54 protein-coding genes (2 of these 54 running past the window's edge) are annotated in these 57,671 nt (G+C 50.7%); 25 read left to right on the forward strand and 29 right to left on the reverse strand.

Annotation, left to right across the window (positions count from 1 at the left end; all coding sequences use genetic code 11):
* The 10 genes from skp to rpsB all read right to left on the reverse strand — a co-directional run.
* Nucleotides 1–153 carry the 5' end (the start) of a molecular chaperone Skp gene (skp, locus tag HBM92_RS19590; RefSeq protein ID WP_000758956.1) on the reverse strand. Its footprint begins 333 nt before the window's first position, so the window shows 153 of its 486 coding nt (coding positions 1–153); its start codon is at nt 151–153; the stop codon falls past the left edge of the window.
* 121 nt (nt 154–274) lie between these two features.
* Nucleotides 275–2,707 carry an outer membrane protein assembly factor BamA gene (bamA, locus tag HBM92_RS19595; protein ID WP_001240896.1) on the reverse strand — a complete coding sequence of 811 codons (2,433 nt, stop codon included), beginning with the start codon at nt 2,705–2,707 and terminating at the stop codon, nt 275–277.
* 29 nt (nt 2,708–2,736) lie between these two features.
* A complete protein-coding gene (rseP, locus tag HBM92_RS19600) occupies nt 2,737–4,089 on the reverse strand; it encodes a sigma E protease regulator RseP (RefSeq protein ID WP_001298422.1) in 1,353 nt (450 codons plus the stop codon).
* An 11-nt stretch (nt 4,090–4,100) separates the two neighbouring features.
* Nucleotides 4,101–4,958 (reverse strand): phosphatidate cytidylyltransferase, encoded by an 858-nt coding sequence (cdsA, locus tag HBM92_RS19605; protein ID WP_000922440.1) that lies wholly within the window; start codon nt 4,956–4,958, stop codon nt 4,101–4,103.
* 12 nt (nt 4,959–4,970) lie between these two features.
* The gene (gene ispU, locus HBM92_RS19610; protein WP_001295562.1) at nt 4,971–5,729 is read right to left on the reverse strand and encodes a (2E,6E)-farnesyl-diphosphate-specific ditrans,polycis-undecaprenyl-diphosphate synthase; all 759 of its coding nucleotides are present in this window, start codon (nt 5,727–5,729) and stop codon (nt 4,971–4,973) included.
* Nucleotides 5,730–5,917: 188 nt separating this feature from the next.
* The gene (gene ispC / locus HBM92_RS19615; protein WP_000811913.1) at nt 5,918–7,114 is read right to left on the reverse strand and encodes a 1-deoxy-D-xylulose-5-phosphate reductoisomerase; all 1,197 of its coding nucleotides are present in this window, start codon (nt 7,112–7,114) and stop codon (nt 5,918–5,920) included.
* A gap of 91 nt (nt 7,115–7,205) precedes the next feature.
* Nucleotides 7,206–7,763 carry a ribosome recycling factor gene (gene frr / locus HBM92_RS19620; protein ID WP_000622418.1) on the reverse strand — a complete coding sequence of 186 codons (558 nt, stop codon included), beginning with the start codon at nt 7,761–7,763 and terminating at the stop codon, nt 7,206–7,208.
* A 149-nt stretch (nt 7,764–7,912) separates the two neighbouring features.
* Nucleotides 7,913–8,638: a UMP kinase gene (gene pyrH, locus HBM92_RS19625; protein WP_000224573.1), complete on the reverse strand. Its 726-nt coding sequence runs from the start codon at nt 8,636–8,638 to the stop codon at nt 7,913–7,915.
* 146 nt (nt 8,639–8,784) lie between these two features.
* On the reverse strand, nt 8,785–9,636 hold the full coding sequence (gene tsf, locus HBM92_RS19630; RefSeq protein ID WP_000818114.1) for a translation elongation factor Ts: 852 nt from the start codon (nt 9,634–9,636) through the stop codon (nt 8,785–8,787).
* A 134-nt stretch (nt 9,637–9,770) separates the two neighbouring features.
* Nucleotides 9,771–10,496 carry a 30S ribosomal protein S2 gene (gene rpsB, locus HBM92_RS19635; RefSeq protein WP_000246882.1) on the reverse strand — a complete coding sequence of 242 codons (726 nt, stop codon included), beginning with the start codon at nt 10,494–10,496 and terminating at the stop codon, nt 9,771–9,773.
* A gap of 367 nt (nt 10,497–10,863) precedes the next feature.
* Here rpsB and map point away from each other — a divergent pair, with 367 nt between their 5' ends.
* The 4 genes from map (at nt 10,864) to HBM92_RS19655 (ending at nt 15,945) form a co-directional block, all read left to right on the forward strand.
* Nucleotides 10,864–11,658, forward strand: a complete 795-nt coding sequence (gene map, locus HBM92_RS19640) for a type I methionyl aminopeptidase (RefSeq protein WP_001018194.1) — start codon at nt 10,864–10,866, stop codon at nt 11,656–11,658.
* Between the two features lie 61 nt (nt 11,659–11,719).
* Nucleotides 11,720–14,392, forward strand: coding sequence for a bifunctional uridylyltransferase/uridylyl-removing protein GlnD (glnD, locus tag HBM92_RS19645; RefSeq protein WP_001094532.1), 2,673 nt, complete (start codon nt 11,720–11,722; stop codon nt 14,390–14,392).
* A 30-nt stretch (nt 14,393–14,422) separates the two neighbouring features.
* The gene (gene dapD, locus HBM92_RS19650) at nt 14,423–15,247 is read left to right on the forward strand and encodes a 2,3,4,5-tetrahydropyridine-2,6-dicarboxylate N-succinyltransferase (protein ID WP_001186653.1); all 825 of its coding nucleotides are present in this window, start codon (nt 14,423–14,425) and stop codon (nt 15,245–15,247) included.
* A gap of 311 nt (nt 15,248–15,558) precedes the next feature.
* A complete protein-coding gene (locus tag HBM92_RS19655; protein WP_000272188.1) occupies nt 15,559–15,945 on the forward strand; it encodes a DUF3461 family protein in 387 nt (128 codons plus the stop codon).
* 52 nt (nt 15,946–15,997) lie between these two features.
* Here the strand turns inward: HBM92_RS19655 and cdaR are convergent, their stop codons facing one another.
* The 3 genes from cdaR to dgt all read right to left on the reverse strand — a co-directional run bounded on the left by cdaR (nt 15,998) and on the right by dgt (nt 20,381).
* A complete protein-coding gene (gene cdaR, locus HBM92_RS19660; protein WP_000929436.1) occupies nt 15,998–17,155 on the reverse strand; it encodes a DNA-binding transcriptional regulator CdaR in 1,158 nt (385 codons plus the stop codon).
* Nucleotides 17,156–17,309: 154 nt separating this feature from the next.
* A complete protein-coding gene (gene degP / locus HBM92_RS19665; protein WP_000753936.1) occupies nt 17,310–18,734 on the reverse strand; it encodes a serine endoprotease DegP in 1,425 nt (474 codons plus the stop codon).
* A 129-nt stretch (nt 18,735–18,863) separates the two neighbouring features.
* A complete protein-coding gene (gene dgt, locus HBM92_RS19670; protein ID WP_000057086.1) occupies nt 18,864–20,381 on the reverse strand; it encodes a dGTPase in 1,518 nt (505 codons plus the stop codon).
* Nucleotides 20,382–20,464: 83 nt separating this feature from the next.
* On the opposite strand from dgt, the gene mtnN reads away from it, so the two are divergent.
* Genes mtnN through HBM92_RS19685 form a run of 3 tightly spaced genes read left to right on the forward strand, consistent with a single transcriptional unit; the run spans nt 20,465 to nt 22,617 of the window.
* A complete protein-coding gene (mtnN, locus tag HBM92_RS19675; RefSeq protein WP_000689844.1) occupies nt 20,465–21,163 on the forward strand; it encodes a 5'-methylthioadenosine/S-adenosylhomocysteine nucleosidase in 699 nt (232 codons plus the stop codon).
* The gene (gene btuF, locus HBM92_RS19680) at nt 21,156–21,956 is read left to right on the forward strand and encodes a vitamin B12 ABC transporter substrate-binding protein BtuF (RefSeq protein ID WP_001304480.1); all 801 of its coding nucleotides are present in this window, start codon (nt 21,156–21,158) and stop codon (nt 21,954–21,956) included. The genes mtnN and btuF overlap by 8 nt, the downstream gene beginning before the upstream one ends.
* Nucleotides 21,957–21,993: 37 nt before the next feature.
* Nucleotides 21,994–22,617, forward strand: a complete 624-nt coding sequence (locus tag HBM92_RS19685) for a TRIC cation channel family protein (protein ID WP_000964221.1) — start codon at nt 21,994–21,996, stop codon at nt 22,615–22,617.
* 46 nt (nt 22,618–22,663) lie between these two features.
* Here the strand turns inward: HBM92_RS19685 and erpA are convergent, their stop codons facing one another.
* Genes erpA through yadX form a run of 4 tightly spaced genes read right to left on the reverse strand, consistent with a single transcriptional unit; the run spans nt 22,664 to nt 24,570 of the window.
* Complete coding sequence (gene erpA, locus HBM92_RS19690) at nt 22,664–23,008, reverse strand: iron-sulfur cluster insertion protein ErpA (RefSeq protein ID WP_001295564.1); 345 nt, start codon at nt 23,006–23,008, stop codon at nt 22,664–22,666.
* On the reverse strand, nt 23,001–23,066 hold the full coding sequence (gene yadW / locus HBM92_RS19695; protein WP_120795373.1) for a small protein YadW: 66 nt from the start codon (nt 23,064–23,066) through the stop codon (nt 23,001–23,003). The genes erpA and yadW overlap by 8 nt, the downstream gene beginning before the upstream one ends.
* Nucleotides 23,067–23,089: 23 nt before the next feature.
* Nucleotides 23,090–24,511, reverse strand: coding sequence for a H(+)/Cl(-) exchange transporter ClcA (gene clcA, locus HBM92_RS19700; protein ID WP_000845407.1), 1,422 nt, complete (start codon nt 24,509–24,511; stop codon nt 23,090–23,092).
* 11 nt (nt 24,512–24,522) lie between these two features.
* Nucleotides 24,523–24,570, reverse strand: coding sequence for a protein YadX (gene yadX, locus HBM92_RS25485; RefSeq protein ID WP_211180485.1), 48 nt, complete (start codon nt 24,568–24,570; stop codon nt 24,523–24,525).
* Between the two features lie 165 nt (nt 24,571–24,735).
* Here yadX and hemL point away from each other — a divergent pair, with 165 nt between their 5' ends.
* On the forward strand, nt 24,736–26,016 hold the full coding sequence (hemL, locus tag HBM92_RS19705; RefSeq protein WP_000045295.1) for a glutamate-1-semialdehyde 2,1-aminomutase: 1,281 nt from the start codon (nt 24,736–24,738) through the stop codon (nt 26,014–26,016).
* A gap of 34 nt (nt 26,017–26,050) precedes the next feature.
* Here the strand turns inward: hemL and fhuB are convergent, their stop codons facing one another.
* The 6 genes from fhuB to hrpB all read right to left on the reverse strand — a co-directional run bounded on the left by fhuB (nt 26,051) and on the right by hrpB (nt 37,303).
* Nucleotides 26,051–28,033, reverse strand: a complete 1,983-nt coding sequence (fhuB, locus tag HBM92_RS19710) for a Fe(3+)-hydroxamate ABC transporter permease FhuB (RefSeq protein WP_000044111.1) — start codon at nt 28,031–28,033, stop codon at nt 26,051–26,053.
* Nucleotides 28,030–28,920, reverse strand: coding sequence for a Fe(3+)-hydroxamate ABC transporter substrate-binding protein FhuD (gene fhuD / locus HBM92_RS19715; protein ID WP_001295787.1), 891 nt, complete (start codon nt 28,918–28,920; stop codon nt 28,030–28,032). Before fhuD ends, fhuB begins: the two co-directional genes overlap by 4 nt.
* Nucleotides 28,920–29,717 (reverse strand): Fe3+-hydroxamate ABC transporter ATP-binding protein FhuC, encoded by a 798-nt coding sequence (gene fhuC / locus HBM92_RS19720; protein WP_001158929.1) that lies wholly within the window; start codon nt 29,715–29,717, stop codon nt 28,920–28,922. The genes fhuD and fhuC overlap by 1 nt, the downstream gene beginning before the upstream one ends.
* A 50-nt stretch (nt 29,718–29,767) precedes the next feature.
* Nucleotides 29,768–32,026, reverse strand: a complete 2,259-nt coding sequence (fhuA, locus tag HBM92_RS19725; protein WP_000035479.1) for a ferrichrome porin FhuA — start codon at nt 32,024–32,026, stop codon at nt 29,768–29,770.
* 219 nt (nt 32,027–32,245) lie between these two features.
* Nucleotides 32,246–34,780, reverse strand: a complete 2,535-nt coding sequence (gene mrcB / locus HBM92_RS19730) for a bifunctional glycosyl transferase/transpeptidase (RefSeq protein WP_000918171.1) — start codon at nt 34,778–34,780, stop codon at nt 32,246–32,248.
* 93 nt (nt 34,781–34,873) lie between these two features.
* On the reverse strand, nt 34,874–37,303 hold the full coding sequence (gene hrpB, locus HBM92_RS19735) for an ATP-dependent helicase HrpB (RefSeq protein ID WP_001443168.1): 2,430 nt from the start codon (nt 37,301–37,303) through the stop codon (nt 34,874–34,876).
* A 73-nt stretch (nt 37,304–37,376) separates the two neighbouring features.
* Between hrpB and thpR the strand changes: the two genes are divergently transcribed.
* The 15 genes from thpR (at nt 37,377) to panC (ending at nt 51,491) form a co-directional block, all read left to right on the forward strand.
* Complete coding sequence (gene thpR / locus HBM92_RS19740; RefSeq protein WP_001294708.1) at nt 37,377–37,907, forward strand: RNA 2',3'-cyclic phosphodiesterase; 531 nt, start codon at nt 37,377–37,379, stop codon at nt 37,905–37,907.
* A gap of 14 nt (nt 37,908–37,921) precedes the next feature.
* Complete coding sequence (gene sfsA / locus HBM92_RS19745) at nt 37,922–38,626, forward strand: DNA/RNA nuclease SfsA (RefSeq protein ID WP_000396047.1); 705 nt, start codon at nt 37,922–37,924, stop codon at nt 38,624–38,626.
* A 177-nt stretch (nt 38,627–38,803) separates the two neighbouring features.
* On the forward strand, nt 38,804–39,259 hold the full coding sequence (gene dksA / locus HBM92_RS19750; RefSeq protein ID WP_001155227.1) for an RNA polymerase-binding protein DksA: 456 nt from the start codon (nt 38,804–38,806) through the stop codon (nt 39,257–39,259).
* A gap of 66 nt (nt 39,260–39,325) precedes the next feature.
* Nucleotides 39,326–40,222, forward strand: coding sequence for a tRNA glutamyl-Q(34) synthetase GluQRS (gene gluQRS, locus HBM92_RS19755; RefSeq protein ID WP_011076177.1), 897 nt, complete (start codon nt 39,326–39,328; stop codon nt 40,220–40,222).
* Nucleotides 40,223–40,281: 59 nt separating this feature from the next.
* Nucleotides 40,282–41,679 (forward strand): polynucleotide adenylyltransferase PcnB, encoded by a 1,398-nt coding sequence (gene pcnB, locus HBM92_RS19760; RefSeq protein ID WP_010723084.1) that lies wholly within the window; start codon nt 40,282–40,284, stop codon nt 41,677–41,679.
* Nucleotides 41,676–42,155, forward strand: coding sequence for a 2-amino-4-hydroxy-6-hydroxymethyldihydropteridine diphosphokinase (gene folK, locus HBM92_RS19765; protein ID WP_000215151.1), 480 nt, complete (start codon nt 41,676–41,678; stop codon nt 42,153–42,155). The genes pcnB and folK overlap by 4 nt, the downstream gene beginning before the upstream one ends.
* Before the next feature lie 363 nt (nt 42,156–42,518).
* Nucleotides 42,519–43,109 (forward strand): fimbrial protein, encoded by a 591-nt coding sequence (locus HBM92_RS19770; protein WP_001314434.1) that lies wholly within the window; start codon nt 42,519–42,521, stop codon nt 43,107–43,109.
* A gap of 108 nt (nt 43,110–43,217) precedes the next feature.
* Nucleotides 43,218–43,958: a fimbrial chaperone gene (locus HBM92_RS19775; protein WP_000465919.1), complete on the forward strand. Its 741-nt coding sequence runs from the start codon at nt 43,218–43,220 to the stop codon at nt 43,956–43,958.
* A 34-nt stretch (nt 43,959–43,992) separates the two neighbouring features.
* The gene (locus HBM92_RS19780; protein WP_000153313.1) at nt 43,993–46,581 is read left to right on the forward strand and encodes an outer membrane usher protein; all 2,589 of its coding nucleotides are present in this window, start codon (nt 43,993–43,995) and stop codon (nt 46,579–46,581) included.
* A 16-nt stretch (nt 46,582–46,597) separates the two neighbouring features.
* Nucleotides 46,598–47,164, forward strand: a complete 567-nt coding sequence (locus HBM92_RS19785) for a fimbrial protein (RefSeq protein ID WP_000591068.1) — start codon at nt 46,598–46,600, stop codon at nt 47,162–47,164.
* 11 nt (nt 47,165–47,175) lie between these two features.
* Nucleotides 47,176–47,784: a fimbrial-like protein YadL gene (yadL, locus tag HBM92_RS19790; RefSeq protein WP_001528517.1), complete on the forward strand. Its 609-nt coding sequence runs from the start codon at nt 47,176–47,178 to the stop codon at nt 47,782–47,784.
* Nucleotides 47,785–47,810: 26 nt separating this feature from the next.
* Nucleotides 47,811–48,407, forward strand: a complete 597-nt coding sequence (locus HBM92_RS19795; RefSeq protein WP_001247917.1) for a fimbrial-like protein — start codon at nt 47,811–47,813, stop codon at nt 48,405–48,407.
* A gap of 25 nt (nt 48,408–48,432) precedes the next feature.
* Entirely contained in the window at nt 48,433–49,722 is a 1,290-nt protein-coding gene (locus HBM92_RS19800; protein ID WP_011076176.1) for a fimbrial-like adhesin, read from the forward strand.
* A 111-nt stretch (nt 49,723–49,833) separates the two neighbouring features.
* A complete protein-coding gene (gene panB, locus HBM92_RS19805; protein ID WP_000805462.1) occupies nt 49,834–50,628 on the forward strand; it encodes a 3-methyl-2-oxobutanoate hydroxymethyltransferase in 795 nt (264 codons plus the stop codon).
* An 11-nt stretch (nt 50,629–50,639) separates the two neighbouring features.
* Nucleotides 50,640–51,491 (forward strand): pantoate--beta-alanine ligase, encoded by an 852-nt coding sequence (panC, locus tag HBM92_RS19810; RefSeq protein WP_000905370.1) that lies wholly within the window; start codon nt 50,640–50,642, stop codon nt 51,489–51,491.
* Between the two features lie 81 nt (nt 51,492–51,572).
* Here panC and HBM92_RS19815 read toward each other — a convergent pair whose 3' ends face one another.
* Nucleotides 51,573–51,770 carry a hypothetical protein gene (locus HBM92_RS19815; RefSeq protein WP_000404128.1) on the reverse strand — a complete coding sequence of 66 codons (198 nt, stop codon included), beginning with the start codon at nt 51,768–51,770 and terminating at the stop codon, nt 51,573–51,575.
* 68 nt (nt 51,771–51,838) lie between these two features.
* A complete protein-coding gene (locus HBM92_RS19820) occupies nt 51,839–52,795 on the reverse strand; it encodes an Rpn family recombination-promoting nuclease/putative transposase (protein ID WP_000339907.1) in 957 nt (318 codons plus the stop codon).
* 273 nt (nt 52,796–53,068) lie between these two features.
* On the opposite strand from HBM92_RS19820, the gene panD reads away from it, so the two are divergent.
* Nucleotides 53,069–53,449, forward strand: a complete 381-nt coding sequence (gene panD, locus HBM92_RS19825; RefSeq protein ID WP_000621515.1) for an aspartate 1-decarboxylase — start codon at nt 53,069–53,071, stop codon at nt 53,447–53,449.
* Nucleotides 53,450–53,452: 3 nt separating this feature from the next.
* Here the strand turns inward: panD and HBM92_RS19830 are convergent, their stop codons facing one another.
* The 4 genes from HBM92_RS19830 to HBM92_RS19845 form a co-directional block, all read right to left on the reverse strand.
* Nucleotides 53,453–54,682, reverse strand: a complete 1,230-nt coding sequence (locus HBM92_RS19830) for a polysaccharide deacetylase family protein (RefSeq protein ID WP_000277856.1) — start codon at nt 54,680–54,682, stop codon at nt 53,453–53,455.
* Nucleotides 54,683–54,745: 63 nt separating this feature from the next.
* Nucleotides 54,746–55,186, reverse strand: a complete 441-nt coding sequence (locus HBM92_RS19835) for a PTS sugar transporter subunit IIA (RefSeq protein WP_000901995.1) — start codon at nt 55,184–55,186, stop codon at nt 54,746–54,748.
* Between the two features lie 104 nt (nt 55,187–55,290).
* Entirely contained in the window at nt 55,291–56,061 is a 771-nt protein-coding gene (locus tag HBM92_RS19840; protein ID WP_000972203.1) for an ABC transporter permease, read from the reverse strand.
* A complete protein-coding gene (locus tag HBM92_RS19845) occupies nt 56,058–56,984 on the reverse strand; it encodes an ABC transporter ATP-binding protein (RefSeq protein WP_000150638.1) in 927 nt (308 codons plus the stop codon). The genes HBM92_RS19840 and HBM92_RS19845 overlap by 4 nt, the downstream gene beginning before the upstream one ends.
* A gap of 108 nt (nt 56,985–57,092) precedes the next feature.
* On the opposite strand from HBM92_RS19845, the gene can reads away from it, so the two are divergent.
* Nucleotides 57,093–57,671: the 5' portion of a carbonate dehydratase gene (gene can, locus HBM92_RS19850; protein ID WP_000651600.1), read on the forward strand. Its footprint extends 84 nt past the window's final position; the window shows 579 of its 663 coding nt (coding positions 1–579); its start codon is at nt 57,093–57,095; its stop codon lies off the right edge, out of view.

Below are 57,671 nucleotides of genomic sequence, written 5' to 3' on the forward strand. Positions count from 1 at the left end.
TTTGAACTCGTTTTCCAGCGTGTTAGAAACACCGGTTTTCTGCGCTACCTGCTGGAACAGGCTGCCCATATTGACGATTGCAATTTTGTCAGCCGCCTGAGCAGAAGTTGCCAGTGCTAAACCGAGACCTGCAGCTAATAACCACTTTTTCACAATAAACTCCTTACCATCCCATTTGCACCGGAGGGTGCAGTTCTTTGCGTGGCCCGGCGATCTTATATTGATCGCCTAAAGTCATCGCTACACTACCACTACATTCCTTTGTGGAGAACACTTACCAGGTTTTACCGATGTTAAACTGGAACTGTTCTGCCTTGTCTCCATCGTACTTTTTGAACGGCTGGGCGTAGGAGAACACCAACGGCCCCAATGGGGACATCCATTGTAATGCGATACCCGCAGACATACGGATATTGCTTGGATCACTATAGTCCGGATATCCAGAATATTGGCTGGAATCCCAGTTTGTATCCCAAACGGTACCCATATCCCAGAAGAAGGAAGTACGAACCGAGTTAGCATACTTATCGCTAATAAACGGCGTCGGGGTGATGAACTCGAGGCTGGCAACCGCCATGGCGTTACCGCCTACAGCATCATCCGATTTACACAGATCTTTCGCGCCGTCCTGAGTCGCACATTCGTAATCATAGTCCGGATCATAATTACTGGCCTGATGCGGGAAGTAAACTGCTTTCGGACCAATGGTATTGGACTGGAAGCCACGCACGGTGCTGGAACCACCGGCATAGAAGTTCTCATAGAACGGCATCTCTTTGCCGCCTAAACCATCACCATAACCCCAGCGGGTACGACCCAGAACAACCCATTTGTGATCATCATCAATCGGCACATAAGTCGCCGTGTCTAACGTCACTTTGTAGTATTCGTTATCCGATCCCGGAATGGTCACTTTACCGGTCAGGTTGACACGTGAACCATCTGTCGGGAAGTAACCACGGTCAAGCTTGTTATAGGTCCAACCATAGTTGAACGTGAAGTCGTCCGTTTTGAAGCTGTTATCCTGATCAGAGGTGCTCGGATGTTCACCCATAGAGTACAGATAACGCCACATCGCAACCTGCGGCTGCATGTTGGACAGGGAGTTATGTACATAACCCAGACCTGCACGCAGCGAGTTATATTCGTTGATCGGGAAGCCCAACGTCACGTCTGTACCATAACTCTTGTTGGTATAGTCGGACAGGTCGGCGTCATCTGCCTGGAAGTCATTATAGAAGAGACGACCACCGAGGCTTACGCCATCTACGGTGAAGTACGGGTTGGTTACCGACAGTTCAGCATAGGTCTGGTAATCGTTTTTGGTCCCGTTGATACCAACAGCATAACCCGTACCTAACCAGTTATCCTGTTGCACACCAGCCTGGAAGCTCACGCCACTTTCAGTACCGTAACCAATCCCGAAGTTGAAGCTACCGGTGTTACGTTCTTTCACCTTGTAAACTACATCAACCTGATCCGGGCTCCCCGGAACACGTTGGGTATCGGTATCGACAGTTTCAAAGAAGCCCAGACGGTTCAGACGCTCCTTACCCTGATCGACCAGATCGCTCCCCAGCCATGCACCTTCCATCTGACGCATTTCGCGACGCAGGACGGCATCTTTCGAGGTATCGTTACCTTCAAAACGGATCTTACGCACATAGAAACGGTTACCCGCATCAACGTTCACGCGTAATTTAACGGTTTTGTCGGCATCGTTAATTTCAGGCATCGACTGTACGCGCGGATAGGCATAACCATAGCGACCAAGAAGCTTTTTAATGTCATCTTCCATTTTGGTCACTTTGGTGCCGTTATACAGCTCGCCCGGCTCGATCTTAGTCAGTTGCTCAATTTCAGCGGAGTGCCCGGCAAGATTGCCGCTAACTTCAACGCCAGAAAGCTTGTACTGATCGCCTTCGGTGATGTTCACCGTGACGTAAATACCTTTTTTATCTGGCGTCAGACTGACCTGGGTAGAATCGATGTTGAAACGGGCATAACCGCGATCCAGATAGTAACTGCGCAGGGTTTCAAGGTCGCCTGCCAGTTTCTGTTTCTGGTATTTACGATCGCCTACCACGTTCCACCACGGCACTTCGTCACGCAGTTGGAAATGAGAGATCAGTTCATCGGTGGTGAAAGCATGGTTACCAACAATGTTAATTTGCTGGATTTCAGCTGACACACCTTCCTGGAACACCAGTTTTAGGTCAACACGGTTGCGCGGCAGCGGGGTCACGACAGCTTTAACGCTGGCGCTATATTTACCGACGCTGTAGTAGAAGTCTTCCAGACCTTTCTCGATATCGGCAATGGTGGTGCGATCGAGGGATTCGCCCACACGCACACCAGAAGCCTCGAGGTTTTGCTTCAGCATGTCATCTTTCACCGATTTGTTACCGGAGAAAGTAATGCTGGCAATGGTCGGACGTTCTTTTACCTGAACCAGAAGGGTATCACCATCACGAAGGACGCGAACATCCTCAAAGTTGCCGGTAGCAAACAGAGCGCGAATGGTATTACTGATATCTTCATCATTAACCGTGTCGCCTGTGCGCACCGGCATACTGAGGAGGGCCGCACCAACGGCGACACGCTGAAGGCCTTCGAAATGAATATCTTTCACTACGAACCCTTCAGCACCGTATACGGTGGCGCTGCTAAACAGCAGCGACGCTATGAGCAACTTTTTCATCGCCATCGTTATTATGCGTTCTTCCTAACTAACTCTCATAACCGAGAGAAATCATTGAAAAGTGCAAGCCCCATTAACAGCACCAGCAGAATCGAGCCAATGCGATAACAAAAGTCTTGAACCCGCTCGGATACCGGTCCGCCCTTGATCTTTTCGATCGCAAGGAACAGCAGATGCCCCCCGTCAAGTACGGGCAACGGAAACAGGTTAATTATCCCTAAGTTCACGCTAATAAGCGCAAGAAACGGCAGGTAATAAACTACCCCGAGTTCCGCTGTCATCCCAGCCCCCTTGGCGATAGAGATCGGCCCACTGAGGTTGTTCAGTTTCACATCACCGGTGATCAATTTTCCCAGCATACTGACCGTCAGCTTCATCAACTGCCACGTTTTGTCCGTGGCTTCGACGATAGCGTTGAACGGCCCATACTGGCGTACAACTTTATACTCATCTGGCAAAGGAATGACTTTCGGCTCAATACCGACAAAACCAATCGCTTTACCCTTACCCGGTTTACTCTCCGGGATTAATGTCAAAGACAAGGGACTCCCCTGCCTTTCGATTTCTAACGCTAAGGATTTACCCGGGTTATCCCGGACAAGCATCACAAAGGTCACCCACTGCGTTAAGGGCTGACCATCGACTTTAACGATCCTGTCGCCTGCTTGCAAACCTGCCTTGCTTGCCGCCGAGTTTGGCTGCACATTTTCCAGTACAGGTTCAATTTGCGGCCCACGAGGACGAATCCCCAACGAAGATACCGGATCTTCTTTATCAGGCTCAAACGCCCAGTGACGTAAATCGAGCTTTACATCCCGCCGTTGGTCGCTGCCAAATGGCGCTACCGTAATGGTGGTGCTTTCATCGCCAATTTTATCGACCAACTGCAAACGCACGGCATCCCAATCAGGCGTTTCGATACCATCTACGGCTTTTAGTTCCGTACCTGGTGCAATTTGTGCTTCCGCAGCTATCGAATTGGCTGCTATTTCACCAACCACGGGACGTACGCCAGGCACACCAATAATAAAAACCAGCCAGTAGGCAAAGATAGCAAAAATGAAGTTTGCAACCGGACCTGCGGCAATAATCGCCGCTCGTTGGCCGACAGATTTATTATTGAAGGCATGGTGGCGGAGTTCCGGAACGACCGGTTCTGCGCGCTCATCCAGCATTTTGACATAACCGCCCAACGGGATCAGGGCGATAACATATTCGGTGCCGAGCTTATCAGTTCGCCGCCAGAGCGCCTTACCAAACCCTATTGAGAAACGCTCAACGCGAACACCACAACGCCGGGCAACCCAGAAATGACCAAATTCATGCACGGTGATAAGTACACCCAGTGCAACGATGAACGAAGCCAAATCCCAGAGAAAACTCAGCATATTACCTTCCGTTAAAGCGTCCTGAATACCAGTAACAACAAGCAAGCAAAGACCGGTACCGCAGCCGTCAGGCTATCAATACGATCTAAAATACCACCGTGTCCTGGAATTAAATGACCGCTGTCCTTAATTCCTGCTTCACGCTTAAACATACTTTCGGTCAGATCGCCGAGCACTGAGGCTAACGCTGCGACAATAGAGCAAATGAGTAAGGTGACGGGAGCGACGTCGAGATTCACCCACATGCCATAACCCCATGAGATTACCGCTGCGGTCGCGAGTCCACCGATAAAGCCTTGCCAGGTTTTACCCGGAGAAACCTTCGGTGCCAGTTTATGTTTACCAAACAATTTGCCAAACATATATGCGCCAGAGTCAGCGCCCCATACCAGGATCATGACATAGAGCAGCCATATTGCGCCACTGTAATGATTCTCGTCGTAGTGCCAGGCCCGTAACGCCAGCATGCCCCAGAAGAAGGGAACAATGGTTAGCACGCCAAAAATAATGCGCAATGTTTTAGAGTTACGCCAGATTGCTGCGGAACCTGGGTAAAACAGCACCAGCAATAGCGCGACAATCCACCAACCCAGCGAAGCCCAAAGTGAGATTTCAACCAGCGGTTGATGAATATTTCGGTGATATTCCGGCAACAGAAAAAGCATCAGCGCCAACAATAACCCGCATAACACCGCCAACCATACTCGCTGCGAACGAGTGGTAAAACCGCTAAGCTGTCCCCATTCCCACGCTGCCAGCATACAGACCACCAGCGTTACAATGGCGAACCCCACCGGCGGCAACAGAAACAACGCCGCGATGACGACGGGTATTAACACAAAAGCAGATATCAGGCGATACTTCAGCAAAAGCGACCCCCATCAGGCTGTTTCATCACCGGGCTCGGTGCCGCCGAAACGACGCTCTCGATTAGCAAAGGCATTTAACGCCCCTTCAAAGTCTTGTTCATCGAAATCGGGCCAGAGAACATCTGTAAAGTAAAGTTCGGCATAGGCAATTTGCCAAAGCAAAAAGTTACTAATGCGATGCTCCCCCCCAGTCCTAATTACTAAATCTACAGGGGCCAGTTCATGCATACAGACATGCTGGTTTAGCATCTCTTCATCTATCTGATCTGGTTGCAGGTTTCCTTGCTGCACCTTTTCAGCCAGTTGCCTGACTCCCTGGACTATATCCCAACGTCCACCGTAGTTCGCCGCAATATTCAGCGTCAGACCGGTATTCCCGGCTGTTAGCGCTTCAGATTTACGAATACGTTCTTGCAAACGCGAGTTAAAGCGACTGGTATCGCCAATAATACGCAGACGCACGTTATGTCGGTGCAGACTTTTTACTTCGCTATCTAGCGCCCACACAAACAGTTCCATTAACGCACTGACTTCCTGCGCTGGTCGGTTCCAGTTTTCACTACTAAAGGCATACAGCGTTAACGCCTCAATACCGTTGTTGGCCGCAAAAGAGACAGCCCGGCGGACGGATTTTGCCCCGGCTTTATGCCCAAAGGCACGAATCTTCCCTTGCTTTTTTGCCCAGCGACCATTGCCGTCCATAATGATCGCAACATGACGACAGCCATGCGCTGGCAATTTTTCGCTAAGTGGTTGAGTAGCAGACAACATCACGCGTTTCTTATTCCCTGACAGGGTTTACGGTACTCAGGAATACTGAAGCCTATACAAAAAAAAGCCGTGTAAAACCACGGCATACCTGACCTTATAAAGCCAACTACTTACGATCAGATGGCGCAGACTATATCACTGAAGCCCTACGCTAACAAATAGCGCGACTCTCTGTAGCCGGATTATCCTCAGCTTGCGAGACGCATCACCTCTTTTCTGGCGACTTCACGCGCGTTCGCATCAACAGATAACACATCATCCACACATTGTGGTTCGCGCATATCCATTTTTTCCAGTACGGATAAATTCAACGCAGCGATATCCGTAAAGCGGATTTGTTGCGCAAGAAAAGCAGCCACGGTGATTTCATTTGCGGCATTCAATGCTGTCGTCGCTGCCTGGCCTTGTTCAAACGCCTCCATCGCCAGTTTCAGACATGGATAACGATCATAATCCGGTGCGGCAAATGTCAACGCACTTAGTTTGCAAAAATCGAGCGGCTTCACGCCAGAGTTCACGCGATTCGGCCATGCCATGGTGTGAGCAATTGGCGTACGCATATCCGGTTCACCCAGCTGCGCCAGAACACTGCCGTCCTGGTAGCGCACCATTGAGTGAATCACTGACTGCGGGTGAATCAGCACTTCCATCTGGCTGGCGCTGGCGTTAAACAGCCAACGAGCTTCAATGTATTCCAGACCTTTGTTCATCATGGTAGCCGAATCGACGGAAATTTTACGTCCCATCGACCAGTTCGGATGACGGCAGGCTTGATCGGGCGTCATTGTTGCCAAATCGCGCAATGGCGTCTCACGGAAAGGGCCACCAGACCCGGTAAGTAAAATGGACACCACGCCATTTTGCTCAAGGTCAGCGTATCCCAGATTATGCTGGATAGGTTGCGGTAAACTCTGAAAAATAGCGTTATGTTCGCTATCGACCGGTAACAATTGCGCTTTGCTCTGCTTTACGGCGTCCATAAACAGACGTCCGCAGGTAACCAGTGATTCTTTATTGGCCAGCAAAATGGTTTTACCCGCGCGGATCGCAGCAAGCGTAGGTAACAGCCCAGCAGCGCCAACAATGGCTGCCATCACCTGATCAACATCCTCAAGCGCAGCCATATCGCAAGCGGCTTGTTGCCCACTTAAGACTTCGGTGCGGCTCCCCTGTTGCTGTAGCATCATTTTAAGAAGTTTCGCACTCGCTTCATCGTCCATTACGGCATAGCGGGGAGAGAATTCCAGGCACTGTTCTACCATGCGAGTGACATTTTTGCCTGCCACCAGCGCAACTACGCGGAAGTGTTCGGGATTATGGCGCACCACGTCCAGCGTGCTGCAACCAATCGAGCCGGTCGAGCCCAGAATGGTGAGTTGCTTCATGAAACATCCAGAGTTGAGACAGAATAAAAAGCAAAACGCCGCCAGCCGATCCGCAAGGATCTACTGAGCGGCGTTTTTGTCGTTCAAGAAATCAGAACTGCATCAGTTCTGCTTCTTTGTCTGCCAGCGCCGCTTCAATTTTCTTGATTGCAGCATCAGTCAGTTTCTGTACATCGTCCTGAGAACGGCGATCGTCGTCTTCGCTGATCTCTTTATCTTTCAACAGTGCTTTCACTTTGTCGTTCGCGTCACGACGCACATTACGTACTGCAACACGCGCTTGTTCTGCTTCACCACGAACGATTTTGGTCAGATCTTTACGACGTTCTTCCGTCAGCGGCGGCAGCGGAACACGGATGTCGCTACCCGCAGAGTTCGGGTTCAGGCCAAGATCGGACGCCATAATCGCTTTTTCAACGGCCGGAGACATTGAACGATCAAACACGTTGATTTTCAGAGTACGGGAATCTTCTACCGTTACGCTTGCCAGCTGACGCAGCGGCGTCGGCGTGCCGTAATATTCCACGACAATGCCATCCAGCAGGCTGGGAGAAGCACGACCCGTGCGTATTTTGCTGATTTGGGTTTTGAACGCTTCTACGCATTTATCCATGCGTACTTCAGCATCTTTTCTGATATCGCTAATCACGTTACGAATCCTTGAAAACTTGTCTCAGTCAGACCAGACAGTCACACACAGTGGAAGTGTGCTAAGTATAGCCCTGATTAAACATATTACGGGTAAGATCCCCCGCGATACTTACGCGGAATCTTACCCTTATTTATCCATCACGGGAATTATTCCGTGATTAAAGTCCCTTCTTTTTCACCCATTACCACACGGCGCAGCGCACCCGGTTTGTTCATGTTGAAAACACGAATCGGTAATTTATGGTCACGAGCAAGCGTGAAGGCCGCCAGGTCCATGACTTTCAGCTCTTTTTCCAGCACTTCGCTGTAAGTCAGTTGCTCGTACATGGTTGCGGTTGGATCTTTCGCCGGATCAGCAGTAAACACGCCGTCAACTTTGGTTGCTTTCAGCACCACATCGGCTTCAATTTCGATACCACGCAGGCAAGCTGCTGAGTCGGTGGTAAAGAACGGGTTACCTGTACCGGCGGAGAGGATCACCACACGGTTGTTGCGCAACAGGCTGATAGCTTCTGCCCAGCTGTAGCTGTCGCACACGCCATTCAATGGAATAGCGGACATCAGACGAGCGTTCACATAGGCGCGGTGCAGTGCATCACGCATTGCCAGGCCGTTCATTACGGTCGCCAGCATCCCCATGTGGTCGCCCACAACGCGGTTCATACCCGCTTTCGCCAGACCAGCGCCACGGAACAGGTTACCCCCACCAATCACCACACCAACCTGAATACCCAGTTCAACCAGTTCTTTGATTTCCTGAGCCATGCGATCCAGTATGCTTGCATCAATACCGAAGCCTTCAGTGCCCTGCAGAGCTTCGCCACTCAACTTAAGCAGAATGCGTTTATAGACGGGTTTTGCATTGGTAGCCATGTTTCTTTCCTGAGACTGTCAACGATTGAAATGAATTAATACTAGCGACATTGTACGTCGCTTTTCAGCGCAGCCCCACAAGGGTTAGCTGAATTTACAAGATGGGCACAAAAAGAAGCCGCCCTCAGGCGGCTCCTTTTCGATAATTAAGACTGCTTGGACATCGCAGCAACTTCTGCTGCAAAGTCAGTCTCAACTTTCTCGATGCCTTCACCCACTTCGAAGCGGATGAAGCCAGTCACTTCAGCGTTATGCTCTTTCAGCAGCTGACCAACAGTTTTGCTTGGTTCCATAACGAACGGCTGACCGGTCAGAGAAACTTCGCCGGTGAATTTCTTCATGCGGCCTTCAACCATTTTCTCTGCGATTTCTTTCGGCTTACCAGACTGCATCGCGATATCCAGCTGTACCTGGTATTCTTTTTCTACCACTTCAGCGGATACGTCTTCTGGTTTGATGAATTCTGGCTTGCTTGCAGCAACGTGCATAGCGATGTGTTTAACCAGCTCTTCGTCAGCGCCTTTAGCAGCAACCAGAACACCGATACGCGCACCGTGCTGATAAGAACCCAGAACGTCGCCTTCCAGCGCAGCAACGCGGCGAATGTTGATGTTTTCACCAATTTTCGCTACCAGCGCAACACGTTCTTCTTCGAACTGTGCTTTCAGTACTTCAACGTCAGTGATTTTGCCAGCAACAGCTGCGTCCAGAACTTTGTCTGCGAACGCCTGGAAACCAGCGTCTTTTGCAACGAAGTCAGTCTGGCAGTTAACTTCCAGAATGATGCCGTAGTTGCCGTCGATTTTGGTTTTGATCACGCCATCAGCAGCAACGTTGCCTGCTTTTTTCGCTGCTTTAATAGCACCGGACTTACGCATGTTTTCGATTGCCAGCTCGATGTCGCCGTTAGCTTCAGTCAGTGCTTTTTTGCAATCCATCATGCCTGCGCCAGTACGCTCACGCAGCTCTTTTACCAGGGATGCGGTAATTTCAGCCATTCTAAAATCCTCGGAGATGTGATCTGCCCGGCATTAAACCGCACAGATATAAAAGTGAAAAAGGGGGCCATATGCAGGCCCCCTAACCAAACGTGTACTACCTGGTCTATAAGGGCTCGTACGAGCGTGCCTTATTACTCAGCTTCTACGAAGCTTTCTTCCGCCTGGGAAGCCAGATCCTGAGAACGGCCTTCACGTACGGTTGCAGCAACAGCGCCCAGGTACAGGGTCACAGCACGGATTGCGTCGTCGTTACCCGGGATAACGAAGTCAACACCGTCCGGATCAGAGTTGGTATCAACGATAGCAAATACTGGAATACCCAGGTTGTTTGCTTCTTTGATAGCAATGTGTTCGTGGTCAGCATCGATTACAAACAGAGCGTCCGGCAGACCGCCCATGTCTTTGATACCGCCCAGGCTGTTTTCCAGTTTCTCCAGCTCACGAGTGCGCATCAGCGCTTCTTTCTTGGTCAGCTTGTCGAAAGTACCGTCCTGAGACTGAGTTTCCAGGTCTTTCAGACGTTTGATGGACTGACGAACGGTTTTCCAGTTAGTCAGCATACCGCCCAGCCAGCGATGGTTCACGAAGAACTGGTCGCAGCTCAGAGCAGCGTCTTTCACCGCTTCGCTTGCAGCGCGTTTAGTACCAACGAAAAGGATTTTACCTTTGCGAGAAGCAATCTTGTTCAGTTCAGCCAGAGCTTCGTTGAACATCGGTACAGTTTTCTCAAGGTTGATGATGTGAACTTTGTTACGCGCACCGAAGATGAACGGCTTCATTTTCGGGTTCCAGTAACGGGTCTGGTGACCGAAGTGAACACCAGCCTTGAGCATGTCGCGCATGGAAACAGTTGCCATGATTAAAACCTCTATATAAAAGTTGGGGTTATGCCTCCACGTATCCCATATTACCGACCCCAAAGGGCACCCCGGAATATGTGCCGATACGTGTGTGTTGTTACACAAAGTGAGATTGTCGCTTCCGTCCAGTCTGTGTATACGAAATGGATCGGAAGTCCGGCGCGCTTTATACCACAAATACGTCGTGGACACCAATAATTGTTGGCGCTGTGTACAGCATCAGACGTTGAATTTTCTATTATAGAAAACCTTCAGTGGCACGTTTGGCGAAATTCAGAATGATTCTCAATTTGCCCGGGTGTGATACCATTGACGGCACTTACATATATATTGTCGGTATCACCGACGCTGATGGACAGAATTAATGGCTATCTCAATCAAGACCCCAGAAGATATCGAAAAAATGCGCGTCGCTGGCCGACTGGCTGCCGAAGTGCTGGAGATGATCGAACCATATGTTAAACCGGGCGTCAGCACCGGCGAGTTGGATCGCATCTGTAATGATTACATTGTTAATGAACAACACGCGGTTTCTGCCTGCCTCGGCTATCACGGCTATCCGAAATCCGTTTGCATCTCTATTAATGAAGTGGTGTGCCACGGTATCCCGGACGACGCCAAGCTGCTGAAAGATGGCGATATCGTTAACATTGATGTCACCGTAATCAAAGATGGTTTCCACGGCGATACCTCGAAAATGTTTATCGTCGGTAAGCCGACCATCATGGGCGAACGTCTGTGCCGCATCACGCAAGAAAGCCTGTACCTGGCGCTACGCATGGTAAAACCTGGCATTAATCTGCGCGAAATCGGTGCGGCAATTCAGAAATTTGTCGAAGCAGAAGGCTTCTCCGTCGTTCGTGAATATTGTGGACACGGTATTGGTCGCGGCTTCCACGAAGAACCGCAGGTGCTGCACTATGACTCCCGTGAAACCAACGTCGTGCTGAAACCGGGGATGACGTTCACCATCGAGCCAATGGTCAACGCGGGTAAAAAAGAGATCCGCACCATGAAAGATGGCTGGACGGTAAAAACCAAAGATCGCAGCTTGTCTGCACAATATGAGCATACTATTGTGGTGACTGATAACGGCTGCGAAATTCTGACGCTACGCAAGGATGACACCATCCCGGCGATAATCTCGCACGACGAATAAAATGAAGCCGGCGAATGCCGGCTTTTTTAATGCAATAATTTAATCTTATGGGTGGCGCACAATGAATACCCTTCCAGAACAGTACGCAAACACCGCTCTCCCCACCCTGCACGGTCAACCGCAAAATCCATGCGCCTGGCCCCGTGATGAATTAACCGTCGGTGGGATAAAAGCCCATATCGATACTTTCCAGCGTTGGCTGGGTGATGCCTTTGACAATGGTATCTCCGCAGAACAGTTGATTGAGGCGCGTACCGAGTTTATCGACCAGCTTCTTCAACGATTATGGATTGAAGCGGGATTCAGCCAGATTGCCGACCTGGCATTGGTCGCCGTCGGTGGCTACGGTCGTGGCGAGCTGCATCCACTTTCTGACATCGATTTACTGATTTTAAGCCGTAAAAAGCTCCCGGACGATCAGGCGCAAAAAGTGGGCGAGCTGTTAACGCTGCTCTGGGATGTAAAGCTGGAAGTGGGTCATAGCGTGCGCACGCTTGAAGAGTGCATGCTGGAAGGGTTATCGGATTTAACCGTCGCCACTAATTTAATCGAATCCCGCTTATTAATTGGCGATGTTGCACTGTTCCTCGAACTGCAAAAACATATTTTTAGCGAAGGATTCTGGCCTTCCGACAAGTTCTACGCGGCGAAAGTTGAAGAACAGAACCAGCGCCATCAGCGTTACCACGGCACCAGCTACAACCTTGAACCAGACATCAAAAGTAGCCCCGGCGGCTTGCGCGATATCCACACTCTGCAATGGGTGGCCCGCCGTCATTTTGGCGCAACATCGCTGGATGAAATGGTAGGGTTTGGCTTCTTAACCTCTGCGGAGCGAGCGGAATTAAACGAATGCCTGCATATATTGTGGCGCATTCGCTTTGCCCTGCATCTGGTCGTCAGTCGTTACGATAATCGCCTGTTATTCGATCGCCAGCTTAGCGTCGCCCAGCGTTTGAATTACAGTGGTGAAGGTAACGAACCGGTCGAGCGGATGATGAAGGATTACTTCCGCGTTACACGCCGCGTCAGTGAACTCAACCAGATGCTGCTGCAACTGTTCGATGAAGCCATCCTCGCCCTTCCCGCCGACGAAAAACCACGTCCAATCGACGATGAGTTTCAGCTACGCGGAACGCTGATCGACCTGCGTGATGAAACACTATTTATGCGCCAGCCGGAAGCCATCTTGCGTATGTTCTACACCATGGTGCGCAACAGCGCGATCACCGGCATTTACTCCACCACGCTACGCCAGTTACGCCACGCCCGTCGCCATCTGCAACAACCTCTGTGTAATATTCCGGAAGCGCGAAAACTGTTTTTGAGCATTCTGCGTCACCCCGGAGCGGTGCGGCGCGGGCTATTGCCAATGCATCGCCATAGCGTGCTCGGCGCGTATATGCCGCAATGGTCGCATATCGTCGGGCAGATGCAGTTTGACCTGTTCCATGCCTACACGGTGGATGAACATACTATCCGCGTGATGCTGAAACTGGAGAGTTTTGCCAGTGAAGAAACGCGCCAGCGCCATCCGTTGTGTGTGGACGTCTGGCCGCGCCTGCCGTCAACTGAGCTGATTTTCATCGCCGCGCTGTTTCACGATATCGCCAAAGGACGCGGCGGCGACCACTCCATTCTCGGTGCTCAGGATGTAGTGCATTTTGCCGAACTCCACGGGCTGAACTCACGCGAAACACAGCTGGTCGCCTGGCTGGTTCGCCAGCACTTGCTGATGTCGGTGACCGCTCAGCGCCGCGATATTCAGGACCCGGAAGTCATCAAGCAGTTTGCCGAAGAAGTTCAAACGGAAAATCGTCTGCGCTATCTGGTATGCCTGACAGTGGCTGACATTTGCGCCACCAACGAAACACTGTGGAATAGCTGGAAGCAAAGTCTGTTGCGCGAACTCTATTTTGCCACCGAAAAGCAGCTACGACGCGGAATGCAAAACACGCCGGATATGCGCGAACGGGTTCGCCATCACCAACTCCAGGCGCTGGCACTACTGCGCATGGATAACATCGACGAAGAGGCGCTGCACCAAATTTGGTCACGCTGTCGCGCTAACTATTTTGTCCGCCATAGCCCAAATCAACTGGCCTGGCACGCACGCCATTTATTACAGCATGATTTAGGCAAACCGCTGGTACTGCTTAGCCCGCAGGCTACGCGTGGAGGCACCGAGATTTTTATCTGGAGCCCGGACCGCCCCTATCTGTTTGCCGCCGTCTGTGCCGAATTAGACCGCCGCAATTTAAGTGTTCACGACGCACAAATTTTCACCACTCGCGACGGTATGGCGATGGATACCTTTATAGTGCTGGAACCCGATGGTAGCCCGCTATCCGCAGATCGTCATGAGGTTATTCGGTTTGGTCTGGAGCAAGTACTGACACAAAGTAGCTGGCAGCCACCGCAGCCCCGTCGCCAACCCGCTAAATTGCGCCATTTTACTGTTGAAACCGAAGTGACGTTTTTGCCGACCCATACCGACCGCAAATCGTTCCTCGAACTGATCGCCCTCGACCAACCTGGACTGCTGGCGCGAGTCGGGAAAATTTTTGCCGATCTGGGAATTTCGCTTCATGGCGCCCGAATTACAACCATTGGCGAGCGAGTAGAAGATTTATTCATAATTGCCACCGCTGACCGGCGTGCGCTTAATAACGAGTTGCAGCAGGAAGTGCATCAGCGGTTGACAGAGGCCCTCAATCCAAACGATAAAGGGTGATGTGTTTACTGATATGAAAAGAGTTTAACAATGCAGCAGTTACAGAACATTATTGAAACCGCTTTTGAACGCCGTGCCGAGATCACGCCAGCCAATGCAGACACCGTTACCCGCGAAGCGGTAAATCAGGTGATCGCCCTGCTGGATTCCGGCGCACTGCGTGTAGCGGAAAAAATTGACGGTCAGTGGGTGACGCATCAGTGGTTGAAAAAAGCGGTGCTGCTCTCTTTCCGTATTAATGATAATCAGGTGATCGAAGGGGCAGAAAGCCGCTACTTCGACAAAGTGCCGATGAAATTCGCTAACTACGATGAAGCACTTTTCCAGAAAGAAGGCTTCCGCGTCGTGCCACCAGCGGCAGTGCGTCAGGGCGCGTTCATTGCCCGTAACACCGTGCTGATGCCGTCTTACGTCAACATCGGCGCATATGTTGATGAAGGCACCATGGTTGATACCTGGGCGACCGTCGGTTCCTGTGCGCAGATTGGTAAAAACGTCCACCTTTCCGGTGGCGTGGGTATCGGCGGCGTGCTGGAGCCGCTGCAGGCTAACCCGACCATTATTGAAGATAACTGCTTCATCGGCGCACGCTCTGAAGTGGTTGAAGGGGTGATTGTCGAAGAAGGTTCCGTCATCTCTATGGGCGTATACATTGGTCAGAGCACCCGTATTTATGACCGTGAAACCGGCGAAATCCACTACGGTCGCGTTCCGGCAGGGTCTGTGGTTGTTTCAGGTAATCTGCCGTCGAAAGATGGCAAATACAGCCTCTACTGTGCAGTTATCGTTAAGAAAGTTGACGCGAAAACTCGCGGCAAAGTTGGTATTAACGAACTGCTGCGTACCATCGACTAAAAGTATGTACACGGGCAGCACGACGCTGCCCGATTGCTTTCTGGCTCAGAATAATTCGTCCTACTCATTTTCCCCCTTTTTTTTAAATACTTTTTCATCTTGTTTCGGACTGTCATGTAATTCGCAAAATGAAGATAAATGTGCTAATCCATCCCATAGAATATCACCACAATAAAGCAGGTAATTTTTTGATTTTTACGCCATGATAGAAGTCTGGAAGAAAAAGGCTTTCTGCGATCACAGTCGAGCCGGGCGGGCCAGGCCAAATGCTAAAATAAGCACAATTTACTGACTCATTTTGAGGTAACGCTATGTACGACAATCTGAAAAGTCTGGGTATTACCAATCCTGAAGAAATTGATCGTTACAGCCTCCGGCAGGAAGCCAACAACGATATTCTGAAAATCTATTTCCAGAAAGACAAAGGCGAGTTTTTCGCCAAGAGCGTGAAGTTTAAATACCCGCGTCAGCGTAAAACGGTCGTCGCTGATGGTGTGGGTCAGGGTTATAAAGAAGTCCAGGAAATTAGCCCGAATCTACGGTATATCATTGATGAGCTTGATCAAATCTGCCAGCGTGACCGCAGCGAAGTTGATCTTAAGCGTAAGATCCTCGACGACTTACGTCACCTGGAGTCAGTAGTAACCAATAAGATCAGCGAGATTGAAGCCGATCTGGAAAAACTGACGCGTAAATAATGCCATTCTGTGGCCGGGTAAAGTCTCACCCGGCTGTAATTTTGTAATCGACCTACCGCTCTTCATCCAGTTGTAACGCCACATACAGCAGCAACCTGTCATCAAAATTGCCCAAATCAAGCCCGGTCAGTTCCGATATACGATTAAGCCGATATTCCAGAGTATTACGATGAATAAACAACGCCTTTGACGTTGCCAGCGGTTGCACATTGTGGCGAAACCACGCCGCCAGCGTTCGCCGCAGCAAGCCGTTATTGTCCATCGCTTTCAGCCGTGCCAGCGGTCGCGCCAGTTCGTTGGCCTGCCAGTCGCCACGCAAACTGTCGAGTAACACAGGTAACATCAGATCCTGATAAAAATAGCAGCGACTTTCTGGCATCCGCTGTTTACCCACCATCATCGTCGTTTTCGCCGTACGATAGGATCGGGCAATACTGCCAGGACCGGTAAAATAGTTGCCCAGCGAAACGCGAAAACGCAGCTGGCCATACTCTTTCATGCGGGTAATCAGTTGTTCAACTCGCTTACGATGATCTTCTGCGTCCCAGCGCCCAAAAGAGTTCAACGCCGGTTTCAACACCACCATTTCGGTTAGCGAGACAATCGCCACCAGATTATTACGCTCGGGCGTAGTCAGCGCATTTTGCAGTTGCTGTAACTCCGCCATTGCGCTGTCCACACCAAGCTGACCGCTGTCGACCTCAACAATAGCCACCACTCGCGGTTGATTGAGATCGATCCCCAGCCGTTGCGCCCATTCAGTAAGTGCGGGAGTATTCTCCTCAGCCTGAATGAGGTTCATCACCAGTTCTTCCCGCAAACGGCTATCCTGCGCCAACAGGTGCATCAACCGCGACTGTTCCAGCATCATTTCAGCCGTCATGCAGACCAGTTCGCCATATTTACGCAGATTCTCTGGTTCACCTGTCAGGCCAATTACGCCGACAATTTCACCTTCCAGCCGTAACGGTAGATTAATCCCCTGCCGCACACCGTGCAGATGACGTGCCACCGCGTCATCGATATCGACGACTCGTCCTTGTGAAAGTACCAGCAATGCTCCTTCGTGCAATTCACCAATACGCTCACGATCGCCGCTGCCGATAATTCGCCCGCGGGCATCCATTACGTTGATATTGGTATCGATGATGCGCATGGTACGTGCCACGATATCCTGCGCCATTTTGGTATCAAGATGCCAGCCAGCCATAAGTCCTCCATTATGCACGGCTTAGCATAAGGAAGTACGTAACGTACGGCATTGTGCAAATGCCCAAAGGATGATGAAGATGTATGGAGTTGTGGTGAAGTTCACAGATTGTAAGGAGAACCCCTTCCCGTTTTCAGGAAGGGGTTGAGGGAAATTACTGCATTAACAGGTAGATGGTGCTGTCGCCGCGCTGAATGTTCAGTGCCAGCACAGACGGTTTGCTGTCGAGAACTTTACGCAGTTCAGCGATGTTTTTCACTGCCTGCTGGTTCGCGCCAATAATCACATCACCTTTCTTCAGGCCGATCTGCGCAGCCGGAGTGCCCGTTTTCACGTTGTTCACCACCACGCCCTGATCTTTACCTTTGTTGCTCATCTCAGCGCCTTCAATGCCGTTGAAGATGGTGCTGGAATCAACCTGATTCTGGCTGCTCTGCTGAAGTTCCAGGTTCACGTTAACCTGCTTCCCGTCGCGCAGTAAGCCCAGGGTCAGTTTGCTACCTACCGGCATAGTGCCCACCTGAGCACGCAGTGCGGCAAAGCTGCTGATTGGCTTACCGTTCAGTGAGGTGATCACATCACCCGCTTTAATGCCCGCTTTCGCGGCGGAAGAATTCGGCAGAACCTGGCTTACGAAAGCACCGCGCTGGGCGTCAACTTTCATCGCTTTCGCCAGATCGGAGTTCAGCTCAGTGCCCATAATACCCAACTCACCACGTTTCACCTGGCCGTATTCCACCATCTGCGAGGTCAGGTTTTTCACCATGTTGCTCGGGATAGCAAAACCGATACCGATGTTTCCGCCGTCCGGTGCGAGGATCGCGGTGTTGATACCGATCAGTTCGCCGTTCAGGTTAACCAACGCACCACCTGAGTTACCCCGGTTGATCGCTGCATCGGTCTGGATGAAGTTTTCGTAGTTTTCAGCGTTCAGGCCGCTACGTCCCAGCGCAGAGACAATCCCGGAAGTTACTGTCTCGCCCAGGCCGAACGGGTTACCAATTGCTACGGTGTAATCACCCACGCGCAGCGCATCAGAATCCGCCATCTTAATTGCGGTCAGGTTTTTCGGGTTCTGGATCTGGATCAGCGCGATATCAGAGCGCGGATCTTTGCCAACCATCTTCGCGTCGAACTTACGACCATCGCTCAGTTGGACTTTAATCACCGTCGCGTTATCAACAACGTGGTTGTTGGTGACGACATAGCCTTTATCGGCATCAATGATAACGCCGGAACCCAGCGCCATGAATTTCTGTTGCTGGCCGCCGCCATTACCGCCCAGGCCCCCCTGGCAGAACGGAGAGCTCTGGAACGGAGAACCCTCCTGGCAGAACGGAGAATCATCACCGAAGAACTGCTGGAAATTACGCGGCATACGCGGCGTATTAACGGTTGTGCTACCTTCTACGTTAATGCTGACCACTGAAGGCATCACCTTTTCGAGCATCGGTGCAAGGCTTGGCATCTGCTGGGCTGTCGTTGCTGAAGAAGTCTCAGCCGCCGTTGCAGAGAGCGGAGATAACGCCAAACCTAAACTCAGAGCCAGTGCACTCAGTGCTAATGTGGTTTTTTTCATGTATTTCAGTCTCGATTAACAGATAACGCAAAATTGCTGTGTTCTTCAGATTCGTTTTATAGCGCGAAGTTCCGAACTAAAGTTTCTGCAAAAGGTAAAAATTTATTGTTCGTCTTTACAAAAGCCTGGTTATTGTTCTACGGCCATCAGACGTCGGTATTCATCCCACGCATAGAGGTCGGTCATACCGCTGATATAATCCTGCAGCAGGCGGCAACGGTAATAATATTCCCATAGCGGAAACTCAGGAGAATCTGACGGTAATTTACTGACAGCCTCGACATAGGCCAGCCGATGGCGCGTCGAGAGTTTGTGGAATAAGCGCGTTTCAATAGGGAAACGTTTCACCCGTTCTTTTTCTACCAGTTCAGTAAAGTCTGATAACGGCAGGTTTAATAAAGGACGATAAATCTCTAATAATCCGCTAATGACCCGATAGCCCTGCAATTCAAGCTGCTCGACATCTGGATGGCTAAACACATGTTTTACAGCGACATTTTTATATAGCTTAAGAAGATCGCTGCATTCGCTGGCATCTTCCAATAATGCATGATTAAACGTTCCGGCGAAAATCGCAGGCAGATTATCAATAAATCGTTGTGCCGCGTAGGGTACCAGTTTATTTAGGGTGTTTACCCGTAAATACATAAAAAACTGATCTTCCGTACTGCGGCTTAAACTATTTGAGCGTGATTTTTCCCAGGCATTTTCAACCACCAGCGAAAAGAGCGAACCTTTCTCATGCTGGCCCCACGCCTCGTGCAAATGATGATAAAGCTGCTCAACGGTAAATATCCTTTTCTCTACCGCATCTTCAAGGTCTGCCACACAATAGGAGATGTCGTCGGCAGCTTCCATAATCCACGTTAACGGAAAACGACTGTAAAGCGCCAAATTAAGTTCTTTACGCAACCGGGCAATATAGGCTTCTTCAGAAAGATAATAACCCGGCTTTTTCATTAAATAGTGATGTGTCTCAGGCGTTTCGCCACGCCACCACGCCGGACGGGTATATTTTAAAATACCGCCAACCTGTGCCCAGGTGAGATTCATCCGCATCAATGTATGCACCAAACGAATACCCTGTGCGTTACCTTCAAAATGACATAAGTCCTGACGAATCTTGCGCCGCAGCGCGTTAAGCGGTTCTTCCCCGTCCCGTAAACGTAGTGCCGCCACGCTGCAGCGATCGTCAGTCAGAGGCTGGCTTTCGGCATCTTCCGGGTACAAACGCTGGCGAAACCAGTCATTTATCGCCGCTTCGCCAAAATGACCAAACGGCGGATTGCCGATATCGTGCATCAGGCATGACATCTCAACAATGCTTTCAAAGGGCCCGGTCAGTTCATCGAGACCATACGCCTCCAGTAATTTAAGCTCTTTCAGACGGCTTAAAATTTCTTTGGCGATGTAGCGCCCCACCTGCTGGACTTCCATCGAGTGGGTAAGACGCGTGCGCACGGCGGCATTGCGCTCCAGTGGAAAAACCTGGGTCTTTTGTTGCAGACGACGAATTGCCGGAGAGTTGATGATACGCCCGCGATCGCTCTCGAAGATCCGCAGAATCTCATGTTCGGTTTTAACGCCCTGCGGTGAACGGTAACGACGATGCCAGTTTATTTTTTTTCGGAAATCAATCTGTGCCATGTCCTCTCCCGCGTGAGAAATACGCTTCCCCGTAAGCGCATGGTAAACTATGCCTTCAAATCGGGCTTATCGCGAGTAAATCTATGAAAATCGGCATCATTGGTGCAATGGAAGAAGAAGTTACGCTGCTGCGTGACAAAATCGAAAACCGTCAAACTATCAGTCTGGGCGGTTGCGAAATCTATACCGGCCAACTGAATGGAACCGAGGTTGCGCTTCTGAAATCGGGCATCGGTAAAGTCGCTGCGGCGCTGGGTGCCACTTTGCTGTTGGAACACTGCAAGCCAGATGTGATTATTAACACCGGTTCTGCCGGTGGCCTGGCACCAACGCTGAAAGTGGGCGATATCGTTGTCTCGGACGAAGCGCGTTATCACGACGCGGATGTCACGGCATTTGGTTATGAATACGGTCAGTTACCAGGCTGCCCGGCAGGCTTCAAAGCTGACGATAAACTGATCGCTGCCGCTGAGGCCTGCATTGCCGAACTGAATCTTAACGCTGTACGTGGCCTGATTGTTAGCGGCGACGCTTTCATCAACGGTTCTGTTGGTCTGGCGAAAATCCGCCACAACTTCCCACAGGCCATTGCTGTAGAGATGGAAGCGACGGCAATCGCCCATGTCTGCCACAATTTCAACGTCCCGTTTGTCGTCGTACGCGCCATCTCCGACGTGGCCGATCAACAGTCTCATCTTAGCTTCGATGAGTTCCTGGCTGTTGCCGCTAAACAGTCCAGCCTGATGGTTGAGTCACTGGTGCAGAAACTGGCACATGGCTAAGTCACTGTTCAGGGCGCTGGTCGCCCTGTCTTTTCTCGCGCCGCTGTGGCTCAATGCCGCGCCGCGCGTCATCACGCTTTCTCCCGCCAACACTGAACTTGCCTTTGCCGCCGGGATCACGCCGGTTGGGGTCAGCAGCTATTCCGACTATCCTCTACAAGCGCAAAAGATTGAGCAGGTTTCCACCTGGCAGGGGATGAATCTGGAACGCATTGTCGCGCTGAAACCCGATCTGGTGATTGCCTGGCGTGGAGGTAATGCCGAGCGGCAGGTTGACCAGCTGGCTTCGCTGGGAATAAAAGTGATGTGGGTCGATGCGACAAGCATTGAACAAATTGCCAATGCGTTACGTCAACTGGCCCCCTGGAGTCCGCAACCGGATAAGGCCGAACAAGCCGCGCAATCCCTGCTGGATCAGTACGCGCAATTGAAAGCGCAATATGCTGATAAACCTAAAAAACGTGTTTTTCTGCAATTCGGCATTAATCCGCCATTTACCAGTGGAAAAGAGTCGATTCAGAACCAGGTACTCGAAGTTTGTGGCGGAGAAAACATCTTTAAAGACAGCCGGGTTCCCTGGCCGCAAGTTAGCCGCGAACAGGTGTTAGCACGCTCGCCACAGGCGATTGTCATTACAGGCGGACCGGACCAAATTCCTAAAATCAAACAATACTGGGGTGAACAGCTCAAAATTCCCGTTATTCCTCTCACGAGTGACTGGTTTGAACGTGCAAGCCCACGTATTATCCTCGCTGCACAACAGCTCTGTAATGCGCTTTCACAGGTAGATTAGCGCCTGACCTTTTCAGGTGCTCAGTGGGGATTGAACAATGCTCGTCTATTGGCTGGATATAGTCGGCACAGCGGTATTTGCCATCTCCGGCGTTTTGTTAGCCGGAAAATTGCGTATGGACCCTTTTGGTGTTCTGGTACTGGGCGTGGTAACCGCAGTAGGCGGCGGAACAATTCGCGACATGGCGCTGGATCACGGCCCGGTATTTTGGGTGAAAGATCCCACCGATCTGGTCGTTGCAATGGTCACCAGCATGCTGACCATCGTGCTGGTGCGCCAGCCAAGACGCTTACCAAAATGGATGTTGCCGGTGCTGGACGCCGTTGGTCTGGCGGTGTTTGTCGGCATTGGCGTGAATAAAGCCTTTAATGCGGAAGCCGGTCCGTTAATCGCGGTTTGTATGGGCGTCATTACTGGCGTTGGCGGCGGGATCATTCGTGATGTACTGGCCCGCGAAATCCCCATGATTTTACGTACAGAAATCTACGCAACTGCCTGTATTATCGGCGGTATTGTCCACGCTACGGCTTATTACACATTTTCCGTACCACTGGAAACAGCCAGTATGATGGGCATGGTCGTGACGCTATTGATTCGGCTGGCGGCTATTCGTTGGCATCTTAAGCTACCGACGTTTGCGCTGGATGAGAATGGGCGTTGAAGAGAGAAGATGTGCCGGATAGTTTATCCGGCACATGAACAACAGATTATATGCTGAAGGAAGAACCGCAACCACAGGTGCTTTTCGCGTTCGGGTTGGTCACGATGAAACGAGAACCTTCCAGACCTTCGGTATAGTCAACGGAACCGCCGACCAGATATTGCAGGCTCATCGGATCAACCACCAGGCCAACGCCCTGTTTTTCGATGGTCATATCGCCTTCGTTCACCTGATCATCAAAGGTGAAACCATACTGGAAGCCGCTGCAACCGCCACCGGTGATATACACGCGTAATTTCAGATTCGGGTTATCTTCGTCAGCGATCAGGCTTTTAACTTTGTTGGCTGCTGCGTCGGTAAACTCCAGCGGCAGTGCTACGTCATCACTCATATTTTGCTCCAAACGACATCGGCAATTGGGCAAATTCTAACCCAATAATAATCGCCATTATCTAATACCCTGGTATTTCGTTCAAGTATTCTCGCGGGCTGATGCGGCCTTGCTTCGCGCCAGTTGCTCAGCTTCCTGTTTTGCCAGCGTGCGCGCAAGAATCGCCGAGTATAGCGGTTTCCCACCGGTAAATTGTGCTAATAGTGTTGCGCCAAGACCGGTAATAATCATTGGCAAAATGAGCTGGTAGTTATCGGTCATTTCCAGAACCAGAATGATCCCCGTTAACGGCGCGCGAATAGATGCCGCCAGTAACGCCCCCATTCCGGCAATAGCAAACGTCCCCGCCTCAAGGTGATATTGCGGAAACAACTCAACGGCAACCATTCCGAAAGCGGTTCCCAGCACAGTACCCAGCGCCAGCATCGGGGCAAAAATACCGCCCGGCGCGCCGGAAGAGAAGCAGAGTAAAGTGGTAATGACCCGCGCGACGAAGATAAACACCAGCATTCCCATGCTGAAATTCCCCGCGGTAGCGATAGGAATCAGGTTAAAACCGCCGCCCGAAGTTGCTGGTGCCACAAACCCCAGCAATCCACACAGACCGCCAATCGCACCGCCCATCAGTACCCATTTGGTAATATTGCCACCGTGCACACGGTGCAGCAAATCCTGCATCCCCAGCACCCATTTATTAAAAATAGGGCCGAAAATGCCAAAAATAATACCGAGGATCAGATAAAGCCACAGCGTATTAAGCGGCGCATCAGAAAGTTTACCGACGTCAATCAACGCAACTTCATGATTAAAAATCCGGTACATAATGGTCGACATAATGACGCCAATAAATACCGCTTTAATCGAAATTAACGTATAGCGAAACTGCGGACGCATCTCTTCGATAATAAACAAAATACCCGCCAGCGGCGCGTTAAAGGCCGCAGCCAGCCCCGCAGCAGCACCGGTTGCCAACAGCGTATGACGAGCTTCGTCACCTTTCAGGCGGAAAACATCAAGTACCATCCGCCCGATATTGCCGCCTATCTGCACGGTTGGCCCTTCGCGCCCCAACACCATGCCTCCGCCGAGTGTTCCCAGCCCGCCAAAGAATTTCACCGGCAACACACGCCACCAGCGAACGGGACGTTGATCTTCCAGCGCCCCTTCAATTTCCGGGATCCCCGAACCACCTGCTTCCGGCGCGTATTTGCGCACCAAAAAGTAGCCGAACATCGCCAGCACCGCCGAACAGAGAAAAGCGACGGTTAACAGAAGCGGATAATTATCAGCAGTATGTACCAGTGCCCCCATACGTTGGTTCTGCAACCAGGCGACACCTTTGTCAAAAGCAACCGCAGCTAGCCCGACAAGCGTGCCGACGACTGCCGCCATAAACAAAATGGCTAACGGGGTTTTATCGCGCTCAAGAAGTTGGCGAATCAGTTGTCTGCGTCGCAGGCGCGCGGCCTGCGGTGTTTCTAAAGAGGGAGTATCAGTTTTCATCCAATGATCACTTATTGGTCATACAAATAAGATGACGGCATTTTACTCGCACGTTCCATGAAAATCCTTTGCAAAGCGTAATGTTTCAAATGCACAAAACTTTTATACTCTAAGAAATCAGGATTGCACCAGTACAAGCAGCCTGATGTTTGACGAGTATTTAACTTGTTATGAATAACATAGAATAGCAGCCATTCACTTTTTCTACGAATCAGGAACCCTCCATGAGTAAGTCTGAAAATCTTTACAGCGCAGCGCGCGAGCTGATCCCTGGCGGTGTGAACTCCCCTGTTCGCGCCTTTACTGGCGTGGGCGGCACTCCACTGTTTATCGAAAAAGCGGACGGCGCTTATCTGTACGATGTTGATGGCAAAGCCTATATCGATTATGTCGGTTCCTGGGGGCCGATGGTGCTGGGCCATAACCATCCGGCGATCCGCAATGCCGTGATTGAAGCCGCCGAGCGTGGTTTAAGCTTTGGTGCACCAACCGAAATGGAAGTGAAAATGGCGCAACTGGTGACCGAACTGGTCCCGACCATGGATATGGTGCGCATGGTGAACTCCGGCACTGAAGCGACGATGAGCGCCATCCGCCTGGCCCGTGGTTTTACCGGTCGCGACAAAATTATTAAATTTGAAGGTTGTTACCACGGTCACGCTGACTGCCTGCTGGTGAAAGCCGGTTCTGGCGCACTCACGTTAGGCCAGCCAAATTCGCCGGGCGTTCCGGCAGATTTCGCCAAACATACCTTAACCTGTACTTATAACGATCTGGCCTCTGTACGCGCCGCGTTTGAGCAATACCCGCAAGAGATTGCCTGTATTATCGTCGAGCCGGTGGCAGGCAATATGAACTGCGTTCCACCGCTGCCAGAGTTCCTGCCAGGTCTGCGCGCGCTGTGCGACGAATTTGGCGCGTTGCTGATCATCGATGAAGTGATGACCGGTTTCCGCGTAGCGCTAGCTGGCGCACAGGATTATTACGGTGTGGAACCGGATCTCACCTGCCTCGGCAAAATCATCGGCGGTGGAATGCCGGTAGGCGCATTCGGTGGTCGTCGTGATGTAATGGATGCGCTGGCCCCGACCGGTCCGGTCTATCAGGCGGGTACGCTTTCCGGTAACCCGATTGCGATGGCTGCTGGTTTCGCCTGTCTGAATGAAGTCGCACAGCCGGGCGTTCACGAGACGCTGGATGAGCTGACAACACGTCTGGCAGAAGGTCTGCGGGAAGCGGCAGAAGAAGCCGGAATTCCGCTGGTGGTAAACCACGTTGGCGGCATGTTCGGTATTTTCTTTACCGACGCCGAGTCCGTGACGTGCTATCAGGATGTGATGGCCTGTGACGTGGAACGCTTTAAGCGTTTCTTCCATATGATGCTGGACGAAGGTGTTTACCTGGCACCGTCAGCGTTTGAAGCGGGCTTTATGTCCGTGGCGCATAGCATGGAAGATATCAATAACACCATCGATGCTGCACGTCGGGTGTTTGCGAAGTTGTGATGATTTTGCCTCGCCCACCGGGCGAGGCATTCAATTAACGGCTCTGCTTTCTCAACAAATAGATAAAATATGGCGCGCCGATAAAGGTCGACAGTAGCCCCGCGGGGATCTGGAATGGAAACAGCACCATCCGCCCACACCAGTCAGCGAACACCAGCAGTAAACCACCCACCAGCGCCGAAATTACGATGTGTGGCATCGTCCGTCGAAAGCCCATCATCCGCGCAATATGCGGTGCCATTAAACCAACAAAACTCAACGGTCCAATGGTCATTGTCGCGGTCGCCGTCAGGCAAGCCGCTAACAGCAGCAGCGCAATTCGCGTCGGCGTCAGCGCCATCCCCACGGCTCGTGCGGTATCACCACCCAGCGGTAAAATGGTCAGCCAGCGGCGGCACAGCGGGGTAATCGCCAGCAAAATCACCATCACAATTCCGGTACGCCAGACCTGCGCATCGGTCGCGTTGTAGGTCGAACCGGAAATCCAGGTCAGAACTTGCGCCATTCGCGGGTCACCACTTGCCTGCAACATCATCAAAAGCATGGTGAACGCGGTACTTAACGCCATCCCCGCCAGTAACATGCGGTGTGGGGAAAATCCACCGCGTCCGGCGGCGATCATAATGATCAACAGCGTCACCGCCGCCCCGAGACTGCCTGCGGGTAACAGCCAGCCAAAGGCATTACCCGGCACCAGAAACAGCATTAACACCACGCCAAACGCCGCGCCGGAGCTAATCCCCAGCACTTCCGGGCTTGCCATCGGGTTTCCTGTCAGCCGCTGAATAATACAGCCCGCCACCGCCAGCATGACGCCCGCAAACAGCGCAGCCATAATTCGCGGCCAGCGCCAGGGCATCAAATCCTCGAGCAACGCCCCGCTCGCCCACGTCCAGCCGTGCGCATCACGACCAAACGACAGCGCCACCACCACAGCCATCAACAGCAGCACGCCGCCCGCGAGGGCAAACGCCAGCACGTGTTGGCGTTCAGTCGCGACACGATCGTTGACCTTCATATCCGGCGCGCTAATGCTGCGTAAACGCGGCAGCAGCCACAGTAGCAGCGGCGCACCGATCAACGCAGTGACCGAACCGGTAGACACTTCCATCCACACGCGAGTCAGCCAGAGGATGATTTGATCAGAAAGCCACAGAATTAACGCACCAATCAGCGATGCCAGCATCAACCGTGGCAACAAACGCCGCGCCCCCAGCATTTTCGCCAGCAGTGGCGCGAACAAACCGATAAAGCCGATAATCCCCACCGCGTTCACCAGCAGCGCACTGATGACAATCGCCAGCGACAACGCCGCCAGACGAGCGAGCGACAAGGCCAGCCCGAGATTGCGCGCCACGCCATCATCAAGCCCCATCAGAGTTAACGGGCGAAGTAGCAATAACGTCAGCATCACGCCGCCCAGCAGCTGCGGCCATAAACGCTCAACGCCGCCCCAGTCGGTTTGCGTCAGCGTTCCGGTGCTCCACAGGAACATGCTTTGCAGTTGGTCATGATGGAAGATAACCAGTAACTGATTGATTGCACCGCAATAAAGGCTCACTACCAGCCCCGCGAGGATCAGCGTTACCGGCGAAAGACGTTTCCCCCACGCGACGCCAAAGACGATTAAGCCAACAACACAAGCCCCTGCCAGCGCAGCAAACTGGCTCGCCATCGCGCCGGGGATTGCCCAGAGCGTGGTGACGGTAATCCCCAGTTGCGCGCCTGTTGCAACACCCAATGTCGTCGGTTCCGCCAGCGGGTTACGCAGCACTTGCTGAAACAGCACGCCCACCAGCCCCAGGCCCGCGCCCACCAGCAGCGAAATCGCCAGACGCGGCAACAAGCTGTAGTGAAAAATCATCTGCTCGATGACGTCAATATCCGGCGACCAGGCGGCCTGCGCCCACTGGCTGCGCGGCAGCGCCTGCGAGAAGTTCATCCAGGTCAACGCCGCAGCAGCAACCACCAGCAGCGCCAGCAATAACACCGGAAAAAGCGCAATTCGTTTACTCACGCTTTACCTCCGATGGCGTTATCCAGAATACGCACAAAGTGCATTGCAGAAAGCGTCGCACCATAGAACCAGACTGCAGGTACGCGCTGAAAGCGTCCGGCGCGGACAAACGGCATGGCCTGCCACAGCGGGGTTGCCATTAGCGCATCCATGTCTTTGCTGTTGTCGTGATCAAAACAGAGCACATCAACGTCTTTATACGCTGCCAGACGATCGATACTGACGGCGGTACTGCCCCAGAAGTTGGTTTCCCCTTGCCAGGCATTTGGGATGCCGTACTCATCGAGAATTTCCTGGAACAAGCTGTTTGGACCGAAGACCAACATATGGCGCGGATCGATAAGCGTCGTCAGCAATAACGGGCGTGCACCACGCTTCACAAAGCGGGGTTTCATGCTGCGGATAAAGTCTTCATAGTGCGCTAAATGCGTTTCCGCTGCGCTTTGCAGGTTAAGTAAATCTGCCATTTCCGTCAGTGATTTACGCGCCATCGCCAGTGGCTGTTTGCCGTCGCTGAAGTTAAATCCGCGCCCCGGCGCAATACGTGCCAGCATTTCTGGTGAAGGGCCATATCCTGCAGACCAGACCATAAACGACGGTTTCATTTCGGTCAGCAGTTCAAGGTTGGGTTCTGTACGCAAACCAACGTCAATCACTGAGTCCGGCAATGGCGGTTCGCTGACCCACAGGCGATAGTTGATGGTGTCCGCCACGCCGTAAGGCACGATGCCGAGCGCCAGCAGTAACTCCACCGGCAACCACTCCAGTGCCACAATACGATTGGGATCAATAACTGCCGCGTGGGCGGTATTCATCTGCCATAACAACGGAGAAAGCGCCATCGCCGTTAACAGTCGGCGGCGCGAAATAAGAGGTAAGCCGCTCATCAATAAACAAAACTCACAGGTGCAGCACCCGCCGGATGCGGCAGAATACCCATCGGGATGCCATAAATCATTTCGAGGGTTTCGCCGCGCATAATTTCCGCAGGCGTTCCCTGAGCAATCATTTCACCGCCGCGCAGGGCGACCAGATAATCACAGTAGCGCGCCGCCATATTGATATCGTGCAGCACGGCAATGACCGTCAGGCCTCGCTCCTGACTTAAACGATGCACCAGCGCCAGTACATCAACCTGGTGGGCGATATCCAGCGCCGAAGTCGGTTCGTCGAGCAACAGACAGCGGCTATCCTGCGCCACCAGCATGGCGATCCACGCCCGCTGACGTTCGCCGCCAGAGAGGCTATCGACCAGCCGATGCGCCAGCGGTTTTAAGCCAACCAGCGAGATAGCTTCCTCGACCTTTTCGCGATCTGCCGCACCAAAGCGCCCCAGCGCGCCATGCCACGGGTAACGACCAATCGCCACCAGTTCACGCACGGTCATCCCTTCTGCCGGAGGAAGCTGCTGCGGTAAATAAGCCACTTTGCGGGCAAACGCTTTGCTGCTCCAGCTTTCCAGCGGTTGGGCATCAAGAAGAATCTCCCCTTCCGACGGTGGCTGGTGACGACCAAGCATTTTGAGCAGAGTGGATTTGCCAGAACCGTTGTGACCAATCAGACCAGTCACTTTCCCGGCAGGAAAGGTTAACGACAACGGATGCAAAAGCGTGCGCCCGGGCACACGAAAGGAGATATTACGCAGTGCAAAAGTGGTATCGGAATGATTCGTGTATTCCTGCATAACAGCCAACTTGTGAAACGGGCACGGAAATCCGTGCCCCAAAAGAGAAATTAGAAACGGAAGGTTGCGGTTGCAACGACCTGACGTTCTGCGCCCCAGAAGCAACCATAAGTGTTAAAGCAGCTGGCGACGTATTCACGATCAAACAGGTTGTTGACATGCAGCGCCACGTTGGAGCCCGCCATGCCGACTCGCGCCAGATCATAACGCACTAACGCATCCACGACCGTATAACTTCCCACTTTAAAGGAGTTAGCCGGATCACCATAGCTGGAGCCAGTATAACGACCACCGGTGCCCAGCGTCAGACCTGAAAGCGGACCGTCAAAGAAGGTATAGTCAGCCCACAGCGAAGCCATGTGTTTTGGCACCTGTGCAGGCGTATTGCCTTTGTAGGTAGTATCGGTAGTGTATTCCGCATCGGTGTAAGTATAAGAACCGACTACGTTAACACTCGCCGACAGTGCCGCTTTCGCTTCCAGCTCTACGCCACGCGCACGAATCTCACCGCCTTCAACCGAGAACAGTGAACCGTTCGGATCCGCCATCAGGTTATTAGTTTTGGTAAGCTGATACAGTGCGCCAGTCACCACAATTGGGCGATCTTCTGGCACATATTTCACGCCGACTTCATACTGTTTGCCTTTCGAAGGTGCAAACAGATCACCGTTCGCATCAGTCTGTGAAGCGGGTTCAAATGATTCACTGTAGCTGAAGTAAGGCGTTACGCCGTTGTCGAACAGGTAGTTTACACCACCACGCCAGGTGAACTCTTTGTCGTCACGTTCAGATTTATTACCGTAATCACGGTTGAAAGATGACTGATCGGCCCAGTCATAGCGACCGCCAAGCGTAACCAGCACTTTATCCCACTGCGCCTGATCCTGAACATACAGGCCGGTTTGTTTCTGTTTCAGCAGAACGCGGTATGGACCAGACGGATTCGGGTGAGCGCCAAAATCAAAGTCACTACGGTCTAAATTATAGATATCAGATGGTGCAACTGAACCGGCATATCCGAACCAGGAGTCGATGTCATTACGCATACGCATAAAGTCAACGCCAGTCAGCAGAGTGTGATCCACAGAACCGGTTGCGAATTTGCTTTGCAACTGAGTATCAACAGAGAAGTTTTCTAACTTCTCATTATCGATAACGTACTGACGAGTCAGTGTATGGCCCCATTGAGACTGCGGGATACTTAAACATGGACTCGCCTTGAGTGCCTCCTGGTCTTTGGTATACAGCGGATCTGAACACATACCGTAGCCATATACGCTCTTTTGCGAAACTTTATTTTGCGCAAAGCGCAGGTTCTGACGCACAGTAAAGGTGTCGTTAAATTCGTGGTCGAAGCTATAACCAATCATCTTCTCGTTACGAGAATAGGTGTTGTTCTTCGCCCCTTCGTTAAAGTCTGTCGGCAGACGCTTACCGTTTGGCAGCGGCTCAACGGTCCCCTCTTTCGGCAGCCAGCCGTAATAACCAGTTTCCGGCTCGTTCTGGAAGTAAGAAAGGAAGGTGAAATTGGTTTTATCGTCCGGACGCCAGGTGAACGCCGGTGCAATAGCATAACGCTGCTCTTCTGACCCTTTCTGCTGGGCATTGGCAGAACGCGCAAGACCGGTCAGGCGATAAGAATAAACGCCGTCATCATCCAGTGCATCGCTGAAGTCAAAACCGGTCTGGAACAGGCTGTCAGTCCCGGCCTTAAACTGAACTTCTTTCAACGGTTCAGTGGTCGGACGCTTGCTGACCATATTCAACAGACCGCCAGGACTGCTTTTACCGTAAAGCACGGAAACCGGGCCACGCATAATTTCAGCACGTTCCAGCATATACGGGTCGATGACCGCATCGTTATAGAAGTTGCCCTGCAACTTCAGGCCATTCAGATAGTTATTCTGGCTTTGGCCGTCTGCCGCAAATCCGCGGATGATCAGGTAATCATAAGTATTAGATGCGCCACGGGTTCCCACAGCAACGCCAGGGGTATAGCTAAGCGCTTCTTTCACCGACTTAGGCTGATGCAGCGCCATCTCTTCAGCGGTGACGACAGAAATAGATTGAGGTACTTTTTGAATCGGCGTATCGGTTTTAGTGCCGGTAGCTGACTGTCGCGCCGCAATAGTTGCAGCCGGCCCCCATGCGCTTTCTTGCGGCGCAGGTGCAGCGGTAACGGTGATAGTGTCTTCTTTCGGTTCAACCGCTGCCTGTGCATAAACAGACATGCCGCTAACCGCTGTGGCTACTACAACTGCGATTTTACGCAGTGAGTGTTTTGGCTGAGCAGTTTTGGAAGGTGCCATTGGTATTTCTCTGGTGTAAAGTGAATGATAACGTAAACGAGAATGATTATTATAAAGATGAGATAATATTCGAAACGCTGGCGGGTTCGCAAGCGGTACGCAATCTGCGCATTCCTGAAGGGTCAATAAACAATCAGATGAAAAGAAAGGGTTAATACTTTGGAGGGGATGTTATTTTACCGGATGGCAGCTCGCCATCCGGTATATCACGCTTAGACGTTAATTACTCCCAAACATATCTTTAATCCAACCGGCTACACCGTCGCTGTCTTTCTGCTCTTGCTGAGCAGGTTGCTGTTGCGGCTGTTGCTGCGGCTGAGAAGACTGATCAAACGGATTGCCTGACGGTTGCTGCTGCATCTCACTCTGCTGGCACAGCGATTGCGGATCGCTGGTCCAGACCGGCAAGACACGCATACCACCGCTGCAAACAAAGTTGCCGTCGTAGTCCACGCCCATATCTGCAATATCTTCTGGCGGAACAAGATTCAGCGGCGTTGGCGTCTGGTTAGCCAGATAACGCTGATAAATCGACATTGCCCCGCTGGCACCATACAGTTTGGTCGGCTGGTTGTTATCACGGCCGACCCAGGTGATGGTCACCGTGCTCCCATCAATGCCCGCAAACCAGGTATCTACGTTATTGTTGGTAGTCCCTGTTTTCCCTGCCAGATGCAGGTTCGGGTATTTCGCCCCAAGCTGACGTCCCGTACCGCGTTGTACAACCTGCTGCATGGTCCATAGTGTCAGATACGCCGCCTGCGCCGGAACAGCGCGTTCCGCCTGCGGGAAGCTCTGATACAACACCTTGCCGTCTTCTGCGATGACTGAACGTAGCGCGGAAAGCGGAGCACGATTACCACCGCTGGCGATAGTCTGGAAGGCCTGCGCCACTTCGATTGGCGTTAAGTTCAACGCCCCCAACAACATTGCTGGAACTGGATTCAGTTGATCTTTCGGCACACCCAGTTTAATCCAGGTCTCCGTAACCGCAGGCAGCCCCAACGCCATGCCCAGATTCACCGTCGGCACGTTCATCGAACGGGTCAACGCATCTACCAGCATCACCCTGCCACTTTCGCTATAACGACGATCATCGTTCTGCGGTGACCAGACCTGGCCATTCGGCTGACGCAGCGCGATTGGCGCATCGGCAATCCACGTATTCAAACGATAGATTTTCGGCTGGCTTAAGGCCGTTAGATAAGTCGCTGGTTTTGCAAGGGAACCAATCGAACGACGCGCCTGCATCGCACGGTTGTAGCCCGCAAACTGCGGCTCAGAACCACCGACCATCGCACGAACTTCACCGCTAAAGCGGTCAACAACCACAATCGCGGTTTCAAGATCGCTCAACTTACGCTGTTTCTTCAGTGCCGGAATGCCTTCCACGGCGGCTTTTTCTGCCGCGTCCTGGGCCACCGAGTCAAAGGTAGTGAAGATCTTCACGCCGGAGAGATCTTTTACCTTATCGCCTAATTTCGCCTGCAGCTCCTGACGCACCAGCTGCATAAAGGCTGGCTGAGGAGAGATCACCCCACCGCGCGGCTGAACACCCAGCGGACGCGCACTCAGCATGTCGTAGAGTTCTTGATCAATAATTTGTTGCTGTTGCAGCAAACGTAGTACCAGGTTACGTCGCTCCAGCGCCAGTTTCGGGTTACGCCACGGGTTGTAGATGGACGCCCCTTTCACCATACCCACCAACAGCGCCTGCTGATCGAGGCTCAATTCTTCTACCGGGCGACCAAAGTAATACAAGCTCGCCAGCGGGAAGCCGCGGATTTCGTTGTCGCCGCTCTGACCGAGATACACCTCGTTCATATACAGCTCAAGAATACGGTCTTTGCTGTAACGCGCGTCCATGATCAGCGCCATGTAGGCTTCGTTCGCTTTACGCCAGTAAGAACGCTCGCTGGAGAGGAACAGGTTTTTAACCAACTGTTGCGTCAGCGTACTCGCCCCCTGCACCGTGCGTCCGGCAGTCAGGTTTGCCAGCACCGCACGTCCGATTGAGTAGAGACTGATCCCATCATGCTCGTAGAAATGACGGTCTTCTGTCGCCAGCAAAGTATCCACCAGCAAATCCGGGAAACCACTGCGCGGCACAAACAGACGCTGCTCACCGTTTGGCGAAGAAATCATGGTGATCAGGCGCGGATCAAGACGGAAGAAACCGAACTGACGGTTGTTCTCCATATTGACGATCGTCGCCAGATGATCGCCATCAAAGGTCAGACGCGCGCGCACCTGCCCTTCTTTGCTGTCCGGGAAATCAAACGGACGGCGGATCATCTCAATGCTGTTGGCCTGTACGGTAAACTCGCCAGGACGGGTCATTTTCGACACCTGGCGATACTGGGTCGCCTCCAGCAGCTTCACCATCTCGTTCTTGCTGATGGTCATGTCTGGCTCAAGGTTGACCATTCGGCCATAAACTGCCGCGGGCAATTGCCAGACCTTGCCATCAATACGGCTACGAATTTTTTGATCGAGATAAACGCCGTAAATGGCGATCAGCACGGCAAAAACGATAGCCAGTTTTAGCAGCAGCCATAGCCAGCCGCGTTTGCCACGAGGCTTACGCCCTTTGCCTTTGCCCTTACCTTTGCGCGGCATCGGTTCTTCATCCTCATAGTCATCATAATCGTCGTAATCATCGTCATCTTCGTAACGACGACGGCTTACCTTTTGTTTGACCGGACGCGTCGGTTTCCCTTTGCGTCCAATTGGCTCGCGGTCATTCCCGGCCATGCTTTTTCTCCGCAATATTCAGGCGCAAAAGCCCGATTTTCTGTTCTTCTGTTGCAAGACAGAAGAAGATATCTCTCAAATTTGCTTTGGTCTTCACGAATACTTTTTCGTTCGTCGCGTCGGTGCGGTGTTTGCCGGGTCGTCCGGCCAGACATGTTTGGGATAACGCCCTTTCATCTCTTTTTGCACCTCACGGTACGCTCCTTTCCAGAAGGCGCTCAAATCACGCGTGATTTGCAGCGGCCTTTGGGCAGGGGAAAGCAACTCCAGCACCAACGGTACGCGCCCCTGGGCGATAGTCGGATTAGTGGCCTCACCAAACATCTCCTGCATTCTCACCGCCAGCGCGGGCGGGTTATCTTCATGGTAACGAATGGCGATCCGGCTTCCCGTCGGCACAGTGTAATGCGCAGGCAATTCACTATCCAGACGTTGCTGCATTACCCAATCAAGTAATCCACGCAGTGCCTGATAAATATCGAGTGATTTCAGGCCGCGTAGCGAATGTACGCCTGTCATATGCGGCAGTAGCCACGTTTCCAGCGTCGCCAACAAACTTTCATCATCAACCGCTGGCCAGTCATATTCCGGCAACCACTTTGCGGCGCATAACAAACGCAAGCGTAGCTGTTCCGCTTCCGCCGTCCAGTTGAGCACGCTTAAACCTTTATCACGAATGCCGTTAAGCATCGCCTGATGCAACTCGTCTTCCGAGGGTTTCGCCAGCGGTTGCACTTTAACCATCAACTGACCAATTTGCAGCCGACGCCAGGCTTTCAGCGTACCTTGCGCGTCATCCCACGCCACAGTGTCAGACTGCTGTACCAGCTGCGGGCAGCGTTGTACTAACTCATCAATATCGACCGGCAGCGCCAGTAAAATCCGCGCATCCGGCGAGGCGCTGCCCTGCAATAATAACGGTGCGATCAACCATTCGTGGCGGCTTAGCGCATCGTCGGCATCGAGCATCGCCCCCATGCCGTTCGCCAGTTGATAGCGTTCATCTTGCCCACGGCGACGAGCAATGCGATCGGCATACGCTCTGGCAAGTAGCGGCGCGATAAGCGAACTGTCTGCCTCACCGCCGCGTACGTTTAAGCGTTTTAACAGTTGCTGACTACGTTGCTGCCAGGCGGGTTGATTGCGCGAAAACGCCACGCCCAGGTCACTATTGCCCATCCGTGGCGGCTCTTCGAGAATGGCGGCAATTTTTGCCGCGGTAGCAGCTTCGTCGTCGTTCTTCGCGCTAACCAGCATTGCCGCTAAACGCGGATCGTTACCCAGCGCTGCCATTTTTTGCCCTTGCGCGCTTAGGCGTTCGCCATCCAGCGCCCCCAGCATCTGTAACAGGCGTTTCGCGGCCAGTAGATTCACCGTTGGCGGTTGATCCAGCCAGCTCATCTGCGCCGGATCGCCGCATCCCCATTGCAGTAATTCCATCAGCAAACCGGAAAGATCGCTTTGTAAGATCTCCGGTTCACTTTGCGCGGCAGCGCGTTCTGCTTGTTCTTTGGCGATTAAATGCAGGCAGATACCCGGCTCCAGACGCCCGGCACGCCCGGCACGTTGCGTCATCGACGCCTGACTAACGCGTTGAGTAATCAACCGCGTAAGCCCTGTACGCGGATCAAAACGCGCCACCCTTTCCTGGGCACAATCCACCACCAGACGAATACCTTCGATGGTTAAACTTGTTTCAGCAATATTGGTCGCCAGCACCACTTTGCGCATCCCTTGCGGTGCCGGGAGGATCGCTTTTCGCTGATCGTTCAGCGACAACGCGCCATACAGCGGGCAGAGCAACACATCACTGCCGATGCGTGAAGTCAGTTGTTCCTGCACACGCTGAATTTCTCCGACGCCAGGTAAAAATAACAGTAATGATCCACTTTCCTGACGCAGCATTTCGGCGGTAGCAACCGCGACGGCTTCGTCAAAACGCTGATGAGCGGGCAGCGGCAAATAACGGCGTTCAACCGGAAACGAGCGCCCTTCTGAGATGACGACGGGCGCTTCTGGCAGCATTTGCTGCAAGCGGTCGTTGTCCAGCGTAGCCGACATAATCAGCAGTTTAAGGTCATCACGCAGACCTTGTTGCACATCGAGTAACAACGCCAATGCCAAATCCGCCTGCAAGCTGCGCTCATGAAATTCATCAAGGATCACCAATCCAACACCACTCAGTTCCGGGTCACGCTGGATCATCCGCGTCAGCACGCCTTCGGTAATCACTTCCAGGCGGGTATTCGGCCCGACGCAGTTTTGCGCACGCATCCGGTAGCCAACGGTATCGCCTGGCTTTTCGTTAAGCAGCTCCGCCAGTCGTTGCGCAACGTTACGCGCCGCCAGACGACGCGGCTCCAGCAGGATAATTTTCCCGTTAATGCCGGGATGCGCCAGCAGTTGCAGCGGCAGCCAGGTTGATTTCCCGGCCCCGGTCGGCGCACTTAATAACACCTGCGATGCACCATCGAGGGCAGCAAGTAACTCAGGTAAGACGGCAGCAACGGGCAACGACGACACAAAACGCTCCAGAGGGTTAACATTCTTCGCGCCACATTGTAGCATCGCGGTAATTCATAACCGAGTGCCTCACATGTCTGAACCGCAACGGCTGTTCTTTGCTATCGACTTACCTGCAGAAATCCGCGAACAGATTATCCGCTGGCGCGCCACACACTTCCCACCTGAGGCGGGACGTCCGGTCGCCGCCGATAATTTGCATCTGACTCTGGCATTTTTAGGCGAAGTGAGCGCAGAGAAAGAGAAGGCGCTTTCTCTTTTAGCCGGACGGATTCGTCAACCTGGTTTCACACTCACGCTTGATGACGCCGGTCAATGGCTGCGTTCGCGTGTGGTGTGGTTAGGGATGCGACAGCCGCCTCGCGGCTTAATCCAGCTGGCGAATATGCTCCGCTCACAGGCTGCCCGCAGCGGTTGTTTTCAAAGCAATCGTCCGTTTCATCCACATATTACCTTATTGCGCGACGCCAGCGAGGCGGTGACAATCCCGCCGCCAGGTTTTAACTGGTCGTATACGGTGACGGAGTTCACCCTTTACGCCTCCTCGTTTGCCCGTGGACGCACACGCTACACGCCGCTAAAACGCTGGGCGCTAACGCAATAACAAGGATTGTCGCAATGGAATTTTCTCCCCCTCTACAGCGCGCGACGCTAATTCAGCGTTACAAACGTTTTTTAGCCGATGTGATCACACCCGATGGTCGCGAATTAACGCTACACTGCCCGAATACGGGTGCGATGACCGGTTGTGCAACGCCTGGCGATACCGTCTGGTATTCGACTTCAGACAACACCAAACGGAAATACCCACACACCTGGGAATTAACTCAAAGCCAGAGCGGCGCAATTATTTGCGTCAATACGCTTTGGGCTAACAGGTTGACGAAAGAGGCTATCCTTAATGAATCAATTTCAGAGCTGGCAGGCTATAGCTCGCTGAAAAGCGAAGTAAAATACGGCGCCGAACGCAGCCGTATTGACTTTATGTTGCAGGCGGATTCGCGTCCAGACTGCTATATTGAAGTGAAATCGGTTACGTTAGCGGAGAACGAACAGGGATATTTTCCCGATGCGGTCACTGAACGAGGTCAGAAACACCTTCGGGAGTTGATGAGCGTAGCGGCTGAAGGCCAGCGTGCGGTTATCTTTTTCGCCGTGCTGCATTCAGCCATTACACGGTTTTCACCCGCGCGCCACATCGATGAGAAATACGCGCAACTATTGTCAGAAGCTCAACAGAGGGGGGTAGAAATTCTGGCTTACAAAGCGGAACTTTCTGCCGAAGGCATGGCTCTTAAAAAATCACTACCGGTTACATTGTAGTAGAGTAAGTAACTGGTTAATTTACATTCTGGTCGCGTGCGCAAATACGCTTTTCCTCACACAGTTGTCAAGTGTTACGTTTAGATAATTGCTATCCGGAAAAGCATCTGCTATTTATAGCGGCCTCATTTTTCCCCCGAACATGGGGATCGATAGTGCGTGTTAAGGAGAAGCAACATGCAAGAAGGGCAAAACCGTAAAACATCGTCCCTGAGTATTCTCGCCATCGCTGGGGTGGAACCATATCAGGAGAAGCCGGGCGAAGAGTATATGAATGAAGCCCAGCTGGCGCACTTCCGTCGTATTCTGGAAGCATGGCGTAATCAACTCAGGGATGAAGTCGATCGCACCGTTACACATATGCAGGATGAAGCAGCCAACTTCCCGGACCCGGTAGACCGTGCAGCCCAGGAAGAAGAGTTCAGCCTCGAACTGCGTAACCGCGATCGCGAGCGTAAGCTGATCAAAAAGATCGAGAAGACGCTGAAAAAAGTGGAAGACGAAGATTTCGGCTACTGCGAATCCTGCGGTGTTGAAATCGGTATTCGCCGTCTGGAAGCGCGCCCGACAGCCGATCTGTGCATCGACTGCAAAACGCTGGCTGAAATTCGCGAAAAACAGATGGCTGGCTAATTACAGCCGTTCCATCACGTTTACCACAGGCGGGAAATGCTCCCGCCTTATTTTTTGTTCAAAGAGATGACAGACACACACTATATTGGCCGCTTCGCCCCCTCTCCTTCCGGCGAGCTTCATTTTGGTTCTCTGATTGCTGCGCTTGGCAGCTATTTGCAGGCTCGCGCCCGGCAAGGTCGCTGGCTGGTACGCATTGAAGATATCGACCCGCCTCGTGAAGTTCCCGGTGCCGCAGAAACTATCCTGCGCCAGCTGGAACATTACGGCCTGTACTGGGACGGCGACGTTCTCTGGCAATCGCAACGTCACCACGCCTATCGCGAAGCACTCGCCTGGTTACATGAGCAAGGACTAAGTTATTACTGCACCTGCACGCGTGCGCGTATTCAAAGCATTGGCGGTATTTACGACGGTCATTGCCGGGATTTGCATCATGGACCAGACAACGCCGCAGTACGTATCCGCCAGCAGCATCCGGTCACCCAGTTTACTGATCTGCTGCGAGGCATTATTCACGCCGACGAAAAACTGGCACGGGAAGATTTTATTATTCATCGCCGTGATGGTTTGTTTGCCTATAACCTGGCGGTGGTGGTGGATGATCACTTCCAGGGCGTGAGCGAAATTGTCCGCGGGGCAGATTTGATCGAACCGACGGTGCGGCAAATCTCGCTGTACCAGCTTTTTGGCTGGAAAGTGCCAGATTACATCCATTTACCGCTGGCGCTTAATCCACAAGGCGCTAAACTTTCCAAGCAGAATCATGCGCCTGCGTTGCCGAAAGGCGATCCGCGCCCGGTGTTAATCGCGGCACTTCATTTTCTGGGTCAGCAGGTAGAAACACACTGGCAGGATTTCAGCGTCGAGCAAATCCTTCAGTCAGCCGTCAAAAACTGGACGCTGACCGCCGTGCCTGAGTCGGCAATTGTAAATTCAACATTCTCAAATGCGTCATGCTGAGCTATGATTAGCCGCTATTTTTTTGTCCTGAATGATGTTTGACACTACCGAGGTGTACTATTTTTACCCGAGTCGCTAATTTTTGCCGCAAGGTGCTAAGCCGCGAGGAAAGCGAGGCTGAACAGGCAGTCGCCCGTCCACAGGTGACGGTGATCCCGCGTGAGCAGCATGCTATTTCCCGCAAAGATATCAGTGAAAATGCCCTGAAGGTAATGTACAGGCTCAATAAAGCGGGATACGAAGCCTGGCTGGTTGGCGGCGGCGTGCGCGACCTGTTACTTGGCAAAAAGCCGAAAGATTTTGACGTGACCACCAACGCCACGCCAGAGCAGGTGCGCAAACTGTTCCGTAACTGCCGCCTGGTGGGTCGCCGTTTCCGTCTGGCTCATGTGATGTTTGGCCCGGAGATTATCGAAGTTGCGACCTTCCGTGGACATCACGAAGGTAACGTCAGCGACCGCACGACCTCCCAACGCGGGCAAAACGGCATGTTGCTGCGCGACAACATTTTCGGCTCCATCGAAGAAGACGCCCAGCGCCGCGATTTCACTATCAACAGCCTGTATTACAGCGTGGCAGATTTTACCGTCCGTGATTACGTTGGCGGCATGAAGGATCTGAAAGACGGCGTTATCCGTCTGATTGGTAACCCGGAAACGCGCTACCGTGAAGATCCGGTACGTATGCTCCGCGCGGTTCGTTTTGCCGCCAAATTGGGCATGCGCATCAGCCCGGAAACCGCAGAACCGATCCCTCGCCTCGCTACCCTGCTGAACGATATCCCACCGGCACGCCTGTTTGAAGAATCGCTTAAACTGCTACAAGCGGGCTACGGTTACGAAACCTATAAGCTGCTGTGTGAATATCATCTGTTCCAGCCGCTGTTCCCGACCATTACCCGCTACTTCACGGAAAATGGCGACAGCCCGATGGAACGCATTATTGAGCAGGTACTGAAGAATACCGATACGCGTATCCATAACGATATGCGCGTGAACCCGGCGTTCCTGTTTGCCGCCATGTTCTGGTACCCATTGCTGGAGACGGCACAGAAGATCGCCCAGGAAAGCGGCCTGACCTATCACGACGCTTTCGCACTGGCGATGAACGACGTGCTGGACGAAGCCTGCCGTTCACTGGCGATCCCGAAACGGCTGACCACGCTAACCCGCGATATCTGGCAGTTGCAGTTGCGTATGTCCCGTCGTCAGGGTAAACGCGCATGGAAACTGCTGGAGCATCCTAAGTTCCGTGCGGCATACGACCTGTTGGCCTTACGAGCCGAAGTTGAGCGTAACGCTGAACTGCAACGTCTGGTGAAATGGTGGGGTGAGTTCCAGGTTTCCGCGCCACCAGACCAAAAAGGGATGCTTAACGAACTGGATGAAGAACCGTCACCGCGTCGTCGTACTCGTCGTCCACGCAAACGCGCACCGCGTCGTGAGGGTACCGCATGACAGTGGCGTATATTGCCATAGGCAGCAATCTGGCCTCTCCGCTGGAGCAGGTCAATGCTGCCCTGAAAGCATTAGGCGATATTCCAGAAAGCCGCATTCTTGCTGTTTCTTCGTTTTACCGCACCCCACCGCTGGGGCCGCAAGATCAACCCGATTACTTAAATGCCGCCGTCGCGCTGAAAACCACTCTTGCCCCTGAAGAGCTACTCAATCACACACAACGTATCGAATTGCAGCAAGGTCGCGTCCGTAAAGCTGAACGCTGGGGACCGCGCACGCTGGATCTCGACATCATGCTGTTTGGTAATGAAGTAATAAATACCGAACGTCTGACCGTTCCGCACTACGATATGAAAAATCGCGGCTTTATGCTGTGGCCACTGTTTGAAATTGCGCCGGAATTGGTATTTCCTGATGGCTTATCATTAGTTGAAGCTCTACAGGCAAAAGGCTTTAATGAATTAGATAAGTGGTAATTATTTTTCGTGTGAATATAAATATATTCCGAAAAATAACCTTAAGCTATTGCAAATAATAATATATTTAAGATAAATAAAAACACAGAAAATATAATATACCTTCCCGAAATTCTAATTCCATACACCACTCCCTTAATTTTTTAAAGTTAATTTTACTAATTTTCATATTTAGTAAAATTAAATTGCATATGTCATGGCATTATGCAAAATAGCTGTCCCAATGATGAATGAATGTAATACTTAGTAAAAAACAAACAAACATCATTAACAAAGTAACGTTCAGTTACATGGCATTGCATCAAAATCTCATCATCATGCAATGCTGTTATCTGCTTTATGGAATATTACTCAAGGATTTTTATGTCTAAAAAATTAGGTTTTGCGCTGTCCGGTATTATGTTGGCAATGGCTGCTGGTACTGCATTTGCTGCTAACGATATGGACGGCGGTCAATTAAATATTAGCGGTCTGGTCGTTGATAACACTTGTGAAGCTCGTGTTGATGGCGGTAACAAAGACGGTCTGATCCTGCTGCAAACCGCTACTGTTGCTGAAATTACTGATGGTGTACTGGATACCACTGTAGGTGCTAAAGCTAAACCATTCAGCATTACTATTGACTGCAGCAAAGCTAACCCGGCTCCGGGTACTACTGCAAAAATGACCTTCGGTTCTGTTTTCTTTGGTAACAGCAAAGGAACACTGAACAACGACATGTCTATTAACACCCCGTCTGACGGCGTAAATATCGCTCTGCACAATATTGAAGGTTCTACTATTAAACAGGTTCAGGTCAATAATCCGGGTGATGTTTACAGCAAAACTCTGGATTCAACGTCTAAATCTGCAACCTACGATTTTAAAGCATCCTATGTTCGTGCGGATGCAAGCAAAGCAGCTACTGCCGGTTATGTAAAAACCAACTCAGCATATACCATTACTTACCAGTAAATATCAACCGCTTAAATTGATCGGGTGAATATATACAGGGAATAACATCAAATATTTTTACTTTTGATAATTATTCCCTGTTTTAATTAATTCTGTAAGGAATGGTTTATGTTTTTTAATACTAAACATACCGCAGCATTGTGCTTAGCGAGCTGTATGGCTTTTAGCTCATCAGCTATTGCAGACATCGTAATTTCAGGTACACGCGTAGTTTATAAAAGCGAACAAAAAAGCGTCAATGTACGTCTGGAAAATAAAGGCAATAACCCATTGCTGGTTCAGAGTTGGTTAGATACTGGAGATGATAACGCTGAACCAGGCAGTATTACTGTCCCCTTTACCGCTACGCCACCAGTATCACGTATTGATGCTAAACGTGGCCAAACAATCAAACTGATGTACACCGCCAGTAGTGCTCTGCCAAAAGACAGAGAAAGTGTGTTCTGGTTTAACGTACTGGAAGTTCCACCAAAACCCGATGCAGCAAAAGCAGCAAATCAAAGCCTGCTACAACTGGCATTTCGCACACGTATAAAACTGTTCTATCGCCCGGAAGGATTGAGTGGAATTTCATCTGATGCACCATTGGCTCTGAAGTGGTCCTGGGCAACATCTGAAGGCAAAGCAGCATTACGCGTTGATAACCCTACGCCCTACTATGTCTCTTTTAGCAGTGGTGATTTAGAAGCCAACGGCAAACGCTATCCCCTGGATATGACAATGATTGCGCCGTTCAGTAACGACGTCATCAAGGTAAATGGGATGAGTGGCAGAACAAGCTCTGCAAAAGTGCATTTTTTCGCCATTAATGATTTTGGTGGATCTATTGAAGGCAACGCCAACCTTTAATCTGGCAAGGATATAACACAGCAGGAAGCAGAACGTGACTATTAAATCTACTAATCACCTTACCCACATCGCCACGTTTTGCGCTCTGCTGTATAGCAATAGTGCTTTATGCGCTGAACTCGTCGAATATGACCATACATTTCTGATGGGAAAGGATGCTTCAAATATCGACCTTAGTCGGTATACAGAAGGCAATCCCACACTACCTGGCATTTACGATGTCAGTGTGTATGTTAACGATCAACCCATCATGAGCCAAAGCATTGCTTTTGCTGTTATTGAAGGTAAAAAGAACGCTCAGGCCTGCATTACGCAGAAAAATTTATTGCAATTTCATATCAGTTCACCAGACAAGAATAGCGAAAAAGCCATTTTGCTTAAGCGAGACGACGATCTTGGTGATTGCCTCAATCTGGCTGAAATGATCCCTCAATCATCCATTCGTTACGATGTTAACGATCAACGCCTGGATATCGATGTCCCCCAGGCATGGATTATGAAGAATTATCAAAACTATGTTGATCCCTCTTTGTGGGAAAATGGCATTAATGCAGCCATGCTTTCCTACAACCTCAATGGATATCACAGTGAAAGTCCAGGCAGAACAAATGACAGTATCTATGCGGCATTCAACGGTGGGATAAACTTAGGCGCGTGGCGGTTACGTGCCTCAGGTAACTACAACTGGATGACCAATGTCCATAGCGATTACGATTTTCAGAATCGCTATTTACAACGCGATCTTGCGTCACTACGTTCACAACTGGTTATTGGTGAATCTTACACGACCGGCGAGACCTTCGATTCAGTCAGCATTCGCGGTATTCGCTTATACAGTGACAGTCGAATGCTGCCTCCGGTATTAGCCAGTTTTGCGCCAATCATTCATGGCGTAGCGAATACCAATGCCAAAGTAACCGTTATGCAAAATGGTTATAAGATCTATGAAACGACGGTGCCGCCAGGGGCTTTTGCCATTGACGATCTTAGCCCGTCAGGTTATGGCAGCGATCTCATTGTGACTATCGAAGAAGCTGATGGCACAAAACGGACGTTCTCCCAGCCATTTTCATCTGTTGTGCAAATGCTGCGCCCTGGCGTTGGTCGCTGGGATATTAGCGCCGGTCAGGTTTTAAAAGACAGTATCCAGGATGAGCCTAATTTATTTCAAGCCAGCTACTACTATGGTTTGAATAACTACCTGACAGGATATACCGGTATTCAGCTAACTGATAATAACTATACCGCCGGATTGCTGGGGCTTGGTATGAATACCCCCGTGGGGGCTTTTTCTGTCGATGTTACTCACTCAAATGTCAGCATTCCGGACGATAAAACCTATCAAGGACAAAGCTACCGTATTTCCTGGAACAAGTTATTTGAAAATACCAGTACATCATTAAATATCGCGGCCTATCGCTACTCCACCCAGCATTATCTGGGCCTCAATGATGCGCTGACGCTGATTGATGAAGTAGAACATCCTGAGCAAGATCTTGAGCCTAAATCCATGCGCAATTACTCGCGCATGAAAAATCAGGTCACGGTCAGTATCAACCAACCGCTGAAATTTGAGAAAAAGGATTACGGTTCATTTTATCTCTCGGGAAGCTGGTCAGATTACTGGGCCTCCGGGCAAAACAGTACTAATTACTCTATTGGTTATAGCAATAGTGCGTCCTGGGGCAGTTACAGTATCAGTGCTCAACGTTCGTTGAATGAAGATGGTCAAACCGACGATAGCATTTATCTCAGCTTCACGATTCCAATAGAAAATTTACTGGGTACGGAACACCGTAGCTCCGGCTTCCAGAGTATTGATACACAATTAAACAGCGACTTTAAGGGTAATAACCAACTCAATATCAGCAGTAGTGGTTACAGCGATACCAATCGCATCAGCTACAGCGTAAACACGGGTTATATGATGAATAAATCCAGTGATGATTTGAGTTATATCGGCGGTTATGCCAGTTATGAATCGCCGTGGGGAACGCTGTCAGGTTCAGCCTCAGCAAGTAGTGATAATAGTCGCCAATTCTCACTCAATACTGATGGTGGATTTGTGTTACATAGCGGCGGGCTGACGTTCAGTAATGACAGTTTTAGTGATTCCGACACTCTGGCTGTCATTCAGGCGCCAGGAGCAAAAGGCGCTCGTATTAACTACGGAAACAGCACCGTAGACCGCTGGGGTTATGGTGTGACCAGCGCCCTTTCGCCATACCATGAAAATCGTATCGCACTGGACATTAACGATCTGGAAAACGATGTTGAATTGAAAAGCACCAGTACTGTCGCCGTCCCGCGCCAGGGAGCCGTCGTCTTTGCTGATTTTGAAACAGTTCAGGGACAATCGGCAATTATGAATATCGTGCGAAGCGATGGTAAAAATATTCCATTTGCAGCGGATATTTATGATGAACAAAACAATATCATCGGCAACGTAGGTCAGGGTGGTCAGGCCTTTGTTCGCGGCATCGAACAGGAAGGAAATATACGAATTACCTGGATTGAAGAGGGCAAACCAGTCAGTTGTTTTGCTCATTACCAACAAAACACGACATCAGAAAAAATAGCACAATCTATTATTCTTAACGGGCTTCGTTGTCAGATACAGTAACTACAAGGGACTTCCAATGATAAAAATCACACCACATAAAATAACAATACTCATGGGACTATTGTTATCGCCTTCGGTATTTGCAACGGATGTTAATGTCGATTTTACCGCTACCGTGAAAGCAACAACCTGTAATATTACACTTACCGGAACTAATGTCACTGATAATGGAAATGATAAGTACACCTTAGTTATTCCCTCGATGGGAATGGATAAAATAGCCAATAAAACAGCACAATCTGAAGCCAACTTTAAATTGGTAGCCAATGGATGCAGCAGTGGAATTAGCTGGATTGATACAACCCTGACAGGAAATCAATCAGGAAGTTCACCCGCGCTAATTATCCCCCTGGCCAGTGATACAACCTCCACTACAAGCTATATCGGAATGGGATTTAAAAGGAAAGCGACCTCAGGCGATACATTTCTGAAACCCAATAGCACAGAATACATACGCTGGAGTGCATCAGAAATTAGCACCGATGGACTTGAGATGACTGTCGCACTGCGTGAAACAAGTGTAGGGCAAGGTGTTCCAGGCAAGTTTCGCGCACTGGCAACTTTTAACTTCAGCTATCAATAACAAGGATGACAATGATGATATTAAAAAAATTATGTTATGGATTATCGGGTAGTCTATTTCTGGCTTCATCACTGTTTACCATTCCTTCGCATGCAGCCACTGACAGTATTGGCCTGACTGTTACTACTGACGTAGAAATGGGTACCTGTACATCAACGTTGACTGATGACGGTACAACTAAAATTTCCACCATCAATTTCGGTGATGTATATATTTCTGAAATTAATGCCAAAACTAAAATTAAAACCTTCAAATTACAGTTCAAAGACTGTGCGGGGATTCCCGGGAAAAAGGCAAAAATAAAATTGACTACACGAGCATTATGTGAAGGTAATTCTAATAATGGTCCTGGATTTGCTAACGCATCAACGGCAACAGCAAAAGCAGCGGCGGTCGCCGTTGAGGTCTGGAGCACATCTACGCCAGGTAAGAACGGCGCTAAACAATTCAGTTGTGTCACCCCCGCAACAGAAGAAGTCAGTATTGCTAATGCAACGGGCAGCAATGTTGTCGATTACCCAATGAGTGCGGTGTTGGTGGTCGCAAAAGATAAAACTGTCACAAATGTCACTGCGGGTGATTTCACTGCCCCGGCAACATTCACCGTGACTTATAACTAACAGGCAGACTGATTCAGGAACTAAATATGCGTCCCACTCAACGTAATCTGATGAAAAAATCAATTCTGCTTCTGTCGTTGCTATTCAGCGCCACTTCCCCTGTGGTTGCAGGACAGGATGTTGACATTGTTGCAAATATAAAAAATAACACCTGCCAAAGTGGAATCAGCAACAACGGAAATATTGATTTAGGTGTCGTTGGCGTGGGCGATTTTACCGGAAACATTTCAGCCGAAAATTATCACCCCGGTGGAAAAGAATTCACTATTACAGTACAGGACTGCACACTTCAGGGCACAGGGAATGTGTTAAATCAGTTACATATTAATTTTCGCGCACTTAGTGGCGTAATGGCGACAGGTTCCAGTCAAATATTCGCTAATGAAGACAACGCCGGGGCTAAAAATGTTGGGGTAGTTATATTTTCTATTCAGGACCCGGCAAATACCTTCAACGTTCTTAGTGCCACTGGTAGCTCACGTTCCGTTTATCCGGTCATGTCATCAGCACTAAACAATTCATCCTGGAAATTTAGCACCCGAATGCAAAAAATCGATCCAGCGCTGAATGTCACCTCTGGCCCACTGATAAGCCATGTGTTAGTGGATATTTACTACGAATAACAGACAAAGTGCTACAAGTATTATCTTGCAGCATGACAATGGAGTAAAAATGAAGACATTCTTCAGATACTTTCTTTTTTTAGCACTATGCTCTTGTTGTTATACAGCAAGTGCCGGCACCGATGATAACGTCAGCTATCTTGTTGGGAATGATTACGGAGTGGGTCCGGGAGACCAAAAGTGGAGAGAAACAGGCCCCAGTGCAGACATTACTGTCAAATTCAGGTATTCAACAAGCACAAATAACTTAGTTTTTTATAAACCAACCCAACTCGGACCAACAGGTGTGTCATTATACTGGTCTCAGTTAAATAGCGCTTCAGGTGGAGGTTACCTTTACTGCAACAGAAGTAACACTGCAAGCGGTGAGCCTATGGCAATTGAAAATCAAATGGTTGATTCGGGTAAACGTTATGGCGGGCATAAACTATTTGAAACATCTGTCCCAGGCCTGTATTATACATTAAAGATATCAAACATTTGGTCATCATACACCACAACCAATATCAGTTCATCAGGTATGTATATCGGCGATTCTCCAACTCAATATTTTCGGTGGATCCCCGAAAGTGAAGCCACTCTATATTGGTCTTGTAACAATGCAAACTCATCTAATAAATACTGGGCCGTAGGTGGAGTTTGGCAGTCGCTCACGGTGGAATTTTATACCGATACCAACTTTGACCCCACAAAGACAAACAAGGTAACATTATCTAAGCCGGGTGGTTATCTCTACTCATTCAAAGGATATGGTCTTGGTGGCGGTATCAACGGGCACAGCTATTTCCTTAAAATAGATTTTGACCTGGATAATATGACGTTATCCAACCCAACGTGTTTTACTGCTGCACTTACTGGCCCATCGGTAAGTGGTTCAACGGTTAAAATGGGTGATTATAGCCCTGCACAAATAAAAAATGGCGCAACAGCGGTTCCTTTTGATATCACGCTACAGAACTGTATTCGTGTTCGCAATATAGAAACAAAACTCAAGTCAAACAAGGTGGGTAGTGTAAGCAAAGAACTTCTGGCTAACACACTCACAGGAAATGACGCAGCAAAAGGCGTTGGCGTACTGATTGAAGGTTTAAAAAACACTAAAAGTGCACAAATGGTACTGAAACCAAATGATTCAACGTCTGTTTATAAAGATTACGAAACAGAAGATGACACTACCGGAGGAATTTACCCGGATAAAGGAAACGGTACCTCACAACCTCTTCATTTCCAGGCTACATTAAAACAAGACGGTAATATTGCTATAGAACCGGGGGATTTTAAAGCCACCAGCACTTTTCAGGTTACCTACCCCTGATAACACTATCGCACCGCCAGACAACGGCGGTGCGATACGGATAAATCATTGCCCCCACCAATGTGACTGATAAAATGCGAGACAGCACAACATCATTTATCAGGATACGCTATGAAACCAACCACGATTGCTTCATTGCAGAAATGCAAGCAGGATAAAAAGCGTTTTGCGACCATCACCGCTTACGACTACAGCTTCGCTAAACTGTTTGCCGAAGAAGGACTTAACGTCATGCTGGTAGGCGATTCACTGGGCATGACGGTTCAGGGGCATGACTCCACGCTACCGGTTACCGTTGCTGATATCGCCTATCACACCGCCGCTGTGCGCCGCGGTGCGCCAAACTGCCTTCTGTTAGCAGACCTGCCATTTATGGCGTATGCCACGCCGGAACAAGCCTTTGAAAACGCCGCAACGGTAATGCGTGCCGGAGCCAACATGGTCAAAATTGAAGGCGGTGAGTGGCTGGTGGAAACCGTACAAATGCTGACCGAACGTGCCGTTCCAGTTTGTGGTCATTTAGGCCTAACCCCACAGTCAGTGAATATTTTCGGTGGCTACAAAGTCCAGGGGCGCGGCGATGAAGCGGGCGATCGACTGCTCAGCGATGCATTGGCATTAGAAGCTGCTGGGGCACAACTGCTGGTACTGGAGTGCGTGCCGGTTGAACTGGCAAAACGCATTACCGAAGCACTGGCAATCCCGGTTATCGGTATTGGCGCAGGCAACGTCACTGACGGGCAAATTCTCGTGATGCACGACGCGTTCGGCATTACCGGCGGTCATATTCCTAAATTCGCCAAAAATTTCCTCGCCGAAACGGGCGACATCCGCGCGGCTGTGCGGCAGTATATGGCTGAAGTGGAGTCCGGCGTTTACCCGGGCGAAGAACACAGTTTCCATTAAGGAGTGACGTTGTGTTAATTATCGAAACCCTGCCGCTGCTGCGTCAGCAAATCCGCCGCCTGCGTATGGAAGGTAAGCGCGTGGCGCTGGTGCCCACCATGGGTAACCTGCACGACGGCCATATGAAGCTGGTCGACGAAGCCAAAGCCCGCGCCGATGTGGTCGTCGTCAGTATTTTCGTTAACCCAATGCAGTTTGACCGCCCGGAAGATCTGGCACGTTATCCACGGACCTTGCAAGAGGACTGCGAAAAGCTGAACAAACGTAAAGTGGATTTAGTTTTCGCGCCTTCGGTAAAAGAGATCTACCCGAACGGTACTGAAACCCACACCTATGTTGATGTTCCCGGTCTTTCCACCATGCTGGAAGGTGCCAGCCGTCCGGGACATTTTCGCGGCGTTTCGACTATTGTCAGCAAGCTGTTCAACCTGGTCCAGCCAGATATCGCTTGCTTCGGTGAAAAAGATTTTCAGCAACTGGCACTGATCCGCAAAATGGTTGCCGATATGGGCTTTGATATTGAGATTGTCGGCGTGCCGATTATGCGCGCCAAAGACGGTCTGGCGCTGAGTTCCCGTAACGGTTATCTGACGGCGGAACAACGCAAAATTGCGCCCGGTCTGTACAAGGTTTTAAGTTCGATTGCCGATAAATTACAGGCTGGTGAACGGGATCTCGATGAAATTATTGCTATTGCCGGGCAAGAACTGAATGAAAAAGGCTTCCGCGCCGATGATATTCAGATTCGCGATGCCGACACATTGCTGGAAGTCTCTGAAAACAGCAAACGTGCAGTGATTCTGGTAGCCGCCTGGCTTGGCGATGCCCGCCTGATCGACAACAAAATGGTCGAACTGGCGTAATACTTAACTGGCGCTACGGCTGATGGCGCCAGTTATTCATTGCCACGTCATCTGTAAGCAATTATTCATATCGTAGACAACTTAGTTAGAGTTAATTAGCTTATCAATCTCTGCAAGAGATAAAGCTGTCACCTCTGCAACGTCTTCCCGAGACATCCCTTTATTCAGAAAACGTTGGGCGAATTCCTGACTTACCTCCTGTCTAACCGCCTGCCTTCCCTTCTCTTCAAACCACTGCGCCAACGTCTGCCTGGTTTCTCTCCGTGTCTTTATTTCCATATGTTCCCTTAATTATCTGGTCAGTTAACAATAACAATTATCTGGCTAAAACTGATAATGCAGATAACTTAGTTAATCAGTTTATCAATCTCAGCAAGAGGTAAATTTGCCATCTCTGCAACGTCTTCCCGAGGCATTCCTTTACTTAGAAGACGCAGGGCGAATTCCTGACTTACTTCCTGTCTTCCCTGCTGAATCCCCTTCTCAATCCCTTTCTCCATTCCCTTCTCAATTCCCTTCTCAATTCCCTTCTCAATTCCCTTCTCAATTCCCTTCTCTTCAAACCACTGCGCCAGCGTCATCATAGACTTCCCTCCCGTTTCCCTGTCTCTCAGCACACCATAAAACAAATCCGCTTGTTCAGTATGACCGCGTTGCAGCATATAGTTTTGCATGGCAACTAACTGACTTCCGCTAGTGTACCCTTCGTCAATCAGCGTGACCAGTTGCTCCAGCAATAACATTAAGTCGCGCTGGCGAATATGTTTTTGCAGCAGTTCGAGAATCGCAATCCGCCGATGTTGCATGATTTCGTCATCCGGTGTGATAGTGATATCCACCAGCGGGAAAGGACTGTTATAGACGCGTCGCGCCAGTTCCGGTGAGTAAAACATATCAAACCAGCACATTGATAGCGGATAAGGTGTGGCCTCGCCCTGATAAAACAGAATTGGCACCACCAGCGGCAGCTTATCGTGGTCAGCCTCCAGATGCCGGTGCATGGCAGCAATAGAATAACGCATCATGCGAAAGGCCATTTTCTTATCCGGCTTGCTTTGATGTTCAATCACAACATGCAAATAACCGGGGTTGCCCTGCATTTGCACGGAATAAAGCACGTCAGTGCTGTGCCCTTTCAGGCTTTCTTCAATAAAACTCCCCGACTCAAGATGCAGCGTGTCGAGGTCACACAGTTCGCGTAGCTCCGCTGGCAAATGGATATCCAGAAAGTCGCGAGCCGTTTCCGCATGCATTAAAAATTGTTTAAACACCGCATCATGCGGTGTGGTACTCGGTGCATCCATCTTCCCTGCCTTCCGTGTGGTCTTGCGTGAAGGCAGTATCCAGTCATGGTGTGCCGTCGTCAGCCGCCTCTTTAGTGTTTACCGAGCAGCGTTCAGATAAATTTCAATTGGTTACAGGCGTTACATGGCACGCTTCGGCACGGTACGCAAACTGCTGCTGCAAATGCCGTCAGATGAGTAGACACTAAACAAAAATCGGGCAATACTGCGTGAGAATTTCCTCAAAGCAGGCATCGCCTGCTTCGTTAACGACAGGGTAGAAAGGTAGAAGTTATGATTCGCACGATGCTGCAGGGCAAACTCCACCGCGTGAAAGTGACTCATGCGGACCTGCACTATGAAGGTTCTTGCGCCATTGATCAGGATTTTCTTGACGCAGCCGGTATTCTCGAAAACGAAGCCATTGATATCTGGAATGTCACCAACGGCAAGCGTTTCTCCACCTATGCCATCGCGGCAGAACGCGGTTCGAGAATTATTTCTGTTAACGGTGCGGCGGCCCACTGCGCCAGCGTCGGCGATATTGTCATCATCGCCAGCTTCGTTACCATGCCAGATGAAGAAGCTCGCACCTGGCGACCCAACGTCGCCTATTTTGAAGGCGACAACGAAATGAAACGTACCGCGAAAGCGATTCCGGTACAGGTTGCCTGATTGTTATCCCTGCGGCTGGTTACTCACCAGCCGCGACATCGTCTCCAGCGAATCCGTTCTTAAGATATAAAGTCGTTTTAGTAACAACGGATTATCCCCCGGTTTTACTTTGCCTTTCATGGTCGTCACCGCCAGGTGAAATCCGGCTTCTTTTGCTGCCTTCACGGCTTTGTCATTAAATCCGCCAAATGGATAAGAAAGATACAAAACATGTGGATTAAATTGCGCCAGAGCGCGGCGTGAACGTGCAAAATCAAACAGAATATTGTGCTCACTACGGCTCAGCAATATAGGCCGCCGATAACCATCTATCCGATGCAAAAAATGAGTATGTGACTGGAAATCAAATACATCGCGAATTTCGTTAAGTTCAGAAACGCTCATAAATTGCAGCGATTTTGGGTTCCATTTCTGCGGGTGACGTTTGATGCGCGAGGTAACAATAAACGCCGTCGCCTTCATACCATATTGTTTCAACACAGGATACGCATAGCGGCTCACCGACTTGAGGCCATCATCAAAGGTAATTACCACCGCTCGCGCAGGGAGATTGATCTTATTCTTCACGTAACCTTCCAGCTGCGCCATGCTCAGTGTCGCGTATCCCCTGTCGCGCAGCCAGGCCATCTGGTTATTGAAAGCGCGTACCGAGGTGGTCGTCGAAGTATGGCGAAAACGGGTGTTTTCTTCGTCGCGCAAAATATGGTGATAGGTTAGCACCGGCAAGCCATTATCGGGTTGGGCATCCAGCGCGCTGATATAGGCCAGTCGATCGCCAATGCGGATCTGATACCAGGTTTGATTTAACCTGTCTTTCAGTTTATGCAAAATCGGGTAGCGCAAATTGTCCGCCAGTACTCCAAATGGCGCACTGCCCACACTCGGCGCGTTATAAACCGGCGTATCTTTCCAGGTTATTAAGTTCTGATTACTCAGCGGCTTGTTGAGGTCACCTAAACCATCTTCAACTTTTTGTCGCCCCTGAACCGGCTCGAGATGGCCTTTATCGATAAACCCTTTACCAAAGCCAAAATTAAATACGTAATAACTTGCGGCAGTGGGCTCCACGGCAATGATTTGTCCGGCCCGAATATTCCCCACCGTCACCATCTTGTCACCAATTTGCGCCCAGACCGCGGCATTTTCGATGGTTTGCATATAATGGGCAGGTAATGCGGCACTGACGCTTGCGGTAAACAGCATCAGCAGGAGAATAACAGCTTGTTTGTACATGAAAAAATAACCGAGGGTGAAACAACGCTTTTATTGTAGCAAAAGCGTCATCAGAATCGCGGGTTAATACTCATACAAATTATGTTTGAGGACGAAAGGCGGATTTTTTTGTTGTTGGTGCCAAAGACTACTCACCTCCGGCGCACCCAGTTCGACAATATGCTCGCGAAACGCTGAACTGGTCATGGTTTCACGGCAAGCCATCATCTGTTCAATTAACGGTAACGTGACACCAGAAATCACTTCGCAACGGGAGTGTTTGTGGCTTAATAATGAAGCCACGCGGTACGGTGGCGCTCCGGCTATATCGGTTAAAAAGATAACGCCCTCACCAGAGTCCGTTTCATGCAAGGCATCGCACATCATGCGGCTGAGCATATTAGAGGTTAATCCGCGCCAGAAATTCACGGCCCGGCACTGAAGAAGTGCCCCATGTTTTTTCTCCAGCGCATCCAGTATCTCTTGCGCCCGGTCATCGTGACAGGTAATTACCCAACCTAACATCGCCTTCCTCCTTAGCCGAAAATCAGTCTACCCTGACCATTGTTGATAAAGGGTGATAGCCGTCAAAACTCCTCTCCCCCAAATCCAGAGGAGAGGAAATAGCCTTAGCTACGCAAACCACGTCCACGTTGGATCAGCGACCAACAGATCAAATAAAACGCCACAATAAAGACCACCAGTACGCCAAAGGTAGTGACCAGCGGAACATCATTGATACCGAGGAAGCCGTAGCGGAAACCACTGATCATATAAACGATTGGGTTCAGGTGCGACAGCCCTTGCCAGAACGGCGGCAACAAAGTCAGGGAGTAAAACACCCCGCCCAAATACGTGAGTGGCGTTAACACAAAGGTTGGCACCAGGCTGATGTCATCGAACGTTTTGGCAAACACGCCGTTCAGCAAACCCGCAAGGGAGAATAGCACCGCAGTGAGCACCAGGGTTAAGGCAACGAATACCCACGAATGCACCTGAAACGGCACAAAAAACAGTGAAATTGCCGTCACCAAAATACCAACAAACAGACCACGCGCCACGCCACCACCGACATATCCGGCAATAATGACATGAGTCGGAACCGGCGCTACCAGCAGCTCTTCAATATTACGCTGGAACTTGGCACCAAAAAATGATGACGCGACGTTAGCGTAGGCGTTGGTGATCACCGACATCATGATCAGCCCCGGTACGATGAACTGCATGTAGCTGAAGCCATGCATATCGCCAATACGCGAACCAATCAGGTTACCGAAGATAATAAAGTAAAGGGTCATGGTGATGACTGGCGGCACCAGCGTCTGCACCCAGATACGCATAAAGCGATGGATCTCTTTCGCCCAGATGCTTTTTAGCGCCACCCAGTAAAGATGCATCATGTGCGATCTCCTTGTTTTTCATTAACCAGTGAAACAAACAGCTCTTCCAGACGGTTAGCTTTGTTACGCATACTTAATACCTGAATGCCCTGCTCACTTAACTGCGTAAATACGCTGTTGATGCCCTGCTCACGCAGCACTTCAACTTCCAGCGTGGCGGTATCTACCAGTCGATACTGATAGCCATCGAGCTTCGGTAACGGACTTTTCGGTGCGAGATCGAGAATAAAGGTTTCTGATTTCAGCTTCGCCAGCAGCGCCTTCATCGAAGTATTTTCCACCAACTCACCGTGTTGAATAATGCCGATATTGCGGCACAGCATTTCTGCTTCTTCCAGGTAGTGTGTGGTGAGAATGATGGTGGTGCCTTTGTCGTTTAAATCCTTCAAAAAGCCCCACATTGAGCGGCGAAGTTCAATATCCACGCCTGCGGTCGGTTCGTCGAGAATCAGTAGTTTAGGTTCATGCATTAACGCACGGGCAATCATTAAACGGCGCTTCATCCCGCCAGATAACATACGCGCACGTTCGTTGCGTTTTCCCCATAGATCGAGTTGTTTAAGATACTTTTCGCTGCGAATGTACGCTTCTTTGCGCTCCACACCGTAGTACCCTGCCTGATTCACCACAATTTGCTGCACGGTTTCAAACGGGTTGAAGTTAAATTCCTGTGGCACCAGACCCAACTGACGTTTAGCGTTTACGACATCTTTCTCGAGATCGTAACCAAATACGCTGACCCGCCCGGAGGTTTTATTTACCAGAGAGCTGATAATACCGATAGTGGTCGATTTTCCGGCCCCGTTCGGCCCGAGAAGCGCATAAAAATCACCCGCTTCGACCTGCAAATCGATTCCACGAAGCGCCTGAACGCCGCCTGGATAGGTTTTTTTAAGCTGTTGAAGTTCCAGTGCAATGGTCATAAATTTTTACTTACCTTACGTTCTTACACTTTATCTGTGGTTTAAATCGTCCCGGAGTTGCCCTATATTAGCCAAACGTAATTATTTGGTTACAGGTCGTTAACCTCCATGAAAGACATAGATACACTCATCAGCAACAATGCACTATGGTCAAAAATGCTGGTGGAAGAGGATCCCGGGTTTTTTGAGAAACTGGCACAAGCGCAAAAACCGCGCTTTCTATGGATTGGATGTTCCGACAGTCGCGTTCCTGCAGAACGTTTAACCGGTCTTGAGCCGGGCGAACTCTTTGTTCACCGTAATGTTGCTAACCTGGTCATTCACACCGACCTGAACTGCCTTTCCGTGGTTCAGTATGCAGTGGATGTACTCGAAGTTGAACACATTATTATCTGTGGCCACTACGGTTGCGGCGGCGTACAAGCCGCAGTTGAAAACCCGGAACTGGGGCTTATCAACAACTGGCTGCTGCATATCCGCGATATCTGGTTCAAACATAGCTCATTGCTCGGCGAAATGCCGCAAGAGCGCCGTCTGGATACCTTGTGTGAACTGAACGTCATGGAACAGGTGTATAACCTGGGCCACTCCACCATTATGCAATCAGCGTGGAAACGCGGGCAGAAAGTTACCATTCACGGCTGGGCCTACGGCATTCACGACGGCTTGCTGCGTGATCTGGATGTC

It is taken from the genome of Escherichia sp. E.sYA108, from assembly GCF_011754335.1.
Lineage (GTDB): Bacteria > Pseudomonadota > Gammaproteobacteria > Enterobacterales > Enterobacteriaceae > Escherichia > Escherichia coli.

Coding starts and splice junctions, on each gene's coding strand:
- pyrH (WP_000224573.1), bottom strand. CDS start 8,638: ATGGCTACCAATGCAAAACCCGTCTATAAACGCATTCTGCTTAAGTTG.
- panD (WP_000621515.1), top strand. CDS start 53,069: ATGATTCGCACGATGCTGCAGGGCAAACTCCACCGCGTGAAAGTGACT.
- fhuD (WP_001295787.1), bottom strand. CDS start 28,920: ATGAGCGGCTTACCTCTTATTTCGCGCCGCCGACTGTTAACGGCGATG.
- dgt (WP_000057086.1), bottom strand. CDS start 20,381: ATGGCACAGATTGATTTCCGAAAAAAAATAAACTGGCATCGTCGTTAC.
- rpsB (WP_000246882.1), bottom strand. CDS start 10,496: ATGGCAACTGTTTCCATGCGCGACATGCTCAAGGCTGGTGTTCACTTC.
- HBM92_RS19835 (WP_000901995.1), bottom strand. CDS start 55,186: ATGTTAGGTTGGGTAATTACCTGTCACGATGACCGGGCGCAAGAGATA.
- bamA (WP_001240896.1), bottom strand. CDS start 2,707: ATGGCGATGAAAAAGTTGCTCATAGCGTCGCTGCTGTTTAGCAGCGCC.
- HBM92_RS19820 (WP_000339907.1), bottom strand. CDS start 52,795: ATGGATGCACCGAGTACCACACCGCATGATGCGGTGTTTAAACAATTT.
- ispC (WP_000811913.1), bottom strand. CDS start 7,114: ATGAAGCAACTCACCATTCTGGGCTCGACCGGCTCGATTGGTTGCAGC.
- gluQRS (WP_011076177.1), top strand. CDS start 39,326: ATGACAGACACACACTATATTGGCCGCTTCGCCCCCTCTCCTTCCGGC.
- HBM92_RS19840 (WP_000972203.1), bottom strand. CDS start 56,061: ATGATGCATCTTTACTGGGTGGCGCTAAAAAGCATCTGGGCGAAAGAG.
- glnD (WP_001094532.1), top strand. CDS start 11,720: ATGAATACCCTTCCAGAACAGTACGCAAACACCGCTCTCCCCACCCTG.
- fhuA (WP_000035479.1), bottom strand. CDS start 32,026: ATGGCACCTTCCAAAACTGCTCAGCCAAAACACTCACTGCGTAAAATC.
- mrcB (WP_000918171.1), bottom strand. CDS start 34,780: ATGGCCGGGAATGACCGCGAGCCAATTGGACGCAAAGGGAAACCGACG.
- HBM92_RS19785 (WP_000591068.1), top strand. CDS start 46,598: ATGATAAAAATCACACCACATAAAATAACAATACTCATGGGACTATTG.
- HBM92_RS19845 (WP_000150638.1), bottom strand. CDS start 56,984: ATGACCATTGCACTGGAACTTCAACAGCTTAAAAAAACCTATCCAGGC.
- clcA (WP_000845407.1), bottom strand. CDS start 24,511: ATGAAAACTGATACTCCCTCTTTAGAAACACCGCAGGCCGCGCGCCTG.
- degP (WP_000753936.1), bottom strand. CDS start 18,734: ATGAAAAAAACCACATTAGCACTGAGTGCACTGGCTCTGAGTTTAGGT.
- HBM92_RS19830 (WP_000277856.1), bottom strand. CDS start 54,682: ATGTACAAACAAGCTGTTATTCTCCTGCTGATGCTGTTTACCGCAAGC.
- panB (WP_000805462.1), top strand. CDS start 49,834: ATGAAACCAACCACGATTGCTTCATTGCAGAAATGCAAGCAGGATAAA.
- HBM92_RS19770 (WP_001314434.1), top strand. CDS start 42,519: ATGTCTAAAAAATTAGGTTTTGCGCTGTCCGGTATTATGTTGGCAATG.
- dksA (WP_001155227.1), top strand. CDS start 38,804: ATGCAAGAAGGGCAAAACCGTAAAACATCGTCCCTGAGTATTCTCGCC.
- rseP (WP_001298422.1), bottom strand. CDS start 4,089: ATGCTGAGTTTTCTCTGGGATTTGGCTTCGTTCATCGTTGCACTGGGT.
- cdaR (WP_000929436.1), bottom strand. CDS start 17,155: ATGGCTGGCTGGCATCTTGATACCAAAATGGCGCAGGATATCGTGGCA.
- mtnN (WP_000689844.1), top strand. CDS start 20,465: ATGAAAATCGGCATCATTGGTGCAATGGAAGAAGAAGTTACGCTGCTG.
- erpA (WP_001295564.1), bottom strand. CDS start 23,008: ATGAGTGATGACGTAGCACTGCCGCTGGAGTTTACCGACGCAGCAGCC.
- fhuC (WP_001158929.1), bottom strand. CDS start 29,717: ATGCAGGAATACACGAATCATTCCGATACCACTTTTGCACTGCGTAAT.
- HBM92_RS19685 (WP_000964221.1), top strand. CDS start 21,994: ATGCTCGTCTATTGGCTGGATATAGTCGGCACAGCGGTATTTGCCATC.
- btuF (WP_001304480.1), top strand. CDS start 21,156: ATGGCTAAGTCACTGTTCAGGGCGCTGGTCGCCCTGTCTTTTCTCGCG.
- folK (WP_000215151.1), top strand. CDS start 41,676: ATGACAGTGGCGTATATTGCCATAGGCAGCAATCTGGCCTCTCCGCTG.
- map (WP_001018194.1), top strand. CDS start 10,864: ATGGCTATCTCAATCAAGACCCCAGAAGATATCGAAAAAATGCGCGTC.
- HBM92_RS19775 (WP_000465919.1), top strand. CDS start 43,218: ATGTTTTTTAATACTAAACATACCGCAGCATTGTGCTTAGCGAGCTGT.
- HBM92_RS19795 (WP_001247917.1), top strand. CDS start 47,811: ATGCGTCCCACTCAACGTAATCTGATGAAAAAATCAATTCTGCTTCTG.
- HBM92_RS19815 (WP_000404128.1), bottom strand. CDS start 51,770: ATGGAAATAAAGACACGGAGAGAAACCAGGCAGACGTTGGCGCAGTGG.
- dapD (WP_001186653.1), top strand. CDS start 14,423: ATGCAGCAGTTACAGAACATTATTGAAACCGCTTTTGAACGCCGTGCC.
- HBM92_RS19655 (WP_000272188.1), top strand. CDS start 15,559: ATGTACGACAATCTGAAAAGTCTGGGTATTACCAATCCTGAAGAAATT.
- sfsA (WP_000396047.1), top strand. CDS start 37,922: ATGGAATTTTCTCCCCCTCTACAGCGCGCGACGCTAATTCAGCGTTAC.
- hemL (WP_000045295.1), top strand. CDS start 24,736: ATGAGTAAGTCTGAAAATCTTTACAGCGCAGCGCGCGAGCTGATCCCT.
- ispU (WP_001295562.1), bottom strand. CDS start 5,729: ATGTTGTCTGCTACTCAACCACTTAGCGAAAAATTGCCAGCGCATGGC.
- yadL (WP_001528517.1), top strand. CDS start 47,176: ATGATGATATTAAAAAAATTATGTTATGGATTATCGGGTAGTCTATTT.
- tsf (WP_000818114.1), bottom strand. CDS start 9,636: ATGGCTGAAATTACCGCATCCCTGGTAAAAGAGCTGCGTGAGCGTACT.
- thpR (WP_001294708.1), top strand. CDS start 37,377: ATGTCTGAACCGCAACGGCTGTTCTTTGCTATCGACTTACCTGCAGAA.